Genomic DNA, 53382 nt, shown 5'->3' with positions numbered 1-53382 from the left:
CCATAATCCCTTACTTCGTCAAGCTTTTTCCTCTTCCCTCTTCCCTAGTCCCTAGCAAGAAAGCCCCTAGTCCCTAGTCCCTAGCTATACTACCAAATTACATCATTGAACTGTGGAAAATATCATTCTTAACTAGCAATTTAGCACAGACCAAAGTAGTATTTACGTATTTTTACTTAAAAAGCTCAGGACTTACGCTCTTCTTGGCACTAGATGTAGAGGCAATTCATGAATTGCCCCTAGAAATGTAGTAGGTGGAAAATCGAATGCGTAAGTCCTATAGCTGTTATGGGCGGTGAAAGCTCAGCGACATAGCCTTTGAAATCGCGGATTGTAAATGATCGGTCGTCATCAGGTCAGAAAATTCACAAAAACCATCAGCAGCATAAAGAGTTGACAAAGAACCGCCAAAATACTAGACAGGCAAGTTTAATACTCCTATAAATGAAGTAACAGCAGATGATTAACTCCTTACAAAAACTACAGAAGAGAGGTTTATTCAAATGAAAACGAATCTTTTTGCTAGCCTGACCGCCGCCGCCGCTGCTATCGTCAGCCTTTCTGTTCCAGCCCAAGCCGCATCTTTGTTGGCGGGTGAAAGCTTCGGAAATGATGGCATTAAATTTCTCGAAAATACCAAAGTTGACTTTAACTTTAACGAAACTCACGGCAGCTTCCAGTCAACAGTCAAAATTTTTGAAGTCGGCGCTAACAATCAGCTTACCTTCATTAAAGATGTGTTTGGTGAATCGAAAGGCTCTGATAATGGCAGCGCCAACGGTTGGCTGGGAACTTGTGGAAATACAGTTTTAGTCTGCACCAACTCTTACACATTTGAGGCAAGCAAAACCTACACCTTGGGACTAGATAGCGGCGGTGATGGAATAGTGTACTCGACAAAAGCACTGAATCCTTTTGCCACTGGCGGAACGCAGCAAGCCGTATTTAATTCATTCGGCTCGCTAGGACAAGCAGACACAACCACATATAGTGCAGCTAACCAAGCTCAGTATGCAGCAGGCGATCCCTTGGCTAACCTTGTCAAAATTGGCTTCGACGATCGCGGAAACGGAAACGATAAAGACTTCCAAGACGTTACTTTGACAGTAAGTGCATCGAGGATTGTAGCATCAGTACCCGAACCAACTACCTTAGCAGGTCTTGCACTCGCAGGTACAGCACTTGTCTTCTCTCGCCGCCGTCGCACTCGTGCGATCGGTTAATCGATTGTTCCATATTTCTACAACTTGATTTGCAACGGCGATCTGAATTTTGTAGAAATACTCTACTGGAATACTGCAATTTTAAATGAGTCAGGCTGAGCCGTTAGTTATTTTAACTAACGGCTTTTTGGTGCATTTGCAGTCAACCACAATCGACTTGCAGGCGGCTAGAATGGGGATTATGTCAAAATCCACATCTGCTTCCCCGGAAACTCTACCCCTAATCGTCCTAGTTGACGGTCACTCCTTGGCCTTCCGCTCCTATTATGCCTTTGCCAAAGGTAGGGATGGCGGTTTGAAAACAAAAACGGGAATGCCGACGAGCGTGTGTTTCGGGTTCCTCAAGTCGTTGCTGGCTGTGATCGAGTCGCAGAAACCGGAAGCGATCGCGATCGCTTTCGATCTCAGCTTACCAACTTTCCGCCATGAAGCTGATGACACCTATAAAGCCGATCGCACAGAGACGCCAGAAGATTTCATCGCCGACCTCAAAAATCTCCACGAACTGCTGGAAGCCTTCAACTTGCCAATTCTAACCGCTCCCGGCTACGAAGCAGATGATGTTTTGGGAACTTTGGCAACTCAGGCGAGTGTAGCAGGTTATAGAGTGAAAATTCTCACCGGAGATAAAGACTTATTTCAACTGGTTGACACAAACAAGGGAATTAGTGTTTTGTATCTGGGTAAAACCTTCTTGCAACGCAACAGTACCACCGGACTCGCAGAAGTTGAACCAGAACAAGTAAAAGACATCATGGGAATTTCACCAGAGCAAGTTGTTGATTACAAAGCTCTCTGCGGTGACACCTCCGATAATATTCCTGGCGTCAAGGGAATTGGCGATAAAACAGCCGTGAAATTGTTGGCAGACTTCGGCTCTTTGGACGCAATTTATGCTTCTCTAGATGAAATTAAAGGTGCAAACAAAACCAAACTGGAAACTGGCAAAGAAATAGCTTACCATTCTCAGCACTTGGCCAAGATAGTTACCGATGTTCCTCTGGATGTTAGTTTAGAAGACTGCAAGCTAAAAGGTTTTGATAGCGCAGCTTTAGAACCGCTGCTGGAAACATTAGACTTCAAGTTTTATTTAGGAAAAATTAAGGAATTACAGCAAGCATTTGGGGGTGTCGCCGCCGAGGAAAAGCAAGCGGAACCTTCTGGAAAAACGTTGTCAGAAACATCCCTTGATTCCGCTGAATTTGAGCAACTATCATTTTTCAGTTTTGAGGAAACACAAGCTATTCAACAAAAACCTGACTCCCCAATTACATCCCGCATTATTGACACTCCAGCCAAACTAAAAGAACTGGTAACCCAACTGCAAAGTTGCACCGATTCAGCAACGCCAGTCGCGTGGGATACGGAAACCAGCGATTTAGAACCGCGAGATGCTGAATTAGTCGGAATTGGTTGCTGCTGGGGAACTAATCCAGATGACGTTGCTTATATTCCAATTAATCATAAAAAGGGAGAAAATCTAGATAAGGCGACAGTCTTAGAAGCGTTACGTCCGATTTTGGAAAGTGACAGATATCCCAAGGCGTTGCAGAATGCTAAATTCGATCGCTTGGTGTTGCGCTGTCAGGGAATTAAACTGTCTGGGGTTGTATTGGACACGATGTTGGCCAGTTATGTTTTGAATCCCGAAAACAGTCACAGTCTTGAAAAATTGTCTGAGCGCGATTTAGAATTAAAAATCAGAAGTTATACAAGTTTAGTACCAAAAGATAAAACAATTGCTGATGTAAATATTTCTATGGTGGCAGACTATTGTGGAATGCAGGTTTATGCTACATTTCAACTGGTTGCTAAACTGCGGGAGAAACTGGAAATTGTTCCAGCCTTGTACCGATTGTTACTGGAAGTGGAAGAACCTCTAGAGCCAGTTTTAGCAGCGATGGAATATGATGGTGTTCGCATTGATATTGCCTATCTCAAAGAACTGTCTCAGCAGATGAAACCGCAATTAGAGGCAATTGAAAAGAAAGCCTGCAACGCCGTTCCGGGTGAAACTTTTAATTTAAACTCACCGGAACAGTTGAGTAAACTTCTGTTTAAAACACTCAATCTAGATACGAAAAAGTCACGAAAAACTGCCAAGAAAGGTTTCTACTCAACCGATGTAACTGTTTTGGAAAAACTGCAAGGCGACCACCCAGTTGTTGATGCTATTTTGGAATACCGCACTCTGCATAAGCTTTACTCTACTTATGTTGAAGGAATACTGAAGCGAGTACGTGGTGATACTAAGCGCTTACATACCGATTTCAATCAGACGGTTACGGATACTGGCAGACTATCTTCTTCTAACCCAAATTTGCAGAATATTCCTATCGGTACAGATTTTAGTCGGCGAATTCGCAAGGCGTTTTTGCCAGAAGACGGCTGGTTGTTGGTTTCAGCAGATTATTCGCAAATTGAGTTAAGAATTTTGGCGCACCTGAGTCAAGAACCCGTGTTAGTTGAAGCTTATAAAAATAATGAAGATATTCACACTGTCACCGCAAGGCTGGTGTTTGAAAAAGAAAACATTACTTCAGACGAACGTCGTTTGGCGAAAACGATTAACTTTGGCGTAATTTACGGGATGGGTTCGCTGAGGTTTTCGCGATCGACTGGTGTAAATAAGGCAAATGCGAATGAATTTATTAAGCGGTTTAACGATCGCTATCCCAAGGTTTTTGAGTATTTGGAGAGGATGAAGCGGGAAGCGATCGCATCTGGTTACGTGGAAACCATTCGCGGACGCCGCCGCTACTTCAACTTTGAGAGTGGTAGCGTTCGCAGCTACCGAGGTGCCAATCTGGATGAAATTGACTTCGACAAACTTAAGAAGATGAGTGCATCTGACGCGCAACTTTTACGTGCTGCTGCAAATGCGCCGATTCAAGGTTCTAGCGCCGATATAATCAAAATTGCGATGATAAAACTGCATCAGATTTTACAAAATTATCAGGCGCGGTTGGTGTTGCAAGTCCATGATGAATTAGTGTTGGAAGTTCCTCCATCTGAATGGGAAGAATTGCAGCTTCAGATTCGATCGACGATGGAAAATGCGGTGCAATTGAGTGTACCGCTGGTGGTTGATGTTCATGTCGGCCCAAATTGGATGGAGACGAAGTAGAAAAATTATTTAACTATGCCGACCGGACTAAAAAAAGATGGTTTCAGTGTCCGCATCTACACCAACGATCATTTATGGAGAACCAACAACTGAGTGAAGAAAGTTTAAAAGAAGAGATTGCCAAAGCAAGAGTAGCTGCGGTAATTGCAGATGTTGCTGAACCGCGTGCTAAATCTGCATACTATGATGCTAATTGCGATCGCATCGTCATCGAACTGCGAAATGGAGCCAGTTTCCTATTTCCTCCCCAATTAGTGCAAGGTTTAGGGGAAGCATCTGCGAATGATTTAGCGGAAGTAGAAGTAACTCCTTCTGGTGAAGGTTTGCACTGGGAAACGCTAGATGTGGATTTGAGTATTCCTTATTTGATGGTTGGGATATTTGGAACCAAAGTCTGGATGGCAAAGCAGCGACTGGTTGAACAAAAAGCTAGTTAGGCGCGATCATCTTATATCATTTACCATATACGAAAACCACAAAAACTTTAATCATGGATACATTGCGTAAACTAGAACTTCTCAAAGACACTTATTCTGACCAAGCAGAACTAGATCGAATTGTAGGAAAACTATTGGAAATCGCTCTCAATCAACATCGGGAACGGTTGGAAAGATACAATCGATCTTTACGCGAATTTGAGCAGCGGTATAGGATGGATTCAGCCGTGTTTTATCAACGTTTTGAGGCGGGAGAATTAGGTGATGACATTGATTTTTTTGAATGGTCTGGTTTATATGAACTTTGCCAAAACATTCTAGAAAAAATACATCACTTGGAGTTAGCTGTGTGACAAACGCAAGTGATTATCTGACTCACGTTAAAGCGCTAATTGTTTTAAGTCCACAAGTTTTAGACTGGACAATAGTTCGCGAAGAAGCACAAGGCGATCGCGGATTGTTACGCTACCGCCTTACTTTGAAAGACGGTAGTCTTTTGGAATTGTTCGAGTTTTTCCTTGTCACACAAGCAGGGGTACAGATTACAAAATATCGCTTTCATTGGCAGAGATATGATGGTCAACTGCGTAAACGTTGGGATAACGCACCACACCATCCAGAAATAGCAACATATCCTTACCATCTTCATGATGGTGAAGAGGAAAATGTATTACCCAATGAATCAATGAATGTTGAAAAAGTGCTGGCTATTATCACGACAGAAACAGGGGCATAAAAATGGTCAAAGTTACACGAATGCTTCGTTTAGTATTAGCCATTTTCAATATCCCAGTCTTCTCCATCCAAAACTGAAAACTCCGTTAGATCGAAAAGGTTTTGTACGCTGAAATTTAAACCTTACCCCGTAACTTTTTCAACTCTTCCCGCAAAGACAAAGGCTGATACCCTAAAGCAAAAGCTTTAGAACTATCTAAAGAAACATCGCTAGGTCTGGGTGCAGCCATTGGCACATCTTTTTGCAAACAGCCTTTCAATTTTTCTTGGGGAAGTTCCAGTACTTCTGCCATCAAGCGACCAAACTCATAGCGCGATACGCGCTCTTTTCCACCTAGATGAATTATTCCCTCAACTTTTTCCAACGCTAATAATAGTCCGCTAGCAGCAGTTTGGCCGCTGACAGGTGTTCTAAACTCGTCTGTAAATAAACTTAGCTCTTTTCTTTCTTTTAAAATCTTAATAAACGGTTGAATGAAACTGGTAGCACCAGGCGGCGCAATGCCAAACATTAACGGCATTCGGCAAATAGCCGTTTTGGGATAGCGTTCCAGCATACCTTGTTCAGCTATGACTTTTTGTTCGCCGTAATAGTTTATAGGACAAACAGAGTCTGTTTCTCGATAAGGAGGCTTTAAGCCATTAAAAACTAGGTCGGTGGAAGTGAAGACGCAAGGTATAGAATAATCTGCACACAATTTTGCTATATTCAAAGAAGCTGTTACATTGATTAAATATGATTCTTCTGGATGGGTTTGGCAAAAATTAGGATTGGATTGAGCGGCGGTATGGATAACTGCTGTTGGCTGAATTTCCTTAAATAGGCGATCGATCTCTTGAAAATCCCTCAAGTCAACTTTGGCAAGGTTTACGCCTGGAATATCGACGGCTTTGGAAAAGTAGGTTCCATAAACTTCCCATTGTTGTATGGCTAGTTGGCAAAGGTTCCATCCTAAGAAACCGCTAGATCCTGTAACTAAAAGTTTTTTCATCTGCTTTCCACGGCTGCTACATTTAATCTAAAATATAAAATCTAATGTCCTGCACTCGCAAACTAATCAAGAACTCTCTAAAATGTCTCGGCGTTGGCTTCCTGATCGTTAGCTTAACGGGATGTCCAAACCGTTATGCACAAACTACCTACTCAGTCAAGCGAGTCAGCGATGGAGATACGATCGCAGTAACAGACTCCAAGGGAACTAGCTTTACGGTGCGCTTCGCTTGTGCGGATGCGCCGGAAATTCCGCATTCCCAGAAGGAAAAGCAAAGCAGAAAGTTGCTGGACAAAAACCAATTCAACTGGGGTGTAAAAGCGCAAAGTCGAGTGCGGCAGTTGGTGAAGAAGGGAGGCGATCGCATTTCTCTAACCATAACCGATACCGATCGGTATGGGCGTAAAATTGGTGAAGTGCGCTTGCCTGATGGCACTTTTATCCAACAAGTCTTAATCCGCGAAGGACTGGCGATGGTTTACCAACCTTACCTGAAAAATTGTCCCAGCGCATCTGTTGTCCAAGAAGCTGAAGCTGAGGCTAAGAAGAGTAGACGCGGTATCTGGGGAGATGCGAATTTTGTGCCTGCTTGGGAGTATCGTCGCACTAAATGAGTTTGTTGAGGTGGTGCAAGATGTCAGTTTACCAATCTTTTGAGCCGCTTTCTAGCCAATCATCATCAGAGCTAACTTGGTTAGGAGTAGTTTGGTTAGGAGTAGGTTGGTTAGAGACAGGTTGGTTATCTTCCTCGAAGTCGTCGTCTTCAAAATCATCGTCCGATCGATTTTTATCCCCTTGAAGCCGCGCAGAACCGCTCAATAGGGGAAAAGCGATCGCACCTCCCACCACCCCAGCACCAGCACAAAACGCCAGCACCACACCCACTGGTAGCTGAATTGACTCGAATCCGAGAAACTTCAACGATACCAGGGTAGCGTTTTGGACAGAAAAGATTGCGATCGCTAATACCCAGATGGCTAGAATTAGGGAAGCGAGGAGGTAGGCGATGGTTTTCATGGATTCGGACAATAGCTATCAAAAGACAGGATATCTCTACGATGCCACAACAAATCTGACAGAAAAAAGATTGCAGATTTACTTAAATTTGAAATCTGCAATTCTTCAATCTGAAATTCTACTTAGGTTCCAGCTTGCTGATGGTTTGTTTCATGTATTCAGCGATTTGGGTTAGTTTTTCTGGCGTGTTGGTTTCTATGTAAACGCGCATCAGGGGTTCAGTTCCCGAAGGACGCAGCAATACCCAGCTTCCCTCTGACAAATACAGTTTGATGCCGTCTTTGCGACCAATTTCCTTCACTTTAACTGTTGCCACTTCTGTCGGTGGATTCTTTGTGAAAGAATCGATCGCAGCGGCTTTGTGTGCATCATCTAGGTGCAAATCTAGGCGTTCGTTGTAAAGTGGGCCACCAGCTTCGGCGATCGCTTCTTCAACAAGCTGACTCAGCGGCTTACCTTCGTAAGCGATCGCTTCTGCCACCAGCATATCTGCTAAAACGCCGTCTTTTTCGGGAATATGACCGATAATGCTCAATCCACCGGATTCTTCACCACCGATTAGCACCTGCGTCTGGCGCATTTTCTCGCCGATGTACTTAAAGCCTACTGCTGTCTCGTAAAGTTCCAAACCGTACTTAGCAGCGAAATTATCCAGCAAATGCGTGGTAGCGACAGTGCGGACGATTGCGCCGGTTTTGCCTTTGTTTTTGACTAGGTGACGCGCCAGCAACAGCAATACGGTGTTGGGAGTGAGGACATTTCCCTGCTCATCAACTATACCGAAGCGATCGCTATCTCCATCCGTCGCCAAACCCAAATCCGCACCATCTTTCTTTACCGCTTCCACCAATTCTACCAACTGCTCGCCCTTCGGTTCTGGCATTCCGCCGCCAAACAACACATCGCGGTAGGTGTGGAACGACTCTAACTCACAACCGCAGTGCTGCAAAACCGTATCCAGATAGCCGCGAGAGGTAGAATAAAGTGCATCGTACTTAACTTTTAGCTTGGCACTGCGAATCCGCTCTACATCCAGGAGAGTGTAGATAAATGTCAGATATTCTGGCTTTGGATCGAAGGTAGAAATCTTGTCAAGATTGTTTCCCGATGGCGGCGTATCAGTAGCTCCTTCAATATTTGCTACAATCGTGTCTGTAATTTCCGGTGTGGCTGGGCCTGCATAATCGGGGATGTACTTAATGCCGCAGTAGGGCGCTGGGTTATGAGAAGCGGTGAACATGAGCGCCCCAGCCGAGTTAAGAAGCTTGGCGTTGTAGGCAATTACCGGAGTCGGGCAATCGCGATCGACTATTTTCACTGTCCAACCGGCGTCTACCAGAATTTGGGCGGCAGTACTGGCAAACTGGTCAGCTAAAAACCGGGTGTCATAAGCTACCAGAACTGGTCTATCTTTAGAATATGCTGTTTCCAAGTAACTGGCGATCGCCCGCGTCACCTTGCACACATTGGCAAAAGTGAAGTCATCGGCGATAATACCGCGCCATCCGTCTGTACCAAACTTAATCTTGTTCGAGCTGCTGCTAGCACTCATCTAAGTCATTTCCTCTCAATTAACAATACATAGTATTGTAAAACTTCATTGACTTTATACCCAATTTTAGCCATAACTAGGCAATTATAGTAGAATCAGCGTTAAACTGACGCCCCAACCATGCAGCTAGTTCAAAAGCATATTATCGATCGAAACCACTGGCTATACAAGCAGCTAGATAATTTGTGCATATCCTACATCCATAAAAATTCAAAGCTATCTTCTACTATCACCCCAGGCAAATTTAATATTTTGGTCATTACCCTTTTCATAATTGCTCTTAATTACTCTAAATTGCCACTTTATCTTAATATTTTAGCACATCAAGTACGGAAGAACCATATTCCGTAAAGACACACTAAAGCTCGTCTGAAAATTCTGGAGAGGGAAGAGTAAGGGCCAGTTGGTAGAGTTGACGACGGGGAAGAGAGGTAGCTTTTGCCAGCTGGCGACTAGCTTGCGATCGCGATATTCCCTGACCCATTAACTGCTGTAACTCAACTTTCAGTGTTTCCTCAGATAGATGCGGCTTTTCTAACTGGGCACCAGCTAGGACGATCGTAAATTCTCCTTGAGGTTCCCTTTGAGAATAACGAAGGATCGCCTCCTCGATCGTGCCTCGCCAAAACTCCTCGTATAATTTAGTTAACTCCCTTGCCAGTACAATTTGCCGATCGCAACCCAAAAAATCTGCTAAATCTTGTAGAGTTTGCCGCAGTCGATGGGGAGATTCATATAAAATTAATGTCCGCGATTCTGTTTGTAAAGCTTCCAAAAGATCCTTGCGTTCTGACCCTTTTGATGGTATGAAACCTTCAAACACAAAACGGTTTGTTGGTAACCCAGCCGCACTTAACGCCGTAATTGCCGCACTCGCGCCAGGAACAGGTACTACTGGTATTCCAGCTTCAATACAAGCTCGGACTAACTCAGAACCGGGGTCAGAAATTAGGGGCATCCCGGCATCGCTGACGAGTGCTAGAGTCTTTCCTTGACTCAACTTATCCACCAACTCAGGAATCCGCTGGGAAGAATTGTGTTCGTGATAGCTCAACTGGGGCGTGGAAATCTGAAAATGCTGCAAAAGCTTGCCTGTATGGCGAGTATCTTCTGCCGCAATGATATCGACCGTTTGCAAAATCCGCACTGCGCGGAACGTCATATCTTCCAGATTGCCAATCGGAGTTCCTACCAAGTAAAGCCTGCCGGTCTGGGGATCTGTTTCCATATTATAGTAAAGTGCTTCGGCTTTAGTGCTGAGTGCTGAGTAAAAACACAGTCCTGGCCTTGAGCGCTCAATACTGTTCTAACTGATGTGACTGTGGCTATAGATTAATATATCCTAAGAACAGCGCCTTTGGAGCAAAGTTTCTTCGTATCTCCGGCTTGGTCTAAATATTACCGGATGTGGAGCAGAAATACCATAACCCTGAGCATAATCTATTCCCATAGATGTTACCTTCTCCAGGATAGAGTCGTTCTTGACAAATGTGGCAATTGTCTGAATGTTCATCACATGACTGATTTTATTAATCGCTTTCACCATCTCGCTAGTTATTGTGTCATCCAGTACATCCTCAATTAAATTTCCCGAAATTTTCAAATAATCCAAAGGTAGTTGCTTGAGATAAGCAAAAGAAGATATCCCGCTACCGAAATCGTCTAAGGCTATTCGACAACCTAAAGCCTTGAGAGAGAGGATAAGTTTGGTTGTTTGAATCAGATTGGCGATCGCAACGCTTTCACTAATTTCAAAGCAGATCGACTGAGGCAAGATTTTGTGGAGCGAGAACTGATCTTTGAGAAAATTAATAAAGCGCTCGTCGTTAACAGTAGCGATAGAAAGATTGATCGCATATAAACTACAACTTTGCATTTCCCAACTCTGCTGCGCCAGGATTCCAAATAAAGTACCGATCACCCAGCGGTCAATGGTTGGCATGAGGTTATAGCGCTCAGCAGATGGGAGAAATGCCATTGGCGGAATTACCTCACCTTTCTCATCTACCAAACGTAACAAAACCTCGTAATATTCCCTAACAAATTGATGAGAAGAAAGAGAAATAATCGGTTGATAGTACAAGCAAAACTTGTTATCTGCAAGTTCCGATTTATGAGAAAAATCACTCTGATTTCGATCCAAAGCCGTTTCGCTGACTGCCTGATTAATTCGATCGATCCATTGCTTTTGCTCGCGCTGTTGGGCCAGTTCCTCATCGTCAGGTTGGTAGAGGTGTACGCAATTCCGTCCGCTGTTTTTAGCTTGGTAGCAAGCGGCATCTGCCGCGCACAACACCTTTTCTACACTTTGTAGCAGCGCATCGCCATAAGTCAGGGGGCTAGTGAAGGGCACCACTCCGATGCTGACACCAAGGCTGAAAGTTTTGTCCTGCCATACAAACCGAAATGTCTGGATAGCTGTAAGCAGTAAATGGGCAAGTTGAAGTCCCTGCTTCACAGAACAATTGTAAAGCAACAGGGCAAATTCATCGCCGCCCAGTCGCCCTAGAACATCCGTATGACGCACGTGAGTATGCAACAAAGCGCTGATTTGACGCAGCAGCTCGTCTCCAGCTGCGTGACCGCAAGTATCGTTAACAATTTTGAATCTATCTAGGTCGAGATAGCACAAGGTATGCTGTTGATTGTGATTTCTGGCACCTGCTAAGGCTGATTCTAGGCGATGCTCAAATTCACGGCGGTTAATTAATCCGGTAAGCGCATCGTGAGTAGCCTCCCAGCTCAGCTGTTCGTTCGCCTTGGCGAGGAAAGCGGTACGCTCTCCCACCATATCTTCCAAGCGTTTTTGGTAATGCTGTAACTGCTTTAGAGCCTGCTTGTGTTCGGTGACATCTTCCACCATGCGAATGCCGAATTGTGGGTAGCCAGTGTTATCGCGTACTAAGTAACCAGTGACGTGGCACCACATTAGCTGCCCATCTTTGCAAAGGTAACGCTTTTCCATCTGATAGCGATCGCGCTCCCAAAACAAATAACGATTATCGATCTGGTGACGCGATCGTTTCCTCATCTTCAATTCGTCATCAGGCTCCTCATCCTTGGAAGGATGCAATTTTGGATTTTTGCTGTATCCAAGCATCTGCTGTAGAGACGAGTTCCTTGCCACAGTTTGTCCTGTCAGATCTATGATTTCTATACCGATGCTGGCTCCCTCAAAAATTGACCGGAATAGTGCCTCGCTCTCTTTAAGATCTGCTTCTGCCTGCTCGCGCTCCATGATTTCCCGTTCCAGTTTTTGGTTTGTCGCCTCCAGTTCAGCCGGACTTGGGAGTGCTAATACTTTGGGAATTAAGGGAAAAACTAACGCCGCCAAATACAGCGAAACTATGGCAGTAAATGCTTTAAAGCTACCAGATAGCCAATAATTTGGCTGCCAAATCATCCAAACTGACAATATATGGGTTGTGCCACTGGCAACCATAAAAGCCCCAAACAGCCAGAACAGCGATTTGAACGGCACATCTTGTCGTTTGTAGACGAAGCACAGCAGCATGAGCGGAATTGAATAATACGCCAATGCAATCAGGGTATCCGACAAGATGTGGAGCCAAACCAGCCCTTCGGGCCACGGGTCGCAGTGTCCGTAGGGGATAAAATTTCCGGGAGCAAAAAATTTTCTTATTACTTCTTTCATAAAAAGTCAGTCTTTTTTAAAGATACTGTAAAGTTTATCTCAGGGCGATCTTGAAAGTCTCTGTTTAGTTTAAAATCTTAATTCTTTAATTCCAGTGTCTTAAATCTGGAGAGTAAGTTAAAGCCGCTTTGGATAGATTTGAGCGAATACCGCGCCTATGTTATTGCCTTTGCCGATCGCATCTAAGCTATCTGTAGGTTGAGGCGAAATTCTTTCAGGCTGAGTAGAAAGTGCAGAAATGGCAAGACAGGGACTATTTGTAGGATTGTTAACTTTAGACTTCCTCTATCTGGCGGCAGGTTCCCCAACTAACAACCAAAAAATTGTAGCGACTGACTATACGGTTGCAGCGGGTGGTCCAGCAACGAATGCAGCGGTGACATTTAGTTATTTGGGCGATCGGGCCAACCTTTTGGGCGTAGTTGGCACTCACGCAATTACTCACCTGATCCGAGCCGATTTAAAAAGCCACAATGTTGAGATACAAGACCTGGATTCGGCACGAGTTGAACCCCCACCAGTATCTTCTATCATCGTGACTCAATGTACAGGGGAACGGGCTGTGATTTCTATCAACGCTACTAAATCCCCAGGTCACAAGCAAAGTGTTTCCTCCGACATTGTGTTTGGGATCGATATTGTGTTAATTGACGGACACCAGATGCAAATTGGACAAACAATGGTAGAGTTAGCTAAATCAAAAAATATCCCGGTTGTAATAGATGGGGGCAGCTGGAAGCCCGGATTTGAACAGTTATTGCCCTTTGTCGATTACGCTGTTTGTTCGGCTAACTTTTATCCACCAGGTTGCCAAAATGAGCAGGAGGTAATAACCTATCTTTCATCTCAGGGAATTCCACATATCGCCATCACTCAGGGAGAAAAACCAATTAGGTATATTTGCCAAAGTACGTCGGGGTGGGTGGAAGTTCCCAAAATTAAGGCTGTCGATACGCTGGGTGCTGGCGATGTTTTCCACGGTGCCTTCTGTCATTACATTCTGCGCCAAAACTTTACCGACGCCTTGGCATCGGCAGCTAAAGTTGCTTCCCTAAGCTGTCAATTTTTTGGAACTCGTCGGTGGATGGAATCCCGCCTCTAGCATTAAATTTCCAGTTATCGTAGCCTCCATCAATCTGCAAATAGTAAAGGAATCGTAGCGTGACAGTATTAAAATCTTTAGGCCAAAACAGATTTGAAGGATTAGAGGAAGTAGCAGCTCTAGCTCGATCAGTTGCTTGGGGCGCAGCAGACATCCTGCGGTCTTACTATCGCGGCGAAGCCCACACCGGCGACCTGGATATTCAAGAAAAAAAGGATGGCCCGGTTACTGCTGCTGATGTGGTCGCCAACCACTACATCTTGGACAATTTGCAAGCTTCTTTCGGATTGCAAGACTTTGGTTATTTGAGTGAAGAGACGTATAAATTTCAGTCTAAAGGAGTATTGTCATCCCCTTTAGCAGAACCTTGGATTTGGATAATTGACCCCCTAGATGGGACGCGAGACTTTATTGACAAGACAGGTGAATACGCTGTTCAGATTGCTTTAGTATACGAAGGGCGTCCAATAGTGGCAGCAGTTGCATGGCCTGAAACTGAAAAGGTATACTATGCAACCAAAGGCGGCGGCACGTTTGTGGAAACTCGTGATGGACAGGTAACACCAGTGCAGGTGTCCTCGCGCCACAATCTTGAGGATTTATCTATAGTAGTCAGTCGCACCCACCGAGACGATCGCTTCAATAATCTCTTACAGCAATTGCCTTGCAAAAATAAAAAATATGTTGGCAGTGTAGGTTGCAAAATCGTCACTATTATCGAACAGCAGGCAGATATTTACATCTCTCTTTCCAGCAAATCTGCACCGAAAGACTGGGACATGGCTGCTCCAGAACTAATTTTGACAGAAGCTGGCGGCAAATTCACCTATCTAGATGGTTCTCCTCTGAAATACAATCGCGGCGATGTGAATCAGTGGGGTTGCTTAATAGCTAGCAACGGTCATTGCCATGACGATTTGTGTGCCCAAGCTAAAGAAATTCTAGAAAAGCTGGACAGTTGATATAGCTAGGGACTAGGGGCTAGGGGCTAGGGGCTAGGGGGAAGAAGGGGCTAGGGTTTGGTTGAATTAAAAACGTCCTAACAGCCTTGGCGGTTGCTATAGATACAGATTTTATGGATCGTAGGTTGGGTTTCAGTTGCATGAAGTACACCTCAGAAACCGGGTTTCTTCAAGAAACCCGGTTTCTCTGTACCTAACTGACCTGAAAACCCCTGTATAGCAGTCGCCAAGGCGATTAGGACAGTATTAAACGCTTCTTCGCAAGGCGGGAATTGTGTTTGTACTCAGCACTCAGCACTCAGCACTCAGCACTTTGCTATAATTGCTTCAATCAATAAGGTTAATATTGATGTCTTTACCTATCTGTTGAAGCTGTTCGCCTTTAGCATCGTAACTCCATACTCTCAGGACGTTATTGCCAGTTGGTAAAGTCTTGATGGGAAGCAAGAGTGACCAACCTGATTGCGTGTAAGCATCATTAGCTAATACTTTAGCAACATCGGGCCTAGCAAAATTAACTCTGGCAACTGCAATCAATTTATTTTCAGAACCGTAGCTGATATAAACTGCATCTGCCGATCTAACTTGTTTAGGCAAAACAGCCCATCCACTCAACGGTACACTATGCCTTCTTTTAATTTTTTCAGGCACTACTGAATCAATATATCCATTGTTGATACTACCTTGATTTTTAATGAAAGTCAGCTTTTTATTTCGCTGATTCCAGAACCAGTGAGAGCCTATAAGGGTGTAGGGTTTGTATTTCTCTAAGAAGTATTGATAGATGATAGAAGCTGAATCAGAAACTTGGATACCATCTACAGCGTTAGACCAGAAATCGTTCGTAAATAAAATTAGTCCGGGTTTCTTTTCTTGAAGTTCGCTAACTACAAGTTTTTGAGCGCGCGGAGGTTGGGCATAATAAACGTAGATAAATCTTGAGCAAGAAGGTTTTTGAAACAAATAATACCACAAACCTTCTGATGTAAGACCATAGAAACAGGATAGCTTATCAATTTCAGGCTTGAGAGTATTAAAAGCATCTAAATAATCTTTTTTGATAATTTTTGTATCTGGTATCTGGGATGTTTTTTGAATTGCATCCAGGTTTAGATAAGCATTATATGGGCTAAAAAATGGGCTGATTACTGCTAGTGTAACTATCAGCAAAGTCACCCAATAGTGTAAGGTTAATTTTAAACTTTCAATTTGCTGTTTGAAGAGATTTACACAAATCAGAGTTAGTAAAAATACGCTCATCAGCGCCCCTGGAGCGACATGACCGTAATCGCTCCTATCTAAAGCGATTCTTGAATATACTAAAGAAGAGAAGAATAGGATAATAATTAAACTATTATTTGCACAAAGTTCTTTTAAGTTAGAATACTTCTGATATTCCAGGAATAAATAGATACCACCTAAAATTATAACTAAACTTAAAAAGGTGAAAGGACGCCAAATTGGCAGAGATTCCAAATCAAGAGACGGTAGCGAAATAAATGTCATGTATCTGCCATACCGACCCCAATATGAAATTTGCGATAGTATTGCTAAAACTTGATCTACGCCTAAAATAATAATTAGAGCTACTGAAGAAGTAACTATACCAAAACCAGAACCGATGAGCCAATCTCTAGAAAACTTTTGGTTTAAAAAGATGGCTAAAGCACAACAAACGAAATAAATTAAAATGAAATATATGGCCCGATCGTACACATATAGAATACTTACTGGTAACGATATTCCTACCAGAGTCGGCAAAATAAATTTTTCGGCTCTACTTAAGTTATTTGAGAGCAACATCCTAAAAAATCTGATAGTTAAAGCTAGTTGCATTAATAAATATACGTCTCTACCTTGGTGAATACCTTTGGCAATTTCAAAGATAAATCCGTCAAAAAAAGTAAAGACAGCGCAGAATAGCAGGAAAATATTTCGCCTGGGTATATTAAATTTTACCGATGATATAATCTCCCAAATTAACCAAAAACAAGCTAGGTATGTAAGCAAACCTTGAGTCATCCGAAAAAACCGGGTTAAGGCAATTACATTGGAATGACTAGCTAGTTTGTTAGCGATGAGGCTAGTCAAAACATTCAAACCAAAACCGTGAATCATAACTGTATTCAAAAATGGCTTGGTTTGAGTAAGGAAATTAGGCAAAAATCCTAAGTATTCGCCTTCATGAAATGTATCATCTAAGGGAAAGCTTAAGTATCCATAGGTTTTGTTAATTGCCCACGACAAAAATAAAATAAAGGAAAGCAGTGTATAAAATTTGGTGTCTGTTAAAAATCCAAATATTTTTTTGATAAACTGCCCTTGTCTGGTTACGAAATCTGGTTTTTTGTTGGCGACAATAACTGCTACCAGAAATGGAACCGCAAGGAAAAGTAAGAATCGTAAGTAGTTAGTATAAGGACTTATTTTTTTAATGGTAGCTATTGAAACTAATCCTGTACTATTTGTCCCCAAAGGTATACGTATGGCATTGACAATCGGTATTAAAATCAAAAAGGATATTACTGCCACTGAAAAAATGGCGAATATATTGGTATTTTCAGGTTTGTTATCGCTAGACATCGTTTCTGACTCTTAGATTTGGAGAAGGTCGGAGAGGGGGGTTGGGGGGTGAGGTTCTTTAGCTTGCATAATATTCAATCGCTATTTGCAGTGCTTGTTCTACGCCCGAAATATTTGAATCAGGATTTTGGGCTCTCATTTCCACGGATTTCCAACCTTTATAGTTAAGGTCTGATAAAGTTTTAGAGAAAGTTTGATGATCGACTTCTCCTGTACCAATTTGAGCTAAATTGGGTTCGCTGATATGGAAGTGACACAAACGCTGAAAAGCTTGTTGGAGAGATGGCCCGATCGCTTCCTCACTCATCGTCATTCCAGCTGCATCTAAATTCAGTCCAAAACCATCGCTATCAACTGTATTAACGAGATCTAAACCTTGAGTGGAAGTAGTAATAAAGTCACAAGCGTAAGCAGTAGGATTTGGTTCGATGCAAAAAACTACCTCATTTTTGGATGCTACTTCACCTAAAGCATTAAAAAAATCTTTGGCAATTAGTTCAACTTCTTGAGATTCTAGATTGCCAATACTTCTATTTTTGGGAGAACCAAACACAAGCGCTTTTGCACCAAGTTTACCACCCAGTTCGATGATACCAGATAAATATTCAATAGTTTCTTTTCGCTTCTGAGCATCCTGGAAAATAGTTAAGTCATTTCTGCCAAATAGCAAAGCTTGCATGGCGACAATCTGAATACCTCGGCTTTCCCAAAATTTTCTGTAAGAGGCAATTTCAGAGTCGGTAGCTGATAAGGGAGAATTCCACATTTTCGTGGGTGCAACCTCTACACCCGTGATGTTGAGGTTCTGCATGAGAGATGCGATCGCTTCCTTTTCATGTACTTGCCAAGCTATATTAGAAATGGCTATCTTCATAGTTACTTTTAACTTTTTTGCAGGGTTTGCTTCGATACAAAAGCTTTCAATTGTTCGAGAACTCGTTCTTTCGAGTACATATAAACATCTGTAGGATTACCAAACAGATGACCGTAATTAGTTCTCATGTCATATCTGGCTGGCTGATTGGGGGTTTTGTTGGTGAAATCAATTCCAAAACCTTCGCGAACAACTTCTTTAACGCTAGTTGGCTCAGTCCCAAAATTTACCAATTTTAAATTCTTGTTCAAGACTGTTTGAATGTCTGGCCAGAGATTTCCAAGGTAATAAAATTGGAATTCGCTATCTTGATGTATTTGCTCGACATTGTTATTGTGAATGAAGTCATAAATGATATTCTTTTTGAGTCCAGATCCGAAAAGACCAGGTAAACGGATAATCGAGGTATCAAAGCGATCGCACACAAATTTTTCTAGCTCAAGCCGATGTTTTCCATAAGGATGCAAATCCTTAGTATCTATTTCAGTTTCTTCATCAACTTTAATAGGAACCGGATAAACATCAACCGTTGAAATCAAAACAACCTTGCTAGCCGATACCTGACCGAGACATCCCTTGAGGCGATCGAGGGTTTCTGCATCCTTAATTGGCTCTTTGTTGGCTAACCACTTTACGGCTGGTGCGCCTGAACAAACAATTAATTCCAAATTTTTGCCAGCAATAGATTCAATATTTTTAGAGTTGTACAGTTCATCAAACTGATTTTGACCAATTAGATTACCGCCAACAAACCCCGTGTATCCAATCAGCGCAGTACTCATTTACTTCCTCACTTCTGTTAGTTGTTTGTAGAAGGTGGATTATATCTATGCAGACAGGCTTTGAGGAGAGTTTTCATAACTATGAGATTTCCCTTGATGGGACTAATCTTAGTTGGAACTGGGCCTTTAGATGGATATCGACGACATACTGGCAGCTCTTTAACCCGAAAACCTAAACGAGCGGCTCGAATTGCGAGATAATAGTGCAGTTCGTAACCTGAAAATACCTCTCGAAAAGGCGCTACTCTAGGATCTAACAAGAACTTACGGCTGTAAGCGCGGAAGCCATTGGTAGTATCAGTATATCGAAAACCGGCGGCAAGACTAATTAAAGGAGCGTGAATTAATTTTACGGCCATTAACCTTATCCACGGGGTATTAATTTCTTTTCCCCCTTTGATAAAGCGCGAACCTTGAATGTGATCGAATCCCGTATCAAGTGCTTGCGCGAAAGTAGGAATTGGTTCTGGGTCGTCTTTATTGTTACCATCAATAGCAATTATTCCATCGTATCCCTGCTGCATGGCATAGGCAAAAGCCATCCGCATCTGAGCGCTCAGTTTACCAGAATCTTGTTTGGTCAGCAAGGTGCGTACACCTAACTCAGATATGACATCCAAAGCTAGGGAATTATCGGTGCTACCGCCATCGGCAATAATAATATCGAAATCTTTGGATATGCCTCTCATGCGGTCTAACTGAGTGCGGATCTTTAACCCCTCGTTGATGACGGGAATGCAGACACAGTATCGACTCCGCTTGGCAAAAAATTCATCAATTTTGTGGTTGGGAAGTTCCCATGCAGGTTGATTTGGCACGATGTTTTTTTCAGTCATCCAGGTATTTTACACCTAAACTTGTATATTCTCTGAGCTTTTCACGATATTTCTGCGATCGCGATCGGCAATTAAAACGGAACTCTGCTTTTCCTCCGCAATATAATACGCTGGCCATCCTTTCAACCGATCGAATATGAATCCCACATACTCAGACAAAATCGTCAGCACCATTGAGATGCAAAAGAACATCAAAGCGTTTTGAAACGATATAGTCACCCATCCTTCCGCAACATGAGCTTTAAATAAGTAAACAACCCCAATATAACCGATGTAGAGTATATTAAAAATACTCGCAATCAGTCCTAGATAACTGGCAAATCGCAACGGTCGCACAGAATTTACGACGATTACCTGCAAAGCTATATCAACATTTTCCAAGAATCCTTTTACTTTCGGTTTTCTGTATCTTTTGAATATTTCGTATGTAAAAGTCCTGCTTCTGTAACCAACGTAGAAACTGAGGAGACGTAAGTATCGATACTTATCGTTAACTTGAATTATTGCATTGACAACGGCTCTACTCAATACCCGAAACTGCGTCGCGTTTTTGATGAGCGGTATTTTAAATATTCGTTTGCAACTCCAGTAAAATAAATTTGCACCCCATCTCATCCACCAAGGTTCGCCAGAACGGTTTTTACGGATGCCGATGAGAATATCATAACCATTTCGAGCTTGTAGAATGAGTTCTGGTATCAGTTCTGGTGGATCGGATTCGGGAAGCATCACGACTACAAAGTCTCCAATCACAGAATCTAATCCAGAGGAAATTGCAACATCAGTCCCAAAACTTCTAGAGAGATTAACTAATCGAATACATTCATATTCTTTTAATAGTGCGGCTACCTGTTCGGAGGTGTCATCTTCCGAACCATCGTTAACTAAAACCAGTTCGTAGTTAGCATAATTTTCCCGCAATACTTGCATTACTTCCGCCACAAAATGTCTGACAATTTTTGAGTCGTTAGAAAGTGGAGCGACTACCGAAACGAAAAAATCATAAATTGCCATTAGATTATGCCTCTTGTTAGCTCCAAAAATTTAAGTTCAGGGGGAATATCATAAATATTGTCAATTTTACCACCCAATACACAATAAAAGTTTTTTAAGCCGTGATGTTTTTTAAATAAAATCGGTCGGCTATCATCTACTTCACTTTGAGGCAGAATTGTTTTGATTTCCCAGAGAGAGTCGGCGTATTTACACTCTTTAAGAATCGGCATATATCTTTCTGCATCTCTGATCATATATGGGTAGTTAGTTTTATTTCCAACTTTAGGATTAACTGTTTTTACATCAGCGTCTTTGTCTTGCCAAAAACAGTGGGGTGTGTACCGAACGTGACTGAGGGTGTGCAGTCCTCGTGCTGGAAAAGGCATGATGGAAAAGAATGGCCCGCACATAACTGTAATACCGAGATTGCGAAGCGGTTCGGGAACTTCTACCAATGCCATTTCAGCTAACTCGTGCTTCAGGGGAATTGTTGGCAGATGAGAATTATGAAGAATTTGGTTGATTGCTGAATAAGTGCAGTTAAAAACGTATTTTGTTGTAACTACGTCAAAGCTTTCTGAAGATTCTATATAAACTTTTATACCTACGTTATCGGTATTTTGTACTTTGATAACTTTTGAATTGACGCTAAGTTTTACGCCTGCTGTTTCCAGGTCATTCAACATTCTATGTTTGAGCTTTACTGCGTTAAACGCATACTCTTTAGTAGAAAATACTCCTTCAGTTATGTTGCTGTTAAAAAGGTTGGTGATGTTTGGAGGCGCTGGTTCTATAAAAGCGTCAATGCGCTGACAAAATATCTTAAATTGATTGGCAGTTACTTTTGAGATAGTTTTGCCGATCGCATAATATTTGTCAAAGCTGGTATCAATACATTCTCGGTATTCGCTGACAAATCTAGGAAAGTTAACTCTGGAACGCAAAGCAGTCAATATACTGCGCGGATAGTGGTAACCATTGTGAACTCTAGCTTGATTAGCATAAGATGCGCGTTGCAGAATATCAGCTTCTTGTTCAACAATGAGTACTTTGTTTAGATGTTCTTTTAGATACAGCGCAATTCGGCAACCGAAAAAGCCGCCGCCGATGACAACTGCGTCATAGCAGGAAGGGTTGTCCGAATTGGATGCTTTGACGCTCTCCCCTCCCGGATAAAATACTGGTGAATTTATTATTGTCAACTCCTCAGACCAAAATGCTTCCTGTGAATTATACCTAATACTGTCTCCTGGCAGAAGTTTTTTTGTAAAAATTTGTGTATAGGGGCCAGATCTGGCGCAGTAGGGTGCGTTAGCGACAGCGTAACGCACCCTACAAACTACAAACCGGGGACACCGCTACAAGCGGGAGGCAATTACCGCATAGAACGGATCGCCACCGCCAACACCCATCCATTGTAAGAAGCTGGGAGCGGTAGAAGCGCGGATAATAACTTCCGGCGTGCTAAATCCCGTCACGGATTGAAAATAGCGTCTTACCAGTTCAACTCGGCTAGTTTCCGAACCATCCCGCCACGCAGCAATTGCTTTCTGAGAAAACATTCGGTTGGAGAAGCTGATAATGGCTATTCCACCGGGTTTCAGGATGCGATGAATTTCCGAAAAAATCGCTTCTGGATATTGCAAATACTGAACGGAAACGCAATTTAGGACGGCATCAAATTCTTCATTTGGCAGAGATAACTTAGGGTTTTCGTTCAGGTTTTGGACAAAGTAATGATTTAGCCGGGGATTACGCGCCAGTTCCTCTTCATTAAGTCCATGACCTTCGACATGAGAAAATTGTATCTCATCTGGTAGATGGGAAACCCAACTGCTCATCATATCAAAAATTCGGGTGTTAGGCTTGAGGCGTTCCCGATACAAATCAGTCAGTTGTTGGATAAAGCCTTCGTCTACGTGGGTGACGAAACGAGGGAAAGAGTAGAACAGACTATCATCTGTATCGTCTACTTTGGTGCGTTGATTTGGTCGGAGGTTCATTCGATTTTGGATTTTGGATTTTGGATTGTTTCTCGCTCCCAGGTTGAACCCGCCGCAGGTTTTGAGGCTCTGCCTTCCTTAACTTAGTACCATTCATATCATGTCCTTACACATCGGTTACCTAAAAAATTCCTATTCTTATTCTTATCTGTGTTCATCTGTGTTCATCTGTCTACCCTACGGGAAGGCGAAGCGCCTACATCTGTGGTAAAAATTTAACCAACGATAACAACAGACAATTTGATGATATCACAAGATAGTCACGCCGAGAGTTGAGAGTGTTTGGCTGTGTGCCATTTGGCAGCTAATAGTATTCCCAATAACATAAGTCCACCGAAGAAGTAATGAGAAACGAGGAATTTCGATCCAAAAAATTGGAATATGGGATTGCTTGGTTTATCCAGGATCACCGGAAGCGATACTAATATAGTGGATAGCGCGATCGAGTTAACCCAAATTTTCCCTTGAGGAACTGCTAGCCGATCGCAAATGTACAAGGATAATGGTAGCACTAAAAATAAGTAATAGTGTGTCCAAGAAATTGGAGCGATTAGCAACGCGAGACAAAGGACGATCGAAAATTCTAAATATTCGCTTTCTATTGTTCGCGGTTGTTTAGAACGCCAGCAAACCCAGATGGTGCTGCCGACTAATACGGATATGAATAAGTATCGCAATACTTTGAATTCCCCACCGATTTCTAGAGGTTGCCAACTTTTTAAATTGACATCATTCAACAAACGAACTAAGAAACCATCTACTGACTGAACGTTAAATGCAGCTATCGGTTTACCCGCAAAACTGAGAATACATTTTTCAAACCAAGTTATGTGTAAATCTACGCCAAACAAAAGTACGGATGCTGCCACAATGGCTAGTAGTGCGGCGCTAAATCCTACCACGACTCGCCAGCGTCCCCGCATGGCAAAATAAACGCCAAGTAGGAAAAGAGGAATTTTGATTAAGGCTGCGATCGCTAATAAAATACCCAGCCAGATTTCTCGCCGATCCCGCAGACAAAATAAAGCGACAATCAGCATTAAAAATACAAAATGTGTCGAATTTCCTTGCTTTAAACTGTAATATAATGGCCCATTAACTATAACAAGTCCTGCTATTGCTAATTGCTGCCATTCCGAAGCTTTGGTTAGTTTTAATAACAGATATCCCGACAGAAAAATGGATATCAATCCTAGAATGGTAATCGAAATTTGAGCAGCTAGTTTCGGCAAAAAAGAAATAGGTGTAAATAAAATAGCGAAAATCGGAATATTGACAAATCCTAAGCCTTTACCCCACTCATATAACCTTGATGGGTCTTCGATAATCAGTCTGCCAGCAGGATAGTAGGATTTATTAAAGTCGCCGCAGAAATTAGACCAAGAGACAATCCAAGAGAAGATCGCCATTGCTAAGGCAGGCAAACCGTAACTCAACCATAAACTAAAACCTTGCCTTTTAGATTTAGTGACGATACTATTTAGACTAACTGTAGCTAAAATTAAAACTCCATAGATAAGGTAAATTACCATAGAAAACGATTACAGCTTAAGTTTGAGTGCCGCTAACCTTTAAAATCATACCCCCGTTGTGCCATTCTGTCATGCTAATCAAACGTCTGCACGAATTTTTCACCGCGCCTATTTCCACAAATTCTAGACCGAGAGTTATTTTCTGGTTTGTTTTGAGCTTGACTTTTGCCACAATTTACGCTTCTCAAGTTCTCCAGAAAGCCTTTAGCAGTGAATATGTGGCACAGGATGATGCGCGGCAGTTTGTGTTTTGGATGCAGCGGTTTGTCGATCGCGAATTGCTGCGTAACGATTTAATGGCTGAGTATTATCAATCTATTACACCACCGGGATTTGCGAGTTTTTACTGGTTGATGGCAGTCATAGGTGTTGCGCCACTGCTGCTGAGTAAAATTTTACCAATGATACTGGGATTGGTGACAACAGTCTACGTTTTTGGCGTCTCGATGGAGATATTGCCGGTGCCAGCTGCGGGATTTCTCAGCGCATTGCTGTTGAATCACAGTATGTGGATGAGGAATGATGTATCTTCTGCGACTCCTAAAGCTTTCGCTTATCCGTTGTTTGCCGCGTTTTTATATTATTTGTTGCGGCGTTCGTGGATACCTACGTTGGTAGCGATCGCATTACAGGGGTTATTTTTCGCACCGATGGCGTTCATTTCTGGGGGTGTCTTGCTGCTGAGGTTGCTGAATTGGTCAAAGGGACGGCTGACATTATCGCGCGATCGCAAAGATTATCTTTTCAGCGTCACAGGATTAGGAGTAGCCTTTTTATCCCTGCTACCTTATGCGCTGGCTTCCTCTAAATTTGGCCCGCTGATTACAATTAGTCAAGCCAAGTTGATACCAGATTTTATGGCAGGTGCCAGAGTAAGCTTTTTTTACGATAACAATCCCTTGCGATATTGGTTTGCTGGGCCTGAAACTGGCATTTTTCCTTATGTTGGCCCCGCACAAATTTTTATAGGCATCTTATTACCAGTTTTACTGGCATTTCCGTCTCGCTTTCCTTTGACGAGTCAGGTGGCAAGCAAGATTAAAGTTTTAGGTGAAATTGCGATCGCATCCTTCGGGATGTTTTTCGCCGCACATCTGCTGATGTTTAAGCTTTATGGCCCTAGCCGATACACACAGCATAGCTTGCGGATCGTATTTGCGATCGCTTCCGCAATCCTATTAATTTTGTTAATGGATGCCGCCTTCCGATTTTATCGTCCCCCCGTTGCGGGGGGATTGAGGGGGGTAAGTCTTTTGCCTTTAATCTTTAGCTTTTTAATTTTATTTGCAGTAATATTTTATCCCAACTCTTTGAGATTCTTTCCAAGACCGGGATATGTAGTAGGTGAAGTTCCAGAACTTTACAAATTCTTGCAACAGCAACCGAAAGATAGTTTAGTAGCATCTTTATCATTAGAAGCCAATAACCTACCAACCTTTGCTCAACGACCAATTTTAGTCGCAAGGGAGTATTCGCTACCTTTCCACACAAAGTATTATGCTCAAATTCGCCAGAGAGTAATGGATTTGATTAACGCTCAATACAATCCCAATATCAACCAAGTGCGGCAATTTATTCAAAAGTATGGCGTGGATTTTTGGCTATTGGATAGTTCAGCGTTTACACCTGAGTATTTTAATGAAATGGATTCTGCTAACAGGCGTTGGATCGAGCTATATCAGCCAGCAGCAAAAGAAGCTATATTAAGGTTGGAACAAGGAACTATTCCCGCCTTATCAAAATTTGTCGATCGCTGTTCTGTTTTCGAGGGTGGTGACTTAATCATGCTAAAAGCCGAATGTATTCAGAAACCTGGTTTCTAAACAAACACCCTCCGAGAAACCCGGTTTCTCCAAGAAACCCGGTTTCTAAACAAACACAAAACCAACTTATTTTTCATGCTAATCAAAAGCTTGCACCAACTTTTAACCGTTCCTCTGGCCAAACCAACCAAAAATCAAGTACTTTTTTGGTTGGTTTTGAGCCTGATATTTACCATAATTTATGGCATTCTAGGACTTCAAAAAGGTTTAGGTCATGAGTACGTCGTTCAGGATGATGCGCGACAATATGTGTTTTTGATGCAGCGATTTGCCGATTCGCAGTTGCTGCCTAACGATTTAATTGCTGACTATTACCAATCAGTTACCCCTTGTGGATATAGCGCTATTTATCAGCTAATGGCAGGCGTCGGAATTTCGGCTTTACTGTTAAGCAAACTTCTGCCAATGGTACTGGGATTGATAACAACAGTTTACGCTTTTGGCGTTTCTATGCAAATCTTACCTTTACCAATTAGTGGGTTTATTTCTACGCTGTTGCTAAGTCAAAGTCTCTGGATGAAAGATGACTTGGTTTCTGCTACACCAAGAGCGTTTTTATATCCGGTTTTTACAGCATTTTTATACTATTTGTTACGGCGATCGTGGTTACCTTGCTTGGTGACTGTTGCACTACAAGGTTTATTTTATCCCTTAGTGCTGCCGATCTCCCTAGTTGTATTGTTCCTGCGGTTGTGGAATTGGGAAAAGGGATTACCTCGGTTATCAGGAAATAGGAAATATTATGTATTCTGCGCTCTAGCATTGGTAGTGGGTTTGCTATCAGTGTTACCATCAGTGCTAGCATCAGCTAAATATGGCCCAACTATTACGGGAAGTGTAGCTAGGACTTTACCGGAGTTTTTACCTGGAGGAAGATCTAAGTTTTTTCACAGCAATCTTTTGGTTTTTTGGCTAAATGGCAAAGACAGCGGTTTGTTGCCGTGGCTAAAGCCGCAATCAATTTTGGTGGGGTTTTCATTGCCATTTTTATTACGATATCCGTCGCGCTTTCCTTTAATTAAGCAGTTTAAAAGAAGCAGCTTCAAAATTTTGGGCGAAGTTATCTTGGCATCTTTGGTAATGTTTTTGGCAGCTCATGCGCTGCTGTTTAAACTTTATTGTCCCAGTCGTTATACCGAACATACCCTGCGAATTGTTTTGGCTCTAGCAGGCGGACTAGCACTCACCCTGTTACTGGATGCAGTTCTGCATTCCTTGACAGATGCCAAAGAGAATGGTAAGGAAATGGGATATAATTGGAAGCTGTGGGTGACTGGTGCGATCGCAGCAGCACTTATATTACACCCCAACTTTTTGAAGAACTTTCCTACAACTGCTTACAAAGTAGGTCGATCGCCAGAACTTTACCAATTTTTTCAAAAGCAACCAAAAGATATTACGATCGCGTCTTTAGAAGGCGAAGCGAATCTTCTCCCAACCTTTAGCAAACGCTCCATTCTAGTAAGTTCCGAATATTCTCTGCCTTACCATACAAAATACTACGCTCAGATACGCCAGCGTGCGATCGATCTAATCCATGCTCAATACACTCTAAATGGAGAAGAAATCAAAAGCTTTATTCAAAAATATGGCATAGATTTTTGGATGATAGAAGAGTTAGCTTTTACACCCCAGCATATAGAAAAAAATCCCTGGCTGATGCAGTATCAACCAGCAGCAAAAAACGCAATAACTAGATTACAGCAGGGAATTTATCCAGCTTTGGCAGAAGTCGCGCAGCAATGTACGGTTTTGAAGACAAACAGTTTAGTTGTAATGCCAGCAGAATGTATTATCCAGTCTTTGCCGAAAAACTGAAAAAGCTGGGTTTCTCGAAGAAACAAAAACCCGTGTTCTAGGTGGCTTGAGAAGCTATTCGCTGCAAGAGTTCGTCAACTTGTTTAGCTTTCTGAAATTCTCTTTGCTTCATAAATAATTCCTTGGCTTTTTTAAGGCTTTCTACTGCTTCCGCTTCCTTTCCTTGCTGCAACAAACCTAGTCCTAAATTAGTCAAAGCGTCTGCATATTCCGCATTAATTTGAATAGCTTCACGCCACTCGGTAATTGCATCTGGTATCTGACCTTGCCTAGCCAAAGCTACCCCCAAAGAGTTACGCGCTAGTGCGTGTTTGGAATTAATTTGAATTGCTTGACGGTATTCGGTGATAGCTTCATCTGTTCTGCCTAGACGGTCAAGAGCTACCCCTAATTTATAATGAGGTGTTGCCTCTTTAGGGTGCGATCGAGTCAATTGTCGAAATATAGATTCCGCACTTGCCACACTCCCTTGGCTAAAAAGCTGACTGCCGTAGATTACAATTTGTTCGTACCCAGACACTACAGGAGTACAATTTTTCTTGTTATTGGTAGCATTCAAGGAGCATCGTTGCAAGTCATTTCCTTTAATTTCGTAATCTCCTGGTTCGGCTGCGGGAAGCGGCTGAACATTCCTTGGCCGCGCATTTGGCTGCACGTTTAGGGCGGGTTGATCATCATCTATCTGCGCCAAAGTAGATTGTGGCAATAGACAAATAAAAACTCCCGACCCAGCTAAAACGCCTAAAACTATTCCAGTCACAGATTTAGTCAATGCTTTGTTCGCGCTGCTGTCTGTCTTCATAAGCCGAGGTTGACCTTTAAAAAATAGGGAATGGTTACACTGTAATTTAGCAGATCGCTTCTTCATCCAATTAGATCGCCTAATTAGACGAGTTGCTATATCCACCAGCAAAGAGACAATAGGAAGGTAAGTATACGAGAAAACCATGCAAACTGCATCCGTCGAGCTAGAGGCTAACCAGCTACTGCCGCTAATTCCCCGCGAAATTCTCTTTGGGAATCCCGAACGCACCAGTCCCAGGCTTTCGCCGGATGGTAAGTACTTAGCATATATTGCGCCCGACGAGAAGAATGTCTTACAGGTGTGGCTGCGAACCGTGGGAATGGAGGACGATCGCACGATCACTGCCGACAAAAAGCGCGGTATCCGGATTTTCTTCTGGACTTATAATGCCGATCGCCTGATTTATATGCAAGACTCGGACGGCGACGAGAACTTTCACCTGTTCTCAGTCCTAATTCGGCATTCCCAGGCAGAGCCGGGGAACGAGATTGTCCGCGATTTAACGCCATTCCAAAGCGTGAAAGCACAGCCTGTGGGACTTGACCCCAAATTCCCAGATGAGGTGCTGGTGGGGATGAACTTGAACAATCCCCAAAAGTTTGACGTTTACCGTGTCAACCTGAACAATGGTGCGGTTGAGTTCGATACCGATAACCCAGGTAACATTGTCAGCTGGACAGCTGATGCCAATTTCCAAGTCCGCGCAGCCGTAGCTAGCACATCCGATGGCGGTTCCGATCTTTTATTCCGGGAAACGACTGACAAAGAGTGGGAAACCCTGCGCCACTGGGGGCCAGATGAGGAAGGTGGGCCAGTCAGCTTCTCGGCTGATGGAAAAACCATTTATATTGAGGGCAATCATGATGCTAATGCCCAGCGTCTTTTGGCCCTAGACCTCTCGACTCGTGAAGAAAGCGTTATCGCCGAAGATCCCCAATACGATGTCGGCAGTGTAATGATTCAGCCGATAACGCGAGTCATCCAGGCGGTTTCTTTCTACAAAGATAAGCAAGAGTGGAACGTTTTAGATCGAAGTATCGCTGAGGATTTTGAGGCGATCGCAAAAGTCCGTCCTGGAGAATTCGCAATCAGCAGTCGCGACTTGGCAGACAAAAACTGGCTGGTGGCTTATCTTACCGACAATGGCCCGGTTTACTACTACGCTTACAACCGAGATACCAAAACCAGTACTTTCCTGTTCAGCAATCAACCCAAACTGGAAGGGTTACAGCTAGCGCCAATGCAGCCAGTTTCCTACGAGGCGCAGGACGGCTTGACTATCCACGGCTACTTGACGACCCCAGTGGGTATACCAGCCCAACATTTACCGACAGTCCTACTCGTTCACGGCGGCCCTTGGGCGCGGGATTACTGGGGTTATGATTCCGAGGCGCAATGGTTGGCTAATCGCGGTTATGCCGTGCTGCAAGTGAATTTTCGCGGTTCCACAGGTTACGGCAAAGCATTTTTGAATGCTGGCAATCGCGAATGGGCCGCCAAAATGCACGATGACTTGATTGACGCCGTTAACTGGTTGGTTGAAAAAGGCATTTCCGACCGCAGTAAGATTGCGATTATGGGCGGTTCTTACGGCGGTTATGCAACTTTGGTGGGGTTAACTTTCACGCCAGATGTGTTTGCCTGCGGTGTGGATATCGTGGGGCCGAGTAATTTGATTACCCTCTTGCAAACTATCCCGCCTTATTGGGAACCGCTAAAGGCGTCGATGTACCATCGCATCGGAAATATGGAGACGGAAGAGGAGTTTTTGAAGTCGCGATCGCCTTTATTCTTTATCGATCGCATCAAGAAACCTTTGCTAATCGGTCAAGGTGCCAACGATCCACGGGTGAAGCAGTCAGAAAGCGATCAAATTGTCGAAGCTATGCAGAAAGCTGGATTGCCGGTGGAATACGCCCTTTATACCGATGAAGGACACGGCTTTGCGCGACCGGAAAATCGCCTGCACTTCTTTGCCGTAGCAGAGGAGTTTCTCTCTAAATACTTGGGTGGTCGGTTTGAACCGATGACAGATATTCAGGGTCATTCCGCCGTGATTAAATAAGTTGGTAGGGTGGGCAATGCCCACCTTACTAAAACTTGTGGGCTTTGCTGTCGAATATAAATGTTTCCATATTCGTTCCTCAAATCGGATTTAATACCAAATCTGGGTTTGTTAACCCCTTTAATTTTTGGCCTAAACATTGTAGAGACGTTTCATGAAACGTCTCTACAGCCGATCGAGATAAAGGGGTTAATCGTTGCGGATTTGGTATAACTTGCTGACAGTTAGGCTGGCACTAAATCAATGACAACTAACTCAGGACGACACAAAAATCTAAGTCTTGGTGCAGCTCCTCGTTCCATACCGACGCCTCGCGAGACAATTAGGGTGCGTCCGTCGCCGATATCGGTGACACCAGCAGCCCATTTTCTAGGCACTCTGGACAATTTTATCACAGGCCCGATGAAAGGAAGTCGCACCTGACCGCCGTGCGTGTGACCTGCTACTAACAAATCGGCATTAATATTGCCTAAAGCAAAGTCAGGCGCATGACCGAAAGCGATGTGAAATTTTCCGCCGCATTCGGGTATTTCTAACTGGGGATTTCTAGAATCGTTCAGTGTTAGTCCGGTGATACAAATTTCGGGCATCACTACCCTTCCACTATTTTGAAATACTTTTACGGGCAACCCATCAAAAATATGCGGCCATTCCTGATAAAACTCCTGATCTCCTTCCACAGCATACACGCCAAATTTGGCACCGAAATTGATTTCTTTGAGAAAAGTGTTGATCTGGTTACGGAGTTTTTCTCGGCGAGAAGTGTTGTATAGCTGGATATAATCTCCGGGAAGAAGTATCAGGTCTGCTTTCCGATCGATCGCTTTCAGCAAAGTTTGTCGCTCATATTCACCCCAAACATCGGTCTGAAAGTCAGCGATGGCAACTATTTTGATTGGGTTTGCCAGTTTAGGCGTACTCAACCGAACGTGCGATACTTCTAACCAATAGGGTTCGATCGCAAACGCATCAATCCCAATACCACCAATGATTACAGCTATGACAGCGCAGGCGATCGCGATTTTTTTTACAGATCGGCGCAGTGCGATCGCCAAACCGCTCCAAATGATGAAACCATGCAAGAATATTCCGTAGCCTATCAGTCTGGCAATTCCAAACAAATTTTCTCCCAGCAATACCGCCAAAAACAATCCCATCAAGGTTAATAAACCTACGCAGGCGCACAGAGTCCACGCGGTTTGCTTGCGGCGGAAAAATAACAATACCGCTATGTCAGCGACGATTAAGATGGAGTTGTAGAGGAGATTTATTTTCAAAGACATATTCATTAACTTTTTTAGCAGTAGGGTGGGCAATGCCCACCCTACTATTTTTACACTCAATTTTGTTCCTTAAACCGACCTAATAACTCTTGACGGTCAGATTGCATAATCAACTGTGTCGCTTCCTTTGTAGGCAATTGAATCAAAGGCGAGATAATCTGCGATAACGCTTCATCAATTGCCCCAAATTTTACCTCTAGCATACTCTCAATCATCAGACGCTTTTCTTGTTGTATTCCTTGTTGTATTCCTTGTTGTTCTCCTTTTTTGAGAGCTTCTTGTTCCCATTGCAAGTAAAGAGGTGATAACTTCATAATTAAACTCCGTTCGTCTGGATCTAAACTTTCTGTTGTTTGCAAATTAGCTTGGAAGTTGGTCAGTAACTTGAGGATATTCGATCGCAATGGATGCGTTGAAAGTACCTGTAGTTCATCAATTGCCTCCTCTTGCACTTTCTCTCTGCCTAAAAGTCTCAGCCAAAGAGTAGCTTCAGTTTTCGGTAACTGATGAATCACCACAATCGCCGTCCGCAAATAGTCTGCCAGAAAATAGATTCCCGCTCCCCAGTTTTCTAGATCGATTCTAGCGCTAAATCCGTTGAGGATGGATTCTGAGGCGGTTGGGGAAAGAATCCACAGACGAGGTAAAGTTTCCTCCGAAAGGCGCTCTTTTTTTCGATTCGCTTCTCGCTGCAACTCCCCTCGCAGGGTGAGAAGTTTTAAGAGGCAATTACAGATATCGGTAGGAGTAGCTGCATTGCGGAACGGTTCAAACACAGAAGGCGTTGCAGCTAACTGACCGAGTAATCCTAATACCTCTGTATTGGTTGTGGGGGCAAACCAAACGTCTATTTCCCGGACTTCGGCACTTACGCGACGAGGCGCTTTCACCTCCCCAAAAGGCGCTAACAGTTCCTCTAGATAATCTTTAGCAAATTGATCGTGGATAAATCGTGTCATTGAATTTTAGATTGAGTTTAACACATCAGAGGATGAAGAAGAGGTTTGGGGATGGGAAAGGGCGATCGCAATCTGGCGTGAAAAAGCCATCGCCTGTGGAAGTTTAGAAGAATTTTTCACCCTACAGAGTTTCATACAGCAGCTTGCAGTCGGATGAATTACACTCCAGAAACCCGGTTTCTTGAAGAAACCGGGTTTCTATTTACCTCACTCACCTGCAAAGCGCTGTAAAGTTAAGATTGCTCTTATCTTTTCGCAGGAAGGTAGTAATTGTTCAATCAAGCTCCTTCCCGCAATTTATCCAAAACTCCCCGATCTTCTAAAGTAGAAGTATCTCCAGAAACTTCTTGACCGGAAGCTAGATTTCGCAACAAACGTCGCATAATTTTGCCCGATCGCGTTTTCGGTAAAGCATCGGTAAAGCGAATTTCTCCAGGACGTGCGATCGCGCCAATTTCACGGACAACGTGCTGCTTCAGTTCTTTGTTCAGTTCGTCACTTGCTTCATACGTACTTTCCAAAGTCACAAAAGCGACAATATCTTCACCTTTGAGTTGATCCGGTTTACCCACCACAGCCGCCTCAGCAACGGCAGGATGAGACACCAAAGCCGACTCGACTTCCATTGTACCGAGGCGGTGTCCGGCAACATTTATCACATCATCTACGCGCCCCATCACCCAGAAGTAGCCATCTTCATCGCGTCTGGCACCATCGCCAGCAAAGTAAAAATACTGGCCATCTTTAGGCGGAATATGTTCCCAATAAGTGCGGCGGAAGCGATCGGGATCGCCGTATAATGTCCGCATCATCCCAGGCCAAGGATATTTCACCGATAGATAGCCACCTTCATTATCCCCAACCGGGTTACCATCCAAATCGACAACATCGGCGATAATGCCGGGGAAGGGACGGGTAGCAGAACCGGGTTTAGTCGCGATCGCACCAGGTAGCGGCGTAATCATAATCCCGCCAGTTTCCGTCTGCCACCAAGTATCCACGATCGGACAGCGTTCCCCACCAATCACCCGGTGATACCACATCCAAGCTTCCGGGTTAATCGGTTCGCCTACGGTTCCCAGCAAGCGCAGAGAAGACAAATTTCTGGCGTTGGGCAACTGTTCGCCCGCTTTGATGAATGCCCGAATCGCGGTAGGCGCGGTATAAAAAACAGTGACGCCGTGCTTTTCAATCACATCCCAAAAACAACCGGGATTCGACGCACGCGGCGCACCTTCATAGATCAGCGTCGTTGCACCGTTGGATAAGGGGCCATAAAGTACGTAGCTGTGTCCCGTAATCCAACCTATATCAGCGGTACACCAATATACATCGGTGTCTTGAATGTCGAAAATCCACTTGGTTGTTATGTGGGTGTATAAGTTATAACCACCTGTGGTGTGTACGACGCCTTTCGGTTTGCCGGTGCTGCCGCTGGTGTAGAGGATGAACAGCAAGTCTTCGCTGTCCATCGGTTCGGCTGGACAATCGGCGGAGACACCTTTTTGCAAGTCGTGCCACCAGCGATCGCGCCCCGATTCCATGTGTATTTCTTGACCAGTACGCTTGACAACGACGACATCTGTGACAGTTGGTACAGCGCCATTTGCCAAAGCTTTGTCTACTTGTTCTTTGAGAGGAACGATCGCATCTTTGCGCCAACCCCCATCAGCGGTGACTACCACTTTAGCTTGTCCGTCGATGAGACGATCGCGCAACGCCTCCGCGCTGAAACCGCCAAACACAACCTTGTGAGGTGCGCCAATTCTGGCACAGGCTAACATTGCGATCGCCGCTTCCGGTATCATCGGCATATAGATACCGACGCGATCGCCTTTTTGTACACCTAGCTCTTTTAGCACATTGGCAAACTGACAAACTTCCCGGTGCAGCTGTGCGTAAGTGAGAGTGCGGGTGTCTCCCGGTTCCCCTTCCCAAATCAAAGCGGCCTTATTTTTGCGCCAAGTGGTGAGGTGTCTATCCAGACAATTGTAGGAAATATTGATTTTGCCGTTAACAAACCACTGAGCAAAAGGTGGTTGCCAATCTAACACCGTATCCCACTTCTGGAACCACTCTAACTCTTGTTCTGCCAATTCGGCCCAAAACTTCTGCGGATCGGCTTTAGCGCGATCGTATAGTTCCTGATAATCCTCTAAACTCTTGATATGAGCCTTTTGCGAGAATTCAGCAGCGGGATGGAATAGACGTTTTTCTTGCAGGACTGATTCGATCGTTGATTGTGACATAGTTTCGATCTGTACTTATATTTACTCCTGAATTTTCTATCTTGCCGCAAATCTGTACCAAAGTAGTTTTAGTTTTTTTAAGTTTTGTAGCCAACTGGTTCGTTATAATTGTCAATTAGTGATTAGTAAAGTTTCAATATGTTAGTATTTGTCATCCCTCTCAAAAGTCCCAAGGTTTCCAAATCCTGGGAACTCGTCTCTAAGTTATTAGAAAGAACCTTAAAATCGGTATGTAATCAGACTTCCTCCGATTTTAGAGTTATTGTCGTCTGTCATCAAAAACCACAGATTGAATTTAATCATCCTCACATTACCTATATTGAAGTTGATTTCCCAATCCCAGGACAAGACTATCAATCTAAAAGTTTAGATAAAGGGCGCAAAATTTTGCATGGATTATTTTATGCAAGGGAATTTAACCCATCTCATACTATGGTTGTAGATGCTGATGATTGTGTTAGTAAACATTTAGCAAAATTTGTCACTCAAAATCCTCAGAGTAATGGATGGTTTTTCAATCCAGGCTATGTGTATCAGACAGGTAAAAAATTGATTTATTTTCGCAAAAAAGCCTTTAACAAGTTGTGCGGAACTTCCAATATTATTAGATATGATCTACACAAATTGCCTGATGATATAAACCAGGATTATCCAGAACTTAATAAATATTATGACAACCATAGTCATGTCGAAGATCAGATGGTCAAAAGAGGAAATCCTCTCGAACCATTACCATTTATAGGTGCTATATACATAATTGGAAACCAAGAGAATATCTATTTGCAAGGTGATAGTATGTTTATGGATAAAAATAAAGATAAAGGAATTTTATGGAAAATTAAATACTTCCTTAATTATCGGCTTTTCACAAAATCAATTCGAGAAGAATTTGGATTTTATGATATGATATTGTTAAGTAATATCACAAGTGAGTTATAAGTGAACAAAATACCATGTATAATTTTGTGATTATCGGCGGTGGAATAGTTGGTCTTTCTGCTGCTATGGCTATTAGTCAGCACTATCCAAAAGCACGCATTGCAGTGTTAGTTTCCATCCAGACCACCAATTATTGTCCAGTCTTAGGTTGATAGCCAAAATTGAATTTTAATATCTGGAGGTGATTTCGATGAAAACAGTAATATTAGCAGGGGGATTGGGTACTCGCTTAAGCGAAGAAACCACAATTAAGCCAAAACCAATGGTAGAAATTGGGGGACAGCCAATTCTCTGGCACATAATGAAGATTTATTCGGCTTATGGCATTAACGACTTCATTGTTTGTTGCGGTTACAAAAGTTATATGATAAAAGAGTATTTCGCCAACTATTTTATGCGGATGTCTGATGTCACATTTGATTTGCAATTTAATCAAATAAACATTCATAAAGGTTATGCCGAACCCTGGCGCATCACGTTGGTAGATACAGGCGAAAAAACCATGACTGGCGGAAGATTGAAGCGAATCCGAGATCATATTGGCAATGAAACTTTTTGCTTAACTTACGGTGATGGAGTCAGTGATGTTAATATCATTAAGTTAATAGAATTTCATCGACAACAAGGAACCTTGGCAACCTTGACTGCTGTTCAGCAACCCGGACGTTTCGGAGCAATTTCTTTGGGAAAAGATCAAACTATCATCAGCAGTTTTCATGAGAAGCCAGAAGAAGATGGGGCCTGGATTAATGGGGGGTACTTTGTTGTAGAACCTAAAGCGATCGATTACATTACTGATGACGCCACAGTTTGGGAACAAGAACCGATGCAGAAACTTGCTTCTGAAAAACAATTATCAGCATATAAGCACGATGGATTTTGGCAACCAATGGATACGCTTAGGGATAAGAATTACCTCGAAAATATTTGGGATCAAGGAAATGCACCCTGGAAAAGTTGGTAAAAAAATCAATTTCAAATATTTTTTAGCCAAGAGTTAGCTGGGGATAAATTTTGTAGTGATAAACAGGTGGATTAATGGATTATACATTTTGGAAGAACCAAAAAGTTTTGATTACTGGTTATACCGGCTTTAAAGGTAGTTGGCTATCACTGTGGTTGCAAAGCTTGGGAGCAATAACGATTGGATATGCCTTGCCAGCACCGACAGAACCCAGTTTGTTTGAACTGGCAAATGTTGAGCAAGGAATGGTTTCTATCGTCGGAGATATTCGCGATTTGGAAAATCTCAAAACTGTGATGGAAGAACATCAGCCAGAGATTGTTTTTCATCTAGCGGCACAACCGTTGGTGCGTTATTCCTATCAGCATCCAGTTGAGACTTACACAACAAATATCATCGGAACAGTAAACGTTTTGGAAGCAGTTCGCCATACTCCAAGCGTCCGAACAGTGGTGATGATCACCAGCGATAAATGCTATCAAAATAAAGAATGGGTTTGGGGATATCGAGAAAATGAAACATTGGGAGGTAGAGATCCCTATTCCAGCAGCAAAGCTTGTGCAGAAATAGTAATTGCTGCCTATCGAGATTCTTATTTTTCTGCGGCTGATTACGATCGCCATAGGGTAGCATTAGCAAGTGTCAGAGCAGGTAATGTCATCGGTGGCGGTGACTGGGCGGCAGATCGGTTAATACCGGATATCATGCGGTCATTTATGATGGGGCAATCACTCCTAATTCGCAACCCCCATGCTACTCGTCCTTGGCAGCACGTTTTACAACCTTTGAGCGGTTATTTATGCGTGGCCGAACATTTGTGGAAATATGGGCCAGAGTACGCTGAAGCTTGGAACTTTGGCCCTAACGAAGAAGATGCCAAACCTGTTGCTTGGATTGTAGAGAAGTTAACAAAATTATGGGGAGATGGAGCTATTTGGGAATTAGATGCAGCGCATCATCCCCACGAAGACAATTATCTGAAACTTGATTGCTCGAAAGCAAAAGCTAAATTAGGCTGGCAACCAGCATTATCCTTGGATCAAACTCTCGAATGGATAGTAGAATTTTACCAAAGCTATCTAAAGGAGCAGAATATTCGAGAGCTTGTGGAAGACCAAATTAAGCGCTACCAAAGCCTAGAAGAAAAGTCAATTTACCTCGCTCGTTAATAACTCCTCCGCCTGCTTTATCAGTGAATTAAATTATGCAATTTACAGAAACACAGTTGAAAGGAGCTTTCTTAGTCGAGATCGAAAAGATATCCGATCAGCGAGGCTTTTTTGCGCGGATATTTTGCGCGAAGGAATTTGAAGAGCGAGGATTGAAACCACCTGTTGCCCAAACAAACTTATCTTTTAACCCCAAAAAAGGTACGCTGCGAGGGTTACACTATCAAATTGCTCCGGTAACAGAAGCAAAATTGATTCGCTGTACGAAAGGCGCTATTTATGAAGTAATTGTAGATATGCGTCCTGAATCGCCTACCTATCTATCTCATATTGGTGTAGAATTAACAGATGAAAACCACCGTGCTTTGTACGTGCCGGAAATGTTTGCCAATGGCTACCAAGCTTTGACAGATGGATCTGAGGCAATCTATCAAGTAAGTGAGTTTTATACTCCTGGGTACGAACGAGGTCTGCGTTATGACGATCTAGTTATTAATATAAATTGGCCGCTATCGGTGAGTGAAATTTCGTCAAAAGATGCGAGTTGGCCATTGTTGGAATCGGTTCTTATAGGAGGAGAAAAATGATCATTGTCGATCGAGCACTGCAAGCACGCGCAGAAGCAGGAAACCCCATCAAAGTAGCAATGATTGGTGCTGGAGCTATGGGGCGAGGAATTGCCAATCAAATTATCAATTCAGTGCCGGGAATGAATCTGGTAGCTATCTTTAACCGACACTTGGATAAAGCAAAACGAGCTTATAATGAAGCGGGAGTTGAAGAGGTTACAGTTGTTAATACCCTTGCCAATTTAGAAGATGCGATCGCTAACGGGAAATATACTATAACTGACAATGCCATGTTATTGTGCCAAGCAGAAGGCATCGATGCTTTAATTGAAGTGACTGGTACGATCGAATTTGCTGCTAAAGTGGTGATGGAAGCGATATCTTATCGCAAACATATCATTCTGATGAATGCCGAATTAGATAGCACGATCGGCCCTATTTTGAAAGTTTATGCCGATCGCGCAGGAGTCATTATCACTGCCTGTGATGGCGATCAACCAGGGGTACAAATGAACCTTTATCGGTTCGTTAAAAGTATCGGTTTAAACCCTCTTTTATGCGGAAATATCAAAGGACTACAAGACCATTATCGCAACCCCACTACCCAGGAAGCTTTCGCCAAACGCTGGGATCAAACGCCGCAGATGGTGACAAGTTTTGCTGATGGTACTAAGATATCTTTTGAGCAAGCGATCGTTGCTAACGGCACAGGCATGAGAGTAGCAAAACGCGGGATGTTGGGATACGAATACTCCGGTCATGTTGATGAAATGACTAATATGTATGACGTTGACCAACTAAAAGAATGGGGTGGCATTGTAGACTACGTTTTAGGTGCAAAACCAAGTCCCGGTGTCTTTATATTTGCTACCAACGACGACCCCAAACATCGTCATTATCTCAATCTTTATAAATTGGGTGAAGGCCCCCTATACAGCTTCTACATCCCTTACCATCTTTGCTACTTTGAAGTACCAATATCAGTAGCTAGAGTTGTGTTGTTTCAAGATGTCATATTAGCACCTTTGGGTGGTCCGATCGTAGATGTGGTTGCAACCGCTAAAATTAATCTAAAAATAGGAGAAACTTTGGACGGCATCGGCGGTTATATGGCTTACGGTCAGTGCGAAAATTCTTCTATTGTAATAGAAGAAAATCTACTACCAATGGGTCTAGTTGAGGGTTGTCGCCTCAAGAGAGATATTGCTAAAGACCAAGTATTAACTTACAATGATGTAGAATTGCCGTCAGGGATACTTTCCCATCAACTGCGCTCAGAACAGAATAATTATTTTGCTCCTGCCAAAAAGTGTTAGTTAAATAATAAAAACGTTAAGTTCAGCAAAAATATCACGGACAAACTAAGGATATATCTTACCATGAAAAGCTCTCGCTGTGGTTTCTGTAACAACCTCATTCAACACAATTTTGCTGATTTAGGAATGTCACCGATAGCAAATGACTATTTAAGTCAAGATCAGCTTAATCGTGTCGAAAAATTTTATCCAATTCGTGCTAATGTTTGCGAAAAATGTTTTTTGGTGCAACTAGAAGAAATCGAGTCGCCAGAATATATGTTTGGTGATGGTAACTACCCTTACTTTTCTTCTTATTCGGATAGTTGGCTAAAACACGCCAAAGCTTATAGCGATATGATTGTCGAAAAATTGGGGCTTAACCAAAATAGTCAAGTTGTGGAAATTGCCAGTAATGATGGTTATATGCTCCAATATTTTCAGGAAAAACAAATTCCTGTTTTAGGAGTAGAACCTGCTGGTAATGTAGCCAAAATAGCACAAGAAAAAGGCATTCCTGTTATTGTCAGATTTTTTGGCGTGGAAACGGCTAAAGAAGTGGTTTCTCAAGGTAAACAAGCCGATCTTTTATTAGGAAATAATGTCTTAGCTCATGTACCGGATTTAAATGATTTTGTGGCTGGGATGAAGCTTGTTTTAAAAGCGTCCGGTATTTTGACAATGGAATTTCCCCATTTATTGCAGATTGTAGAACAAAATCAATTTGATACAATTCACGAAGAACATTTTTCTTATTTGTCTTTGTTAACTGTTGAAAAAATATTTGCTACTCACGGCTTAACGCTATTTGATGTAGAGGAAATTCCGACTCATGGAGGTTCTATCCGCATTTACGGCAAGCATGAAAATGCGACAAATCAAATTGTCAGCGATCGCATCAATCAGTTAAAACAAAAAGAAATTCAAGCTGGATTAGATCAAATAGAAACTTATCTAAACTTTGGCGAAAAAATTAAAGAAACTAAGCGCAAACTGTTGAGTTTTCTGATTGAAGCTAAAGCAGCAGGAAAAGTGATCGCCGCCTACGGTGCGCCATCCAAAGGCAATATCCTGCTCAATTATTGCGGTATTCGTACAGATTTTATCGATTACGTGGTAGATCGCAATCCCCACAAACAGGGACTCTTTCTACCCGGAACTCATATCCCAATTTTCTCCCCAGATAAAATCTTTGAAACCAAGCCAGATTACTTATTAATTCTGGCTTGGAATCTGAAAGATGAAGTGATGGAACAGATGGCAAAAATTCGTGAATGGGAAGGAAAGTTTATCGTGCCAATTCCAGAAGCAAAAGTTTATCCCTGAAGGTAAAAAATTTATGAAAGTATGCTACTTAATTCAAAGCCATAATAACCCAGAACAAGTCTGTAGACTGGCTAGAATTATCAAAATATCTAGCCCTAATTGCCAGGTGCTGATCAGCCATGATTTTAGCACTTCTTATTTAGATATAGCCCCTTTGAGCGACTTATCAGGAGTAGATTTGATTAAAAGAAATAAACCACCAATCAGAAGTGAGTATTCTTTCTTTGAGGTTTATCTAGAGGCGCTAGACTGGTTGTTTGAACATAGTTCCGACTTCGACTGGTTAGTTTATCTCTCAGGACAAGATTATCCGACTCAACCTTTATCTAAATTTGAGGAATTTCTGAGTAACACCGAATATGATGCTTTTATTCAACACTGGAAAACTGGCCCTTGGCATCCCCAAAATAGAGGCTATACCCGATTCTACTACCAATACTACTTTTATATCCCAAAATGGCTGCATCCGGTAGTAAAAAAAATTTCCCGAATCAACCAAATCCAATCAATAATTCATATTTTCACTACTTTTGGAATGCGGGTAGGAGTAAAGTCATTTTCTATTCCTTTTAATGATAATTTTGTATGTTACGGAAATGTTACTTGGTGTAGCATTTCCCGCAAATGCCTTAAATATTTGAAAGAGTTTCTGAGAAATAATCCCAAGTTAGTTAATTATTACAAAAGAACAATTGCGCCAGAAGAATCTATAATAGCAACTGTATTAGCTAACAACAAATCATTCAATTTATGCGATAATGATATGCGTTATGTAGTGATAGGCGATCGCCAAACTGGTCACTATAAAATTATGACGATAGAAGATTACCCAAACATGACTAACGGTAATTTTTATTTTGCTAGAAGATTCGATCCAAACAGCGAAATTCTCGACCTGCTCGATCCAAAAATATTGTCATAGGATTTTAATCCCAGGCGGGCTGTGTGACTGAAAAATTGTGGCAGAATAAAGCAAACTGAGCTAAAAATAAATAACTACTCCCTTAGTTTTGATTTTCTCCCCAGACATAATTGCACTTACCAAATCAATTCGAGAAGAATTTGGATTTTATGATATTGTTGAGTAGTTTCACAAGTGAGTTATAAGTGAGGAAATACTCATGTATAATTTTGCGATTATCGGCGGTGGAATAGTTGGTCTTTCGTACTTAGTGTGCTAAAATGTTATAATAGCGCCGAACAATAGGACATTTAGAATCAATTATGAAAAGAATAATGACAAAATTACTAAATTTACCTGGTGTCATGGTAGAAGAGAGCAAAGAAACAGAAGAAATATTAATATGATCGGTAAGAGTAGAGAAAAAAACAGCCAATTGTCCCCGTTGTGGTCAGACTTCTCATCGTCTTCATCAAAATAAAATAGTAAATCTCTGGGAGAAGGGACATTAGGACTAATTGACTGGTTAAAGAAAGCCGAACCATATTATCGAAATAGTGTAGCAACAATTAAGCGATGGTTCCCAGAGGTATTAGGGTATTTTGAAAAAAGGACAACGAACGGGATAGTAGAAGGAATTAATAATAAATTAAAATTGTTAAAACGTTGTGGATTTGGATTTAGAAATTTTAATAATTTTGAAATACGAGCTTTACTCTTATGGCATTTTCATAACATTTTAGCACACTAAGTACGGAAGAACCCAATTTGCTACAATAGCAACAATTAGCAGAATAATACTCTACTTTTGAGTTGTGCCATCAGGCATAATAGCGCCAGTCAACTTTGCATTTTGTAAGTTTGCGCCAGTCAGTTTTGCATCTTTTAAGTTAGCTTTTTCTAGGTTTGCTTCTCTCAAGTTTGCTCCACGAAAATCTGCTGAAGTTAAATCTGCACCACTCAAGTTAGCTGCATATAGACTAGCCCCAGAAAGATTAAGACCACTCAAATTTTGTCCGCTTAAATTTGCGCTCTGAAAGTTAAGCTGAATTAAACTTAATCCAGTTAAGTTAGCGCCGCTTAGGTTTGCTCCACATAAGTTAGCCCCAGTTAAGTTAGCATAATACAACTGTGTCTCCCTCAAGATTGCTTCACTTAGATTCGCATCAAATAAATTTGCACTGTGCAAATTTGCTTTGCTAAGATTAGCACCACTAAAGTTAACTTCAATCAAATAAGCATTAGTTAGGTCTGTGCTACTCAAATTTACTCGTTGCAAGTTTGCCCCATTTAAGTTAACCTCTTTAAAAGATTTCCCACTCAAATCAACTCCAGCCAAATTAATCCCAGTAAAATCTCTTTCTTCCTCCTCATATCGCTTCAAAAATTCCTCAGCACTAACAACAGGTTCCTGATTTTCCTCAGTAGAATCACCAATATTGTCATCTTGAACAGGTGCGATATTATCGTTATTTACAGAACTGACAACAGCCTGTTGACTTGTAGGCTGAATATCCACAGCCTCAGTACGAGTCGAAGGTGTCACAGATAAGTTAGCCTGTGAAGGCGGTGACTGCTTTAGATGTTCTTCCCGCAGTTTACGGTCAATTTTTTCCAGTTCCCAATTAATTTTTTCCAATTCATCATTAGTATCAACCGCCTCCTTAGTTACCGATGACTTAGAAGATTGAGTAATATGGGAGTCGCCGCTTGCACCAACACCCCCATCCCGTTGCTGTTGCAACTTCAAAATCTTCCGCCGCAAACCTTCCAACTGCTGCAATTCAGGGCGATTATTAAACTGTTCTGTCAAATCATCTAGCTGGCGTTTCAGTTTTTGAACATATTGCTTGACAACCTTTTGTTGTTCTTCCAGTTGTTCAATGCGGGAAACCAAAGACGCCACATCAAATTCTTGGTCAGCCATTTTAGTAAATATCTAGGGATTTACAAATATTTTACCCAATTTCGCCACCTATCTGAATCAGTAGGGAGATTCGTAGCACGAATACCCAGATTTTTCCATAAAAATGATGTTCTTGAAAATAGCGATCGCTAGTACAACCAAAAACCCCATAGCGCTAAAGCGCAACAACTTACCTAACTACATACCTACTGTTTCTTCTTCGTCAGATTCTAGCACGACATCCTCATACAAAAGTTCGAGCGCACACCGAAAATCAACACTACTTAAATAAACTTCCTCTCCTTCCATATAAGTATAAAGTTCCCAAATTCCTCGATCGTTTAATCTAAAAACTTCAACATTTATCTGTTCTGCACTGATTAAAACATATTCTCTGAGAGTGGAAATGCGACGATATTGTTGGAATTTCTTACCACGTTCGAGTAGCGTCTCCGTAGGAGAATCGAAACTTTCCGTACTAGGAGAAAGAACCTCGACAATTAGACAGGGATGATAAATAACTTTGCGGGCGTTTTTGTCTCGTTCGTCACAAGTTACTGTGACATCAGGATAGTGAAATGGGCCTTTTTCAGATACACCCAGTTTGGCATCTGCCATAAATACTTTACACCCGTTACCCCTGACGTGAGATTTTAGCGCTGAAGCTAAATTAAGGGCGATCGAATTATGGGGAAGCGTTCCCCCAGTCATGGCAAACACTTCGCCGTTGATATATTCGTATTTAATAGGTTGTTGTTCTTCCCAATCTAGATATTCTTGGGAACTCATGTATTTAGATTCAGGAGTAACTACCATAGTAAACCTCCTTATGCAGTTGGAAAAATTGAGAGATGCGATCGCTTATCCCATGTCATAAATTATACAACTTGATTAACCACCGCTACCTTTTTGCGTGTACGTAATCCACAAAATAAAACTTCGGTTCCAACCAAAATTTCAGCCAACAATAAACCCCTAAACTCAACAAAGCTACCACTATCAAAGGCAGACCAAACTTCAGTCTAACTGCATCTGGGAAAACAGCCACAACGGGAACAGTAATAGCCACATATCCTAACAGCGCTATTTTGATCCGCTTTATCTTTAAAACCGCTGTTCGACAGCTATCGCAATGCTGAGTATGCTGTCTATATCTGTCTAGCACAAACTGACGATTGTCGGAGATTTCCTGTTTTTCTTTAACAGCGATTCCCACTTCTTCCCAAGGTAACTTTCCTTGGCTATACTTATCAAACCACTTGCGAAACTCGATTACCAAACGGTCAGCACTTGTCGGTAATTTATATGCAGTTTGCCAATTTTCTTTTTGTTGTTTTTGTTGCAGAAAATACTCTTGCTGTTGAAGTAAAATCATATCTCCATCTAATACCGCATTCCGGTTGTTAATATGATCCCACCAACGGGGAGTTAACTGAAGAACCCTTTTGGCAAAATTACGCGGAAACTGTCCAACTATTCTGGATTTACCGGGAGATATAGGTATACAATAAGTAACTAGGCCAACCTGCTTTGTTTCACCAAATTTAATAGCATATTCCAAGCGACAAGGCGGTTCAAATGTAATTGAACCTAAAGGTGTTGTTGCTTTAATTAAATCAGGATTTGATTCCTCAATTTTAATGGGAATTGGTGTAGCTTTTTCTCGATTTCCCTGAATTCCGTGATGAGCAAAAGCGACATGACTGGGGTCAGCTACATTCTCAACTAACGTTTGCCAATCATACTCCAAATCTCGCACAAACGAAGACCAAACAAACCCTTTACTTGTATCTACTTGAGGGGATAATGGTAACGGAACGGTACTAGCTAGTGCGGTTGAATTAACATCTGGCCATACCCAAAGTAAATCTTGCTCCTGACGAGTTGGTAGCGCCGTTGCACAGAGATATTTTTGCTTTTCAATAACCAATTCGGGATTTTCTGCTTGGGGAATACGAGTACAAATTCCTTCGGCATCAAATTCCCAACCGTGATAGCTGCACATTAAATTACCCGTTTTTTCATCCACACGCCCCTCACTCAAAGGCGCTAAGCGATGGGGACATCGATCTAAAAATACACGGTATGTCTCGGATGACTTGGGCTTCCAGATTACCAAAGGCACTCCTAAAAGAGTTACTGCTGTTGGTAGATTTGGGTCAAGGTCTTCGATAGGTGAAAGCGGATACCAATGTTGGAAGAAGTTGAACTGTGATGTCATTTGGCAACTAGCTATAGGACTGGTTTTTTTCAGTATACCCGATTATTCCGGTTTCTTGTGCCAGTTCCCATCCTCGCCTTTTTCATATTTGTGCTTTACGGCACCCCAGGCAACTTTAAAAGCAGTTTCTTCCTCGTCGTACTCTTCAGTAGCATTATTAAAGGCCGCTAGGAAAATTTCCTGGGCGTGTTTGGGTAAGTGATTTTTTACCGAGTCTGGTAACTCTTCAATTTGTTGATATGGCATAAATAGATTTTCCTTACTACACTTCGCACTGGCATAAACCGTTGGTTGAGTTGCTAATGGCTAATAGGAATAAACAATTAGCAAACTTTTCATTAGCAGTTTCAAATTTACCGCGTATATTATAAACTAATTCCAGATTGTTATCTCCAAAATAAAAATTCATGCGTCTTAGGGCTGAAAAATAGAGTGTGAGCTTTGAGCAACGAAGAATCTGTTTTAAAACCCTCTCCCTCTCGCCAGCACGAAGCTAGCTGAAAAAACCTACACAATCAGCTATCTATAGGTCAATATATTAGAGTCAGCTTAAAAATGAGGCTGCTTGGTGGTGAAGCTGGGAGATAGATTAAATGTCATGGACGCCCTTATGCGATCGCATCGATCGCTTACCCCTGATTCTGGCTGGCCCAATCTTGCGGCGAACAGAACCAGATGCTGTGACCGTTTGGGTAGCTTTGAAAGAACCGGCAGAAGTCACGCTCAAGGTTTACTCTACAGACAATGGTGAAACCATCATCGATCGGCTTGTATTAATCGGTTCCCGCGCCACAGTCCAGCTGGGCAAATATCTTCATGTCGTCGCCGTGACAGCCAAGGCAAATCCCTCAAACTCAGGATTGCGACTGGAACCAGGGCAAATCTATGCTTACGACATGGATTTTGGCAATAGCAATCTTCTACAAGCCCTGCGTTCAGAAAAGTCTTTTCCTAACGTCACAATTAGCTATTTCGAGCATCAGATGCCTACTTTTGCTATGCCGCCAGATGACTTAAATCATCTGCAAATTGTACATGGTTCTTGTCGCAAACCACACGGCGGCGGACAGGATGCGCTCACAATATTAGATGACCTAATTTTACAATATGCGAATCAGCCAAACTCTAGACCGCAGCAACTATTTTTTACAGGAGATCAAATCTACGGTGACGATGTTGCAGACCCGCTACTGTGGATGCTGATAGATGCAGGCGACACGCTGCTGAGTTGGCAAGAAAAGCTGCCGATTAAGAGACATCCAACTCTGGGTTATCAATACATGAATCCCAGCGAGTTGAAGCCCGGTCAACGCAGCGAACTGGCTAGAGATTGCGGTGGTTTTACAGCAATGCTTGTCAATAAACCGGAGAAGGCTAAAAGTCACTTGTTTGGTTTAGGCGAATATTTGGCAATGTATTTGTTTGTGTGGTCGCCTATACTTTGGCCGAATCGCTTACCTGAAAACCCAGATGTTAAAAAAGATTCTCAGGCGGCGAAGTTGTGGTCTAAAGAAGCGTCAATTATTGAAGGATTCAGTCGAGATTTGTCTAAAATTAGGCGCTTGCTTGCTAATATCCCAACTTATATGATTTGCGACGATCATGATGTCAGCGATGACTGCTATCTAAATCGAGAATGGTGTAACCGCGTATTCAGCAAGCCGCTTGGCAAACGTACCGTGCAAAATGCGTTGCTGGCATATTCTGTGTTTCAAGCTTGGGGAAATACGCCGGAACAGTTCCAAGATGGACAGTCAGGAGAAAAGTTATTAGAGGATGCTAAAAAGTGGTCAATTTCAGCAGGAACTGATGATATTGCCTGGTCAAATATTTCCAAATACTTAGGGATTCCTCAGTTAGATTATGAAACTAATTTACCTAAGCTACAAGAAGACGAAGATAGTCTGATTTTAAATCGCGATTATCCCGATGAAACTAAAGCTTTAGACTGGCACTATACTGTCAAAAGCTTTAAGCACGAAGTGATTGTGCTAGATACGCGAACTTGGCGGGGTTATCCAAAAGAAAAAACAACTGAACCGCCAATGTTACTAAGTCACACAGCTTTTGAAAAACAGCTTCAGCAACCGCTCAAAGAAACGAGTAATTCTCATATCGAAATAACGCTGGTTGTTGTGCCGACAAATTTGGTGAGTTTATCGATTATTGATATAATTCAACGTTGGGATTTAGAACGAGGTAATGTTTTCGGTAGCGATGCGGGTGACTCGTGGAATTTTCACGAGGTTGGGTTTTCTATGCTGCTGGCGGAACTGTTTAAACAGCGCGATCGCATAGTGGTACTTTCCGGCGATATCCACTACGGATGCGCTGTTCGCCTCAGCTATTGGTCTAATTATCATTTTGGCGAATCAGAAGCCGATCGCAATTCGCCTGCCTCAGCGCACGTACTGGCACAGCTAACTTCAAGCGCCTTCAAAAATGCCGAGATGGCAACGCATTTTATCCATACAAAAGCTAAATCCCTTGCACTGGAAAAACCAGAAGATTGGGCAGGATGGAACAATCCACCCCAACTAATTGAAATGCAAGTTATATATGATACTGTGAAGATGCTGGATGTGGAAGTTTCACCTAAAAAGCCAACTGTACGGCAAATTAACTACGCTCGTGGGAACGATAAAATAGCTTGGGAAATCTTTGTTAAAGATACTAACTCTTTACCGGATTGGCAATATCGCATAGAATGGATGAAAAGACAGAAAGCAAAGGAAATTGTTTGGCAAAAAGCACAGGAGTCTTCAGAAGATTATCATCTTAGTACTTGGGAAAAAATAGTTTCGTTACTGTGGCGTAATCGATGGATTCAAGAAGGTGAGGAAGTTGTTGGTTACAGCAACATCGCTTTGGTTAGTTTCCAATGGCCTGAAAATAATGATGATGCTAAAGCAGTGATTCAGGATGTCTATTGGCATCCAGGTTGGAAACCCAATAGCACCGTTTTCAGCAGGTATTTTGTGCCTCTGCGTCTGGATGAAACAGCACCACAGCCCAGGGTGTTTTTGCCATAATAAATTTGGTACGTTGTTGCGCTTTAGCGCTCTTTAAGATCGCTGAAGCGCAACAATATGCTGAAGCACAACAATATAATAATGCGATCGCACTTTCCCTAGCGAGTAGGGAGAAAATAGGGTGAGCTGTTTTCTGGATGGCACTGGCACGTTTCCATTCAACTAATTTCCCTAGCGAGTAGGGAGTAGGGTATGTGGTCACCGCCACGCATTCGTCTTCACCGTTTCCATTCAACTAATTTCCCTAGCGAGTAGGGAGTTGCGTATGAGCAACGCTCATGCGAAGTGATAAAAAGAGTAGACGTTGACGTTTCCATTCAACTAATTTCCCTAGCGAGTAGGGAGCCAGGTCATCTAAAGTTCAACCAGGTGGAAGTCTACCAAGGCGAGCACCAGTTTCCATTCAACTAATTTCCCTAGCGAGTAGGGAGAGAGCGACTGATGGCTGACGAAGTTCTGATTAGTGATCAGTTTCCATTCAACTAATTTCCCTAGCGAGTAGGGAGTGGAACTGGTGGGCATGACCCACGCTGCGGCCAAACGCCCGCAGTTTCCATTCAACTAATTTCCCTAGCGAGTAGGGAGCTTGGTTCTAAGTGCCTGACTGCCATGGCTGGATGAATTGAATGGCACGTTTCCATTCAACTAATTTCCCTAGCGAGTAGGGAGTATTTTTGCCAATGAAGGTGTTTGTCAGTTACTTTTCTTGTTTCCATTCAACTAATTTCCCTAGCGAGTAGGGAGGCCAATAGCAATTAAATGTATGCGCATCGTGTTATTGGTTTCCATTCAACTAATTTCCCTAGCGAGTAGGGAGCCAACGCAGCGCCGAGGTGCGCTGCCAGATACTACGTTTCCATTCAACTAATTTCCCTAGCGAGTAGGGAGGGTTATTTTACCAAGGATGGTGCGAATGTAGGGGATTACAGGTTTCCATTCAACTAATTTCCCTAGCGAGTAGGGAGCCCGCATCAGCCATTCTCTGAATATCCTTCATCGAGGTTTCCATTCAACTAATTTCCCTAGCGAGTAGGGAGAGAGCTCACCGGCTGCATCGAATCGGGTGACCCCGGTTTCCATTCAACTAATTTCCCTAGCGAGTAGGGAGATCGCTGCTTAATGCCTCCAACCCAGAAACAGACCTTAAGTTTCCATTCAACTAATTTCCCTAGCGAGTAGGGAGTGCCGCTTCTGAAACCCTTACCTGGCCTAATGTCCAGAAGGCATTTGCGAAGCTCAGTCAATCCTACCACAAAACCAGTCAAACTTGCTGTGGGAAAATCGCCCAAACCGTTACCCAGCAAAGCTGCGAGGCTCGCAACGAAACTGCGTCAATCCAGCCATTTTCCCTGAGCCTCGCAAACTAAATCACCACCGACCCCGGCAACTCACTCACAGACGGCCTAACGCCCCAAGTTTCCACCTGTCCCAAAGTATGCCCAGACAAAGGATAAAACCGCACGCTATCCTCCTCCAGCTTTACCGGCTCTTTCGGAGTTGTTATGCTTTTATTCAAAAAATAACATTTTTATTCATCTGCCCTCCTGCCCCTTTGCTCAAATACCAACCATTCCTAATTAGAAATACTTCCATCAGGCATCGTTGCACCGCTCAAATTTGCACCAGCCAGATATGCACTACTCAATTCTGCCCTCGTAAAATTTGCCTTACTCAAATTTGCATTAGTAAAATTTGTTCTAGCTAAATATGCCTCAATCAAATCCGAATCGCTTAAGTTAGCTTCAGTCAAATTTGCCCGACTTAAATCAGCCCTAACCAACCTCGATCCACTAAGATTCGCCCGACTCATTTGCGCCTTATTCAATTTAGCATCAGCTAACAAAGAACCGCGCAAATTTACACCTGTCATTTCCGCTTCAATTAATTTTGCCCGTTCCAACTTGACATTAGTCATATTAGCACCGCGCAAATTAGCTTCACACAGATTCGCCTCACTCAGGAAAGCACCGCTAAGATTGGCATAAGACAAATCAGCACCCCTTAAATCTGCTTCCCGCAAAGTTGTCTCGCTCAAATTAGCACCACTCAAGTTAACTTTAGCCAAATCTACACCAGTGAGATTGGCACCCCGCAAGTCAGCTTTACGCAGAATTGCACCCCGCATACTCGCAGTGTAAACTCTCGCTTCTTCACGCAGATTTGCACCTCGCAAGCAAGCACCAGTTAGGTTAGCACCACTCAGATTTGCACCCCGCAAATCCGCACTAATTAAATTAGCATCTAGCAGATATGCTAAGGTCAGATCTGTACCGCGCAAATCTGCGTTTTGTAAAGTCGCGCCGTGCAAGTCTGCATTGTGTAAATTTGCCGAATTGAGGTTAGCCTGGTTTAAGTTAGCACCGCACAACTTTGTACCAACTAAATTTGCTTTAATCAGGTTTGCCCGATTTAAATATGCAAAAATTAGGGTTGCACCATGCAGATCTGCTTTAGGTAGAGATATACCAATTAAATCTGCACCAAGTAGATGTACTCCAGTTAAGTTTACACCGCTAAAATTTGTTTCTCCGGCGGCGTATCGCTTTTTAAGTTCATTAGCATCCATATAGTTTACCGATTAATTATCCTAATTTTCTATTTTAAACCGTGTACTTGGTGCGTACTATCATCTCCATCGCTTAAATTATTGGGATTTTCTGCGATCGCGCGATCGCTTTCGATCATCATTTCTGTTGGTTCTGCCGGATTGCCATCTGATGTCTGACGTTTATACATTCCTGGTTGGCGATTTGCATAATACGGTTTCATTGCCTGGATAATTGCACTTGCAGCTTGAGAATTTTCTTCTTGCTCAAACAGACATCTAGCAGTACTACTTAGCCTAGCCTCAAGTTCTATAACTGTATCGCAGTACATATACAGTTTTCGGAGCAAATCGTCAAATTCATGTGCCCTAAGTGTGATTAAATCTTGTTCGCTGAAACTCGTCTGTTGATAAAGCGTAGAAAATATAAGTACCTTCGCTCTCAACGGGTTTGTATACTTGATAATTTCCATCCGCAGGGCAAATGGATCGTAAGGTGGATTTAATGGATTTGCCTGGGATTTTTGTTGAGGAATCGGTAGCTGTTCGGTAGTTAATTTTACAGGCGTTGGAGTCGATGCAGAACCGCTGGATACTACTTGTGTTGATTCTCGAACATCTGGGTATAGCTTACTGACGTTACTAATAATTACATTGGCTATCAAACCATATTCTCCTGGTTTATTAAGAGTTTGTACAACTTTATTTAAAGTTAGTTTCAATTGCTCTATAGTTGGGTTTGATTCCATTAACTGTCGCAACAAATCTTGGAAACTAAAAGTTTGCAACTTATTGATGTCATTTTCCCAAGTATTCTGACACGCACCAAAGATCAGCTTTTTAATGCGCGTTGAGTTTTCATGGTCTTGTAAATCTTTAAGAACGCGATCGAACACAGGTAAAGCTTTCATTGTTGTTGCCTCCCCAACTAATCCAGCAACTGTTTGGTCTATTCTAATACGGATTGACACTCCCACCCCGAAAAGGGGATGGGCTTGCGGCGCGATTACAGCCTTTGTCAGGTGAGTGAGGTACAGAGAATAAGGTGTGGTGAAAAACAGTTGGTGATAGGGGGGACAAGGGGGACAAGGGGGACAAGGGGGAC

43 protein-coding genes, 1 pseudogene and 1 CRISPR repeat array are annotated in these 53382 nt (G+C 42.6%); of the genes and pseudogenes, 20 read left to right on the top strand and 24 right to left on the bottom strand.

The features are described from left to right. The first annotated feature begins 503 nt into the window (after positions 1–503). The 5 genes from LAY57_RS20195 to LAY57_RS20175 all read left to right on the top strand — a co-directional run bounded on the left by LAY57_RS20195 (position 504) and on the right by LAY57_RS20175 (position 5523). On the top strand, positions 504–1223 hold the full coding sequence (locus LAY57_RS20195; RefSeq protein ID WP_249068652.1) for a PEP-CTERM sorting domain-containing protein: 720 nt from the start codon (positions 504–506) through the stop codon (positions 1221–1223). A gap of 181 nt (positions 1224–1404) precedes the next feature. Beyond that, entirely contained in the window at positions 1405–4350 is a 2946-nt protein-coding gene (polA, locus tag LAY57_RS20190; protein WP_249068653.1) for a DNA polymerase I, read from the top strand. A 74-nt stretch (positions 4351–4424) separates the two neighbouring features. After that, entirely contained in the window at positions 4425–4787 is a 363-nt protein-coding gene (locus tag LAY57_RS20185) for a DUF2442 domain-containing protein (protein WP_249068650.1), read from the top strand. A 53-nt stretch (positions 4788–4840) separates the two neighbouring features. After that, complete coding sequence (locus LAY57_RS20180; RefSeq protein WP_249068648.1) at positions 4841–5140, top strand: hypothetical protein; 300 nt, start codon at positions 4841–4843, stop codon at positions 5138–5140. Beyond that, positions 5137–5523 (top strand): toxin-antitoxin system TumE family protein, encoded by a 387-nt coding sequence (locus tag LAY57_RS20175; RefSeq protein WP_249068646.1) that lies wholly within the window; start codon positions 5137–5139, stop codon positions 5521–5523. Before LAY57_RS20180 ends, LAY57_RS20175 begins: the two co-directional genes overlap by 4 nt. 115 nt (positions 5524–5638) lie before the next feature. Here the strand turns inward: LAY57_RS20175 and LAY57_RS20170 are convergent, their stop codons facing one another. Beyond that, the gene (locus LAY57_RS20170; protein ID WP_249068645.1) at positions 5639–6514 is read right to left on the bottom strand and encodes an SDR family oxidoreductase; all 876 of its coding nucleotides are present in this window, start codon (positions 6512–6514) and stop codon (positions 5639–5641) included. A gap of 44 nt (positions 6515–6558) precedes the next feature. On the opposite strand from LAY57_RS20170, the gene LAY57_RS20165 reads away from it, so the two are divergent. Then, entirely contained in the window at positions 6559–7128 is a 570-nt protein-coding gene (locus LAY57_RS20165) for a thermonuclease family protein (RefSeq protein WP_249068643.1), read from the top strand. A gap of 28 nt (positions 7129–7156) precedes the next feature. Here LAY57_RS20165 and LAY57_RS36290 read toward each other — a convergent pair whose 3' ends face one another. The 4 genes from LAY57_RS36290 to LAY57_RS20145 all read right to left on the bottom strand — a co-directional run bounded on the left by LAY57_RS36290 (position 7157) and on the right by LAY57_RS20145 (position 12738). Next, a complete protein-coding gene (locus tag LAY57_RS36290) occupies positions 7157–7531 on the bottom strand; it encodes a lipopolysaccharide assembly protein LapA domain-containing protein (RefSeq protein WP_338022455.1) in 375 nt (124 codons plus the stop codon). A gap of 118 nt (positions 7532–7649) precedes the next feature. Then, positions 7650–9083, bottom strand: coding sequence for a phosphoglucomutase/phosphomannomutase family protein (locus LAY57_RS20155; protein ID WP_249068642.1), 1434 nt, complete (start codon positions 9081–9083; stop codon positions 7650–7652). 358 nt (positions 9084–9441) lie between these two features. Continuing rightward, positions 9442–10311: a 16S rRNA (cytidine(1402)-2'-O)-methyltransferase gene (gene rsmI / locus LAY57_RS20150; protein ID WP_249068640.1), complete on the bottom strand. Its 870-nt coding sequence runs from the start codon at positions 10309–10311 to the stop codon at positions 9442–9444. Between the two features lie 114 nt (positions 10312–10425). Beyond that, a complete protein-coding gene (locus LAY57_RS20145; RefSeq protein ID WP_249068639.1) occupies positions 10426–12738 on the bottom strand; it encodes a bifunctional diguanylate cyclase/phosphodiesterase in 2313 nt (770 codons plus the stop codon). Between the two features lie 238 nt (positions 12739–12976). Here LAY57_RS20145 and LAY57_RS20140 point away from each other — a divergent pair, with 238 nt between their 5' ends. Both LAY57_RS20140 and LAY57_RS20135 read left to right on the top strand, forming a co-directional pair. Then, on the top strand, positions 12977–13840 hold the full coding sequence (locus LAY57_RS20140) for a sugar kinase (protein ID WP_249068638.1): 864 nt from the start codon (positions 12977–12979) through the stop codon (positions 13838–13840). A 59-nt stretch (positions 13841–13899) separates the two neighbouring features. Beyond that, on the top strand, positions 13900–14802 hold the full coding sequence (locus tag LAY57_RS20135) for a 3'(2'),5'-bisphosphate nucleotidase CysQ family protein (protein ID WP_249068636.1): 903 nt from the start codon (positions 13900–13902) through the stop codon (positions 14800–14802). 327 nt (positions 14803–15129) lie between these two features. Here the strand turns inward: LAY57_RS20135 and LAY57_RS20130 are convergent, their stop codons facing one another. From LAY57_RS20130 to LAY57_RS20095, 8 genes are all read right to left on the bottom strand, one after another. Continuing rightward, complete coding sequence (locus tag LAY57_RS20130) at positions 15130–17385, bottom strand: hypothetical protein (protein ID WP_249068634.1); 2256 nt, start codon at positions 17383–17385, stop codon at positions 15130–15132. Between the two features lie 58 nt (positions 17386–17443). After that, positions 17444–18259 (bottom strand): sugar phosphate isomerase/epimerase family protein, encoded by an 816-nt coding sequence (locus tag LAY57_RS20125; RefSeq protein WP_249068633.1) that lies wholly within the window; start codon positions 18257–18259, stop codon positions 17444–17446. An 8-nt stretch (positions 18260–18267) separates the two neighbouring features. After that, positions 18268–19041 carry a Rossmann-fold NAD(P)-binding domain-containing protein gene (locus LAY57_RS20120; protein ID WP_249068632.1) on the bottom strand — a complete coding sequence of 258 codons (774 nt, stop codon included), beginning with the start codon at positions 19039–19041 and terminating at the stop codon, positions 18268–18270. A 17-nt stretch (positions 19042–19058) separates the two neighbouring features. Next, complete coding sequence (locus LAY57_RS20115; RefSeq protein WP_249068630.1) at positions 19059–19877, bottom strand: glycosyltransferase family 2 protein; 819 nt, start codon at positions 19875–19877, stop codon at positions 19059–19061. 15 nt (positions 19878–19892) lie between these two features. Further along, the gene (locus tag LAY57_RS20110) at positions 19893–20891 is read right to left on the bottom strand and encodes a glycosyltransferase family 2 protein (RefSeq protein WP_249068628.1); all 999 of its coding nucleotides are present in this window, start codon (positions 20889–20891) and stop codon (positions 19893–19895) included. Then, entirely contained in the window at positions 20891–22204 is a 1314-nt protein-coding gene (locus tag LAY57_RS20105; RefSeq protein ID WP_249068626.1) for an FAD-dependent oxidoreductase, read from the bottom strand. The genes LAY57_RS20110 and LAY57_RS20105 overlap by 1 nt, the downstream gene beginning before the upstream one ends. A 27-nt stretch (positions 22205–22231) precedes the next feature. Continuing rightward, on the bottom strand, positions 22232–22876 hold the full coding sequence (locus LAY57_RS20100) for a class I SAM-dependent methyltransferase (RefSeq protein WP_249068624.1): 645 nt from the start codon (positions 22874–22876) through the stop codon (positions 22232–22234). A 260-nt stretch (positions 22877–23136) separates the two neighbouring features. Continuing rightward, a complete protein-coding gene (locus tag LAY57_RS20095) occupies positions 23137–24408 on the bottom strand; it encodes a glycosyltransferase family 87 protein (protein ID WP_249068622.1) in 1272 nt (423 codons plus the stop codon). A 71-nt stretch (positions 24409–24479) separates the two neighbouring features. Here LAY57_RS20095 and LAY57_RS20090 point away from each other — a divergent pair, with 71 nt between their 5' ends. Beyond that, entirely contained in the window at positions 24480–26231 is a 1752-nt protein-coding gene (locus tag LAY57_RS20090; protein WP_249068620.1) for a hypothetical protein, read from the top strand. Between the two features lie 75 nt (positions 26232–26306). Continuing rightward, a complete protein-coding gene (locus LAY57_RS20085; RefSeq protein WP_249068617.1) occupies positions 26307–28049 on the top strand; it encodes a hypothetical protein in 1743 nt (580 codons plus the stop codon). A gap of 37 nt (positions 28050–28086) precedes the next feature. Here LAY57_RS20085 and LAY57_RS20080 read toward each other — a convergent pair whose 3' ends face one another. Beyond that, positions 28087–28851 carry a tetratricopeptide repeat protein gene (locus LAY57_RS20080; RefSeq protein WP_249068614.1) on the bottom strand — a complete coding sequence of 255 codons (765 nt, stop codon included), beginning with the start codon at positions 28849–28851 and terminating at the stop codon, positions 28087–28089. A gap of 145 nt (positions 28852–28996) precedes the next feature. Between LAY57_RS20080 and LAY57_RS20075 the strand changes: the two genes are divergently transcribed. Continuing rightward, on the top strand, positions 28997–30919 hold the full coding sequence (locus tag LAY57_RS20075) for a S9 family peptidase (protein WP_249068612.1): 1923 nt from the start codon (positions 28997–28999) through the stop codon (positions 30917–30919). 224 nt (positions 30920–31143) lie between these two features. Here the strand turns inward: LAY57_RS20075 and LAY57_RS20070 are convergent, their stop codons facing one another. The 3 genes from LAY57_RS20070 to acs all read right to left on the bottom strand — a co-directional run bounded on the left by LAY57_RS20070 (position 31144) and on the right by acs (position 35410). Then, the gene (locus LAY57_RS20070; RefSeq protein ID WP_249068610.1) at positions 31144–32202 is read right to left on the bottom strand and encodes a metallophosphoesterase; all 1059 of its coding nucleotides are present in this window, start codon (positions 32200–32202) and stop codon (positions 31144–31146) included. Positions 32203–32258: 56 nt separating this feature from the next. Continuing rightward, entirely contained in the window at positions 32259–33161 is a 903-nt protein-coding gene (locus LAY57_RS20065) for a hypothetical protein (protein WP_249068608.1), read from the bottom strand. A 278-nt stretch (positions 33162–33439) separates the two neighbouring features. Continuing rightward, positions 33440–35410: an acetate--CoA ligase gene (gene acs / locus LAY57_RS20060; protein WP_249068606.1), complete on the bottom strand. Its 1971-nt coding sequence runs from the start codon at positions 35408–35410 to the stop codon at positions 33440–33442. 138 nt (positions 35411–35548) lie between these two features. On the opposite strand from acs, the gene LAY57_RS20055 reads away from it, so the two are divergent. From LAY57_RS20055 to LAY57_RS20020, 8 genes are all read left to right on the top strand, one after another. Continuing rightward, on the top strand, positions 35549–36349 hold the full coding sequence (locus tag LAY57_RS20055) for a glycosyltransferase family A protein (protein WP_249068604.1): 801 nt from the start codon (positions 35549–35551) through the stop codon (positions 36347–36349). A 190-nt stretch (positions 36350–36539) separates the two neighbouring features. After that, positions 36540–37313, top strand: coding sequence for a glucose-1-phosphate cytidylyltransferase (gene rfbF, locus LAY57_RS20050; protein WP_249068602.1), 774 nt, complete (start codon positions 36540–36542; stop codon positions 37311–37313). Between the two features lie 74 nt (positions 37314–37387). After that, positions 37388–38482: a CDP-glucose 4,6-dehydratase gene (gene rfbG / locus LAY57_RS20045; RefSeq protein WP_249068599.1), complete on the top strand. Its 1095-nt coding sequence runs from the start codon at positions 37388–37390 to the stop codon at positions 38480–38482. 35 nt (positions 38483–38517) lie between these two features. Further along, positions 38518–39069 (top strand): dTDP-4-dehydrorhamnose 3,5-epimerase, encoded by a 552-nt coding sequence (rfbC, locus tag LAY57_RS20040; RefSeq protein ID WP_249068597.1) that lies wholly within the window; start codon positions 38518–38520, stop codon positions 39067–39069. Continuing rightward, a complete protein-coding gene (locus LAY57_RS20035; RefSeq protein WP_249068595.1) occupies positions 39066–40367 on the top strand; it encodes an NAD(P)H-dependent oxidoreductase in 1302 nt (433 codons plus the stop codon). Before rfbC ends, LAY57_RS20035 begins: the two co-directional genes overlap by 4 nt. 63 nt (positions 40368–40430) lie before the next feature. Continuing rightward, positions 40431–41672, top strand: a complete 1242-nt coding sequence (locus LAY57_RS20030; RefSeq protein WP_249068594.1) for a class I SAM-dependent methyltransferase — start codon at positions 40431–40433, stop codon at positions 41670–41672. A 13-nt stretch (positions 41673–41685) separates the two neighbouring features. Next, positions 41686–42594 carry a beta-1,6-N-acetylglucosaminyltransferase gene (locus tag LAY57_RS20025; protein ID WP_249068592.1) on the top strand — a complete coding sequence of 303 codons (909 nt, stop codon included), beginning with the start codon at positions 41686–41688 and terminating at the stop codon, positions 42592–42594. Between the two features lie 472 nt (positions 42595–43066). Continuing rightward, positions 43067–43324, top strand: coding sequence for a transposase (locus tag LAY57_RS20020; protein ID WP_420839104.1), 258 nt, complete (start codon positions 43067–43069; stop codon positions 43322–43324). Positions 43325–43375: 51 nt separating this feature from the next. On the opposite strand, the gene LAY57_RS20015 is transcribed toward LAY57_RS20020, so the two are convergent. The 4 genes from LAY57_RS20015 to LAY57_RS20000 all read right to left on the bottom strand — a co-directional run bounded on the left by LAY57_RS20015 (position 43376) and on the right by LAY57_RS20000 (position 46946). Then, on the bottom strand, positions 43376–44500 hold the full coding sequence (locus tag LAY57_RS20015) for a pentapeptide repeat-containing protein (RefSeq protein WP_249068591.1): 1125 nt from the start codon (positions 44498–44500) through the stop codon (positions 43376–43378). A gap of 177 nt (positions 44501–44677) precedes the next feature. Further along, on the bottom strand, positions 44678–45295 hold the full coding sequence (locus LAY57_RS20010) for a Uma2 family endonuclease (RefSeq protein WP_249068589.1): 618 nt from the start codon (positions 45293–45295) through the stop codon (positions 44678–44680). Positions 45296–45380: 85 nt separating this feature from the next. Further along, positions 45381–46700 (bottom strand): aromatic ring-hydroxylating dioxygenase subunit alpha, encoded by a 1320-nt coding sequence (locus LAY57_RS20005; RefSeq protein WP_249068587.1) that lies wholly within the window; start codon positions 46698–46700, stop codon positions 45381–45383. Positions 46701–46742: 42 nt separating this feature from the next. Then, on the bottom strand, positions 46743–46946 hold the full coding sequence (locus tag LAY57_RS20000; RefSeq protein WP_249068585.1) for a ChaB family protein: 204 nt from the start codon (positions 46944–46946) through the stop codon (positions 46743–46745). 347 nt (positions 46947–47293) lie between these two features. On the opposite strand from LAY57_RS20000, the gene LAY57_RS19995 reads away from it, so the two are divergent. Further along, entirely contained in the window at positions 47294–49732 is a 2439-nt protein-coding gene (locus tag LAY57_RS19995) for a metallophosphoesterase family protein (RefSeq protein WP_249068583.1), read from the top strand. 150 nt (positions 49733–49882) lie between these two features. After that, a CRISPR array of direct repeats spans positions 49883–50915; the repeat unit is 36 nt; unit sequence GTTTCCATTCAACTAATTTCCCTAGCGAGTAGGGAG. A gap of 180 nt (positions 50916–51095) precedes the next feature. On the opposite strand, the gene LAY57_RS19990 is transcribed toward LAY57_RS19995, so the two are convergent. From LAY57_RS19990 to LAY57_RS19980, 3 genes and pseudogenes are all read right to left on the bottom strand, one after another. Then, on the bottom strand, positions 51096–51248 hold the full coding sequence (locus LAY57_RS19990) for a CRISPR-associated endonuclease Cas2 (RefSeq protein ID WP_249068582.1): 153 nt from the start codon (positions 51246–51248) through the stop codon (positions 51096–51098). Positions 51249–51305: 57 nt separating this feature from the next. Continuing rightward, positions 51306–52298, bottom strand: coding sequence for a pentapeptide repeat-containing protein (locus tag LAY57_RS19985; protein WP_249068580.1), 993 nt, complete (start codon positions 52296–52298; stop codon positions 51306–51308). 29 nt (positions 52299–52327) lie between these two features. Beyond that, positions 52328–53382: pseudogene (locus LAY57_RS19980) on the bottom strand (hypothetical protein); the annotation flags it as partial.

The sequence above is a fragment of the Argonema antarcticum A004/B2 genome, assembly GCF_023333585.1.
GTDB classification, from domain to species: domain Bacteria; phylum Cyanobacteriota; class Cyanobacteriia; order Cyanobacteriales; family Aerosakkonemataceae; genus Argonema; species Argonema antarcticum.
This window is presented reverse-complemented; position numbering and strand designations above follow the sequence as displayed.

Excerpts from the sequence above, each read along its gene's own strand:
- LAY57_RS20195 (WP_249068652.1), top strand. The coding sequence starts at position 504 with ATGAAAACGAATCTTTTTGCTAGCCTGACCGCCGCCGCCGCTGCTATC.
- polA (WP_249068653.1), top strand. The coding sequence starts at position 1,405 with ATGTCAAAATCCACATCTGCTTCCCCGGAAACTCTACCCCTAATCGTC.
- LAY57_RS20185 (WP_249068650.1), top strand. The coding sequence starts at position 4,425 with ATGGAGAACCAACAACTGAGTGAAGAAAGTTTAAAAGAAGAGATTGCC.
- LAY57_RS20180 (WP_249068648.1), top strand. The coding sequence starts at position 4,841 with ATGGATACATTGCGTAAACTAGAACTTCTCAAAGACACTTATTCTGAC.
- LAY57_RS20170 (WP_249068645.1), bottom strand. The coding sequence starts at position 6,514 with ATGAAAAAACTTTTAGTTACAGGATCTAGCGGTTTCTTAGGATGGAAC.
- LAY57_RS20165 (WP_249068643.1), top strand. The coding sequence starts at position 6,559 with ATGTCCTGCACTCGCAAACTAATCAAGAACTCTCTAAAATGTCTCGGC.
- LAY57_RS36290 (WP_338022455.1), bottom strand. The coding sequence starts at position 7,531 with ATGAAAACCATCGCCTACCTCCTCGCTTCCCTAATTCTAGCCATCTGG.
- LAY57_RS20155 (WP_249068642.1), bottom strand. The coding sequence starts at position 9,083 with ATGAGTGCTAGCAGCAGCTCGAACAAGATTAAGTTTGGTACAGACGGA.
- rsmI (WP_249068640.1), bottom strand. The coding sequence starts at position 10,311 with ATGGAAACAGATCCCCAGACCGGCAGGCTTTACTTGGTAGGAACTCCG.
- LAY57_RS20145 (WP_249068639.1), bottom strand. The coding sequence starts at position 12,738 with ATGAAAGAAGTAATAAGAAAATTTTTTGCTCCCGGAAATTTTATCCCC.
- LAY57_RS20140 (WP_249068638.1), top strand. The coding sequence starts at position 12,977 with ATGGCAAGACAGGGACTATTTGTAGGATTGTTAACTTTAGACTTCCTC.
- LAY57_RS20130 (WP_249068634.1), bottom strand. The coding sequence starts at position 17,385 with ATGTCTAGCGATAACAAACCTGAAAATACCAATATATTCGCCATTTTT.
- LAY57_RS20125 (WP_249068633.1), bottom strand. The coding sequence starts at position 18,259 with ATGAAGATAGCCATTTCTAATATAGCTTGGCAAGTACATGAAAAGGAA.
- LAY57_RS20120 (WP_249068632.1), bottom strand. The coding sequence starts at position 19,041 with ATGAGTACTGCGCTGATTGGATACACGGGGTTTGTTGGCGGTAATCTA.
- LAY57_RS20115 (WP_249068630.1), bottom strand. The coding sequence starts at position 19,877 with ATGACTGAAAAAAACATCGTGCCAAATCAACCTGCATGGGAACTTCCC.
- LAY57_RS20110 (WP_249068628.1), bottom strand. The coding sequence starts at position 20,891 with ATGGCAATTTATGATTTTTTCGTTTCGGTAGTCGCTCCACTTTCTAAC.
- LAY57_RS20100 (WP_249068624.1), bottom strand. The coding sequence starts at position 22,876 with ATGAACCTCCGACCAAATCAACGCACCAAAGTAGACGATACAGATGAT.
- LAY57_RS20095 (WP_249068622.1), bottom strand. The coding sequence starts at position 24,408 with ATGGTAATTTACCTTATCTATGGAGTTTTAATTTTAGCTACAGTTAGT.
- LAY57_RS20090 (WP_249068620.1), top strand. The coding sequence starts at position 24,480 with ATGCTAATCAAACGTCTGCACGAATTTTTCACCGCGCCTATTTCCACA.
- LAY57_RS20085 (WP_249068617.1), top strand. The coding sequence starts at position 26,307 with ATGCTAATCAAAAGCTTGCACCAACTTTTAACCGTTCCTCTGGCCAAA.
- LAY57_RS20080 (WP_249068614.1), bottom strand. The coding sequence starts at position 28,851 with ATGAAGACAGACAGCAGCGCGAACAAAGCATTGACTAAATCTGTGACT.
- LAY57_RS20075 (WP_249068612.1), top strand. The coding sequence starts at position 28,997 with ATGCAAACTGCATCCGTCGAGCTAGAGGCTAACCAGCTACTGCCGCTA.
- LAY57_RS20070 (WP_249068610.1), bottom strand. The coding sequence starts at position 32,202 with ATGTCTTTGAAAATAAATCTCCTCTACAACTCCATCTTAATCGTCGCT.
- LAY57_RS20065 (WP_249068608.1), bottom strand. The coding sequence starts at position 33,161 with ATGACACGATTTATCCACGATCAATTTGCTAAAGATTATCTAGAGGAA.
- acs (WP_249068606.1), bottom strand. The coding sequence starts at position 35,410 with ATGTCACAATCAACGATCGAATCAGTCCTGCAAGAAAAACGTCTATTC.
- LAY57_RS20055 (WP_249068604.1), top strand. The coding sequence starts at position 35,549 with ATGTTAGTATTTGTCATCCCTCTCAAAAGTCCCAAGGTTTCCAAATCC.
- rfbF (WP_249068602.1), top strand. The coding sequence starts at position 36,540 with ATGAAAACAGTAATATTAGCAGGGGGATTGGGTACTCGCTTAAGCGAA.
- rfbG (WP_249068599.1), top strand. The coding sequence starts at position 37,388 with ATGGATTATACATTTTGGAAGAACCAAAAAGTTTTGATTACTGGTTAT.
- rfbC (WP_249068597.1), top strand. The coding sequence starts at position 38,518 with ATGCAATTTACAGAAACACAGTTGAAAGGAGCTTTCTTAGTCGAGATC.
- LAY57_RS20035 (WP_249068595.1), top strand. The coding sequence starts at position 39,066 with ATGATCATTGTCGATCGAGCACTGCAAGCACGCGCAGAAGCAGGAAAC.
- LAY57_RS20030 (WP_249068594.1), top strand. The coding sequence starts at position 40,431 with ATGAAAAGCTCTCGCTGTGGTTTCTGTAACAACCTCATTCAACACAAT.
- LAY57_RS20025 (WP_249068592.1), top strand. The coding sequence starts at position 41,686 with ATGAAAGTATGCTACTTAATTCAAAGCCATAATAACCCAGAACAAGTC.
- LAY57_RS20015 (WP_249068591.1), bottom strand. The coding sequence starts at position 44,500 with ATGGCTGACCAAGAATTTGATGTGGCGTCTTTGGTTTCCCGCATTGAA.
- LAY57_RS20010 (WP_249068589.1), bottom strand. The coding sequence starts at position 45,295 with ATGGTAGTTACTCCTGAATCTAAATACATGAGTTCCCAAGAATATCTA.
- LAY57_RS20005 (WP_249068587.1), bottom strand. The coding sequence starts at position 46,700 with ATGACATCACAGTTCAACTTCTTCCAACATTGGTATCCGCTTTCACCT.
- LAY57_RS20000 (WP_249068585.1), bottom strand. The coding sequence starts at position 46,946 with ATGCCATATCAACAAATTGAAGAGTTACCAGACTCGGTAAAAAATCAC.
- LAY57_RS19995 (WP_249068583.1), top strand. The coding sequence starts at position 47,294 with ATGTCATGGACGCCCTTATGCGATCGCATCGATCGCTTACCCCTGATT.
- LAY57_RS19985 (WP_249068580.1), bottom strand. The coding sequence starts at position 52,298 with ATGGATGCTAATGAACTTAAAAAGCGATACGCCGCCGGAGAAACAAAT.